Origin of the sequence: Runella zeae DSM 19591 (assembly GCF_000423565.1) — a bacterium.
Lineage (GTDB): Bacteria > Bacteroidota > Bacteroidia > Cytophagales > Spirosomataceae > Runella > Runella zeae.
Genome location: NZ_KE384038.1, coordinates 288,357 through 346,027, shown reverse-complemented (window position 1 = coordinate 346,027; position 57,671 = coordinate 288,357). Strand labels below are relative to the sequence as shown.

The window sequence follows — 57,671 nt, the reverse complement described above, 5'->3', positions numbered from 1 at the left end:
GCAGTAATCGCTACGAAGATCCACTTCATAAGGAAATCGTGTATGCGATCAACAACTACAATTATCTAAGCCTAGGAAGTAGAATTGGGGTTACTTACAAAGGAATTTTCGCAAGTTTAGGTCCTGAATTGAATTTATTACTTGCTAAAAAAGTAGCCGGAGGTTCGGAAGCTCCTGCTTTAGAATGGGGAATAAATGGACGCCTAGGGTATCAATACAAGCGAATAAGAGCTGAAGTATTTTATTCTCGAAGTCTTTCACCTTATGAGAAAAAAACGTGGAATTTTACCCCTACTGAAAATGTATATTCATTGTTTATGAGTCGAAGTATTGGGGTTTCGGTGGGCATTATGTTGTTTAAGAATTAAAACAAAGTATGCAATAAGTACGTCTGACTATGAAAACCTACAAACACCTCATCTATGTAGCTTCCATCGGCATTCTGACCACCCTCCAAAGTACCGCCCAAATCGCCAAAGGTATTGCTTTTGGCCTAAAAGGAGGAGTCAATCAGAACAGTACAACTATTACCAAAAAGCCCAAAAACCACATAGTCAATTTGGGTGGAGTTGGTGTCGATAGAGGATTCCAAGTGGGAGGTTGGGCAACGATTCGACTAAGTCGTTGGCTATTTCTTGACAATGACCTTCATTTTCTACGTCGCAGTAATCGCTACGAAGACCAATTTCATAAGGAAATCGTGTATGCGATCAACAACTACAATTATCTAGGCCTAGGAAGTAGAATTGGGGTCACTTACAAAGGCATTTTCGCAAGTATAGGTCCTGAATTGAATTTATTACTTGCTAAAAAAGTAGCCGGAGGTTCGGAAGCTCCTGCTTTAGAATGGGGAATAAATGGACGCCTAGGGTATCAATACAAGCGAATAAGAGCTGAAGTATTTTATTCTCGAAGTCTTTCACCTTATGAGAAAAAAACGTGGAATTTTACCCCTACCGAAAATGTATATTCATTGTTTATGAGTCGAAGTATTGGGGTTTCGGTGGGCATTATGTTGTTTAAATCAAAAAAGAACAGATAAATTTAAGCTATATTTTATGATAAAATAATAAAATCTAATGGGTCTGGCGCTAAATCTCCAACAAAAAATACCCTTAGCAAATTATTAATATTAGAGCTCTTATGAAATACACTTATTATATCATTCTTTTATGGCTCGTTGCTATGATTGGGAATGCCCAGCCCATTCCACAGGTTACTGTCCAAAACCCAGAAATCGTAAAACATCTCCAGAATTATATTCATGACTCGCGAAGCAAAGGTTTTTTGCCTGACTCTTTAGGTATTGTGGTACTTTCTATACCTGCTGGCAGAGGCACTTTACATCTAATGGCTATTCGAAAAGCTCCTTCTTCTTTTTTTAGGAAGGGAGTGATTCCGGCCTATTATACCTTCATTGATGGCGTGCTCGTATTGGTAAGGTCGGGTTTTGAGGTTAGTTTCAAATACCCTGAGTCGTTTTTTAAAGAACTTGACAAGTTTGTAGAAAGCTACTATACTCCCCAAAAAAAGAGGAATAGAAATTCCCCCAAAACAATTAAAGAGGCTACCGATGGCTTTGAAGGAGGAGTCTATAATGGCACTTTTATAAAGTTGTAATCTTGTGTATCTTCAAATTTTTAGCATCATGAAATTTCTTTGGTTATTCGTTTTTGGGTTTTCAATAAGTGTTTGTAGCACGACCCAATCGGTTCCTAATGTAACAATTAAAAACCCCGCGCATTTAAAATTAATTAGTAATTATATTGCTGAGTGTAAACTCAAAACCATAATTAATGACACGCTTGGGCTTGTGTTTGTAACCTACAATCGAATCGGTGATGGCTATACCATTCATCTTTCTGCTATTAAAGAAGAGGGAAAATCTCATTTTACCCGTTTGAGAGTTCCGACACAATATACATTTGTTGACGGAGTTCTCGTTTTATTCGGGAGTCAAGTGATATACCAAACTCAATTCTCATCCTCCTATTTACAATCTGTAGATACCCTCGTGGAAGGTCACTTTAAAAGATTAGAAGAAGAGGGAGGAATGCTTGTAAAATGGAAAAACATCAACGGTAAACTTGTCAAAATTAAGTATATATCTATGGGAGGAGTACACAACGGTACGCTTGTAAGCTTTAAATTTGATGATAAGATACAACGCATCACCAAAGACATTTAGGATAATATACAAAAAAGCCTGTCTTCTGGAAGACAGGCTTTTTTATGTATAAAAACATCCTTAGTGGATTATCCTTGCGACAAGGCTTCGGCACCACCCACGATTTCGAGGATTTCTTTCGTAATCGCGGCTTGGCGAGAGCGGTTGTACTCCAAACGCAACGCTTTGATAAGCTCTTGGGCGTTTTCGGTCGCTTTGTCCATCGCGGTCATACGGGCACCATGCTCAGAGGCATTAGACTCTAGTACTGCGCGATATAGTTGGATTTTGAGCGTTTTAGGAATCAAATCTTGTACGATTTGCTCCTCAGAAGGCTCAAATATGTAATCAACTTTTGAAGTAGGCATTTTTTTCAAAGCCTCTTCATCGGCTACGATTGGCAAAAACTGCGTCGTGTTTATGATTTGAGTAGCTACGTTTTTAAATTCATTAAAAACGATTTCCACCGCGTCGTACTTTCCTTCTTGGAAATCGGCCATGATGCTCTCAGCCGCTTCTTTTACCACCCCAAAGCTCAAACGAGTATACACATCCATGTATTTGGTATTGACTTGGTAGCCTCTGCGCGCAAAAGCCTCGCCTCCTTTTTTACCCAAAGCCAAAATCTCTACATTGCCTTTAGCAGCTTGAGTAGGGTATTTTTCTTGGATAAGGGCAACCGCCGCTTTGATGACGTTGGTATTGAAGGCACCGCAAAGGCCACGGTCAGAAGTGACCGTCACAATCAACACTTTTTCTACTGTGCGAACCTGCTTAAAAGGGCTATCTGCGGCAGTCTCAGCAGCAGCCGATACCGTTGCAAGCATTTCGCTCAACTTGCGTGCGTAGGGGCGCATCTGTAAGATAGCGTCTTGAGCGCGACGAAGTTTGGCAGCGGCCACCATTTTCATGGCCTTCGTGATTTGTTGGGTCGAGTTGACCGAGGTGATTCTATTCCGAACTTCTTTCAGTGAAGCCATTTTGTTATTACGATCTTAATCGTTGAAAGATTGTTGTTAATAGTTAAATGTCAATGGTTAATTTGGAAGTCCCTATTAACAATTAACGATTAACTTTTTTAGCTGACTTTTTTTAACCAAATACTCGACCCACGACCACGTGTAGCGTAAGTAGGCATATGTTTGGAAAGCCAATCTGCGTGAAAAGTCTGTAGGAAATCGTTGTGAAACAATATCTCAAACTTATCTTGGTACATAAGGAAAGCCCTTAATATATAAGCCTCATTCCATCCAAAACGACCATTACCGTCAATCACCCATGCCTTGGGATACTCAAACGGATAAAACACATCATGTACGTGAACAATCACGCCGGGCTTGAGACGCGGAAAAATTTCAAATAAGAAATAGTTCACATCGCTTCCTGTTTTGGAGACGTGCGTAGAATCAATGAACAAAATATCATTTGCCTGAAGTTGCTCGAAATATTCTACGGGAATATCTTGTAAAGTTTTCTCAAAGATAGTAGTCTGCTTATGGTCGGCAGGTGTCAGTAGCGAGTACAGCCTGCCAGGATAAGGCTCAATAAAAGTGAATTTAACGCTTTGATTCAGAAACCGTTCGTTGGTATCTAACATCACTGCCGATGAAAACCCAGACCCCGCTTCAATGATTTGCTGCGGACGGAAATGCCGCATCATACAATGAAGCGTAGTAGCATCAGCGTGAATAAAATATTTATTGACAAAGTAATACCGGAAACCCTCTTGTGGCTCATCCGTAAACGGAACCGAAGGGTAATAAGATTTTGCAAAATTTTTCATCAATTCCACCTGGGCCTCTTCTCTCAAGTCGATACCGGGGAGCGTCCGTGGAGGTTCGGGATAAATTTGACTTTCTCTTCTGCGTACTTCTTCAACCGATACGATAGGACTATAAAAATGCCCTGCCGGAACCCGGGTGCGGTACTTGCCAATAAATCGGGCTACGTCCCCAATAAGGGGCGTAGCCTTAACGATTTCTTTAATGCGCGACATTCGAGGCGATTATGCGTATTTAGTGGCCAATTCGCGACCCACTTTTTTAATAGTATCAGTTACAGCGTCATCCAATTTGCCAGCGGCTAGGCTAGTCAATACTTGTGGATGAGCAGCTTTCAATAGATGAATAAATTCGGTTTCGAATTCTTTCACTTTAGATACAGCTACTTTATCAAGTACACCATTGATAGAAGCGTAGATAATCGCCACTTGCTCTCCTACGCTTACTGGCGAGAATTGTCCTTGTTTCAAAATCTCCTGGTTGCGGCGACCACGGTCGATGGTAAGCTTGGTAGAAGCATCAAGATCAGAACCAAATTTGGCAAACGCTTCCAATTCGCGGAATTGAGCTTGGTCAAGCTTCAAGGTACCCGCTACTTTTTTCATCGATTTGATTTGGGCATTACCTCCCACCCGTGATACCGAGATACCTACGTTGATAGCCGGACGAATACCTGAGTTAAACAAATTTGACTCAAGGAATATCTGACCGTCAGTAATCGAGATTACGTTGGTAGGAATATAAGCCGAAACGTCACCCGCTTGGGTTTCAATGATTGGAAGAGCGGTCAATGAACCACCACCTTTTACTTTGTCTTTCAACGAAGGTGGCAAGTCATTCATATTTTTAGCGATTTCGTCAGACGAAGTTACTTTGGCCGCACGCTCCAACAAACGGCTGTGGAGGTAAAATACGTCTCCAGGATAAGCTTCACGTCCTGGAGGACGGCGAAGGAGTAGAGATACTTCACGATAAGCTACGGCTTGTTTTGACAAATCATCGTAAATTACCAAAGCAGGGCGACCCGTATCACGGAAATACTCACCAATAGCCGCACCTGTAAACGGGGCGAAGAATTGCATTGGAGATGGGTCAGATGCAGCAGCAGACACGATAACGGTGTAGTCCATCGCGCCATATCTGCGAAGAGTAGCTTCTACTTGCTTTACGGTTGAGGCTTTTTGACCACAGGCTACATAAATACAATATACTGGCTCTCCTTTGTCGAAAAACTCTTTTTGGTTGATAATGGTATCAATACAAACGGCCGTTTTTCCAGTTTGGCGATCACCAATCACAAGCTCGCGTTGGCCACGCCCGATAGGAATCATGGCATCGATAGCTTTGATACCTGTCTGAAGAGGCTCAGTCACAGGCTGGCGATAAATTACCCCTGGCGCTTTACGCTCAAGTGGCATTTCAAAGGTTTCGCCTAAGATTGGGCCTGCACCATCGATAGGCTCAGCCAATGTGTTTACTACACGTCCTACGATTCCCTCGCCTACTTTTACAGAAGCGATTTCGCCAGTACGTTTTACGGTATCACCTTCTTTGATTTCGGTTGACTCCCCGAGCAATACCGCTCCGACATTGTCTTCCTCGAGGTTAAGTGCGAGTGCCTTTAAGCCATTTTCAAAAACGAGCAATTCCCCTGCTTGTACTTTTGTTAAGCCGTAGATACGAGCTACCCCGTCACCTACTTGCAGCACTGTACCTACTTCTTCGAGTTGAGCTTCGGTCTTAGCACCGGCCAATTGCTCCCGAAGTATCGCCGAAACCTCATCCGGTCTTACAGCTACCATATTATGTTGTTAAGTTTATAGTGATTCATAAATTTGCCGCAAAAATAGATTATAAAAATGACAATTCAGAGGCCGAACAGCTTTTTTCTACTAATAATTATACATTTTGGAGAAAAAACGGCCAATTGCGGCAAATTCTTTGGGTTTTTAAAAGATTTCAACCCCTATCATCTCAAAATTCTACTAATCTTAGCCCTCTTTTTATGCTTCACTTACCGAAGACTTTAAGATGGTTTGAATTTGCCCCACTACTTTTGATTGGACTTCCAAAGTTTCGAGTGGCTCAACGTACTCCACCAACACATTGGAACGATCAAATTTTAGACCAGCACTACGTATGTGATTGTGTTTCAAATACACCGGAAAATTGGCAATAGGAAAGAAGGGATAACCTGCGCTTTTGTAAAAAGTGAAAGTAGGACAAAAAACGCAACAAAGATGCTCAGGAAACGAATCCAAGGTAATGGCAAAAGAAGCACTCTTAGCCAAAACCGCAATCTCATAAATATTAATCTGAGAAGAAGAATCAATCAAATAGCTAGCATAAGCCGTATTGATTTGGGAGATGATTTGGGCCGAAAAACTAGTTTGTCCACAAAATACAATCGACAGCGGCTTTTCTTCTAGGATTTTGGTCAGCATTTGAGCCCAATACGCCGAGGATAGTTGCCGCTGCGGATGACCCGACTCAGGAAATACCAAACAATAATCACTGCCAATAGACGGGATTTTTTGTAAGACATTATGGAGTGTTAGGTCTGCGGGCAAATACAAATAAGGTTTTACCGACGCCAAGTCGCCCTCTACTCCAATTTCTTTCAAGAGCATCAGGTACATATCAAAATGATGAAACTCAGCAGTGGGAAGTTCAAACTCTTTGTCAAGCAAACCCCCTAATCCACGCCGACTAAATCCATAGGCTTTTTTTACTTTAATAAACGGTAAAATAAAATGAGCAACGGCATTAGAATACCTAAGATCGATATAATAATCATATTCTGAAGCCCTTAGTAAGGGAAGCGCTTCTTTGAAACTCCGGTAATGATCAACTACCTTGGCCCAAAATGAAATATTTTGGCGGTTTGTCTGGAAGTGATTTAACGTAATTAGCTGATTGATATAAGGATTAATCTGATTGATAGCTTGACACCATTTAGGAGCCAACAAATCAATCTGAGCCTTGGGATATTTTGCCTTAATGATTGGGAATATATAAGTAGTCGTAAGAGCGTCTCCTAGATGCCCCAACGAAGCAATCAGAATTTTCGGAGCATCTACTGACACGTCTGTTAGTTTCCGACGTTTGTAGAAAACCATTGAATATAAATCTACAAAAAAATCAATAACCCTCATAGGCAGGGTTTCACGGGGGGTACCAGAGTATTTGCGTTTTAAAAACTTCATATTGTTTTTTCACTCAACTCATAGCCAAACTTGGCTATTTCTTTTTTCCAAAATTCTGTCTCATAAATATCCCACGCATGGCACCCAAAAGGTAAGCCGCCGTTGAGTTTAACGGCTTTTTGGGGTAAATGCTCCGCCGAAAAACGAAGAGCTGTGCGCCAATCAGGAATCCGCAAACGAGGATAATATCTATTCATTTCGATACAAAAGAACATATCCTCGTTATAAAAATTGCTAGAATGAGAAAGGTACTCTTCGATTTTGGATTGATGTGCTAGTACTATATCCAATAGCTTCTGGGTTTTGCGAAGCGAAAAGCCCCCATTACCCACACTAAACTTCAACACTACATCATAAGGAATTACCTCATTCATCTCATTTTTGCTGCTCAATTGTAGCCAAATCGCCAATTTCTTTTTCAATAAAAAATAAGCATAATCCCAACCCGACGAAAACTCCCGCTCTATCCGCCAAGGTGCGCCAATATAGTCATACCCCTTATTGCACCAATATACCAACTCATCCTTAAACACAAATGCATCTAACTGATATATCAACATATACTTATAATCCAGAAAACGTTGATAAAATTCTGGAGCTAACATCAAACGATTATAGGTATGAACAGACTTAAAATAACTATCGTCGAAAGTTTCAACGCTTAGTTGAGGGTACTGTTTTTCTATATTTGTGATATCCAATGAGATTGGTTTAATCACTATCAAAGGATGTTTGCCTAGTACTTTCACGCATTGTTCTAAAGATACTTTTTCAAACGTTGATAGTGTATTTTTGTAAATTGGAATAATAACAGCTGCTAATGGCATAATTTCTTGTCAAAATGGTAGAGTTTTATCACAACAGTAATAATATAAAAACTCTTGTGCTTAGGATGTCTGACAAAGGTACAAAAAAATACCTTTGACTCTGTGACATAGCTTGCTATAACATCTTATGTCTTAGATAGAACACTAGTATGTATGGCCGTACTTTAGAAGAAATATACACTTACACTTTCAAGGTTTTCTATCTTTCTATCATGATATATTTACCCTATTACTAATTTTACGCTGCGGTTGATTTCCTCTAATTTGAAGTCCGTATGATGCCAGCAGATTTTATTTATACATAAATTTATCACAAACGCCTTGGTGCGTTTTTAAAAGCAATGATTGGTAAATCTCGTAAGTACTGTGCCCCTCGCCGTTTAAGCTATCCGCTTTGGCTGATGGATTTATTGGTGGACATTTATGCTCAATTTTTCTATAAACGACGCGCTCGGCCCAAAGTTGAATCTCCTCGGTTTTTAATACTTATGTCGGGGCACTTGGGAGATGCGCTCACGATGTCGTATCTTTTTCCGCTTATTCAAAAAACATACCCCGAATGTAGCATCGACGTAGTTGTAGGTGACTGGTGCGATCCTATTTTAGTGAACAATCCCTGCATCCGAAGGATTATTCATCTCAACCATGCCACTACCAATCGACGCAACATCAGTAAAATCGCTAAGTGGCGCGATCACATCCGTACGACTCGTACCGCTATCAAGTCTCTAAAAAACGAGACTTATAGTGTTTTTATTGATTTAAGATTTTCTGATTCTCCGTTTTTGTTTTTGTTGCCTTTTCTCCAAGTTCAAAAAGCCGTAGGTTTTGGTACGCGTGGATTAGGAGGACTGCTAGATGAAGAGTTTTTTTTACCTGATCGAGAGTTTCATCATTTAGAGTTACTATTAGATGTTTTGGGGGCAGTAGGCGTCAAAGCCACTTTGGCAGATATAAATCCTTACTTCAACTTTCCCGAAAAAGCCTCTCAAACTTTGGCTCAAAAACTCCCATTTTTGAACCAAGCACAGCCTTATATCCTCTTGTGCCCCGAAAGTGGCGCGGCTAGTCGATTTCTCCCTAATGATTTTTGGATTGAACTTGCTGGCAAAGTTCTTCATCAACAACAAGGGCTGCTGATTGGATGTGGGCAGCAAAATCAAACCAAAGAACTGCTTCAGCAAATAAAAATGGCTTATCCGACATACGAAGAGCGGGTATATGACGCAGTAGCCCAACTAAACCTCAACGAACTAGCAGCACTATCCCAAAAAGCGGCGATTGCTTTCACTTTAGAATCATTACCAGCACATTTGTGTTCTATTTACTGCCCTACAGTTTCATTTTTTTATAATGGGACAGGTTTGCAGTTTTTTCCTCTTTCCAATTTTCCGATATTGATTTTTCACAACCATGTGTTTAGTAAAAATCTCAGCATCGAGCGGCCCGGTTTTTTGAGTCAATACGTAGAGGCTTTTGATGAGGAGGTTATAGCACGAGCCATGGATTGGGTTCAAACACTGAATTTATCTCATCATTGAGCCGATTTTATAACTTACAGTGCGCTAAATGTGGTTGTGAGGGTTGATAAAAATCATTTGATTTGAACTATAAAAAGATTTAATTTGATTTTTCTAAACCTTTTCATGCAATGAATCAACCAAATTCTACCGAAGAGAAAGAGACACATTTTGCCAAAAGGCGCCAAAGGGGGCTGATTGTGGGAGGAGTGGGAGTAGCAACCCTTGGACTTGGTTTTTTGATTCAATACATTTTATATATGCACGATACTTCTTTTAATGGTATCATGTATGGTCTCACAAGTCTGGGTATTGTGCTAGTGCTGTATGCAGCGGTTGAGATTTTGGGATGGTAAACACATAAAAAAGGTTGGCTAAACGCCAACCTCCTTTGATACCACTTCTTCAATTCTAAACAAATGAAAAGGTAAGAAATAGGGGTCCAATTCGACATAGTTGAGTTCGCCTTTCCATACATATTTGGAGTCTGTCAGCAAATCATGTACGATGTATTCTTCCCAACCTGCTTTATCTATTTTTTGGATAGGAATCTTAATCATGTGACCCCGGCGATTGTATCCATCTAAATTCACGACGCACAGGATTTGATTGTCGCCCTGAATCTTGAGGTAAGCCATAAGCTGCTCATCATAAACCTCACAAAAAGTGATATTGTTGGTATGCTGCAATGCCACATTCTCTTTTCGGGCGCGATTCACTTGCGTAATTACGTAAGTAAGTTTATTGGTTTGCTCCCAATCCCAATGTTTGATTTCATATTTTTCGGAGTTCCAATATTCTTCTTTTCCCGGAAATGCTTCGTGCACCATGTATTCAAACGTTGGTCCAAAGATACCATAATTAGAAGACAGCGTAGCGGCTAAAAAGTAGCGAATCAAGAAGTTAGGCTCATGTCCTGTTTGGAGAAATGGTGGATTGATGTCGTGGGTATTAGGCCAAAAATTAGGTCTAAAATAATAGCGCATTTCTTCCTGCGTCAGCTCCGTCATGTACTCTGTCAGCTCCGCTTTGGTATTGCGCCAAGTAAAATAAGTATAAGATTGGCTATATCCTCCTTTGGCAAGCTGCTGCATGACTTTGGGTCGCGTAAAAGCCTCGGCCAAAAACAACATATCTGGATACGTTTGCTTGGTTTCGGCAATGACCCACTCCCAAAACGCAAAGGCTTTGGTGTGAGGATTGTCTACCCGAATGATGCGCACACCCCACTCGGCCCACAGGAAAATGATGCGTTTAAGTTCTTCCCACAAGCTCTGCCAAGCTTCGGTTTCAAAATTAATAGGATAAATATCTTGGTATTTTTTGGGGGGATTTTCGGCATATTGAATAGTGCCATCAGGCCGAATTTTGAACCATTCAGGATGCTCTTTAGCCCAGGGGTGGTCGGGCGAACACTGTAGGGCCAAATCCATCGCAATTTCCATACCATGAGCTTTACAAGCTTCAATCAACGCCTTAAAATCCTCTAAGGTACCCAATTCAGGATGAATAGCATCATGCCCTCCCAATTCAGAACCAATCCCATAAGGCACCCCCGGCTCTCCGGGCTGACATAGCACGTTGTTGTTTTTTCCTTTTCGAAACTGATTTCCAATAGGGTGAATAGGAGTCAAATAAAGCACATCAAAACCCATACGTTGAATACGGGGTAGTAAATCTATCACATCTCGAAAAGTACCATGCTGACCGGGTTCTTTGGATGCAGAGCGAGGAAACATAGAATACCAAGTAGAAAAACCAGCTTTGGGGCGGTCTACCCAAAGCTTGAGCTCATGATAGCGGCTCACATTTTCGCGAATGGGATACAAATCAATCCATTTTACCAATCGCTCGCTGATAGCATTGACAACGGCATCATCGTAGCGGCTTTCATCCCGAAATATCTTTACTACTTCTAAAATTGCCTTTTTATCTTCTTGGGGTGCGTGAGCGGCGGCCTTCTCAAGCAAATTAGCCCCTACGAGCAGTTCACTACTTACATGCTGGGCATCCCTAATTTTGAGCGTAATCTCATGCTCCCAAGACGCCAAATGATCTACCCAAGCTTCGATAGTATAATGATAAAAGCCTTCTTTTTGGGCAATAAACTCCGCCTGCCAGCGGTCATTATTGATGAGGCGCATCGGTACCTCACTCCATTTATTTTCGGATTGATGTTTGTAAAGAAGTCGAGCAGCTGTTTTATCATGACCATCGCAAAAAATGTCGGCTTTGACGGGGATGGTTTCTTGAGGTACAGATTTAATAAAAAAACGCCCTCCGTCTAATTCGGGGGTTACGCGCTCGATAATCACTCGATTTCTTCCTTTTATAGCGGCAAGCTTCATCATAGGTATGATTTAATTTTAGACCCTAAACCTAAAAAAATACCCCAACGTGAACAAACGTAGGGGCATGCAATTTATGTATTATTTATCAACTTTCTCAAAGAGACTCAATGCTTTAAATCTACAGATGTTTAGCCTAAAAGAGTACCTAGTTTTTCAAAAACCGATGCGGCGTCGCTCTTGAGAAGTTTGGTCTTTGTCTTGAATCAAGTCCACGATGATTCTGGTGGCAAGTTTTTCGCGCAGATACTGATTTTCGAGGCGTAGCTTTTCGTTCTCTATTTTCAATTTTTCTAATTCGAGATGCTGGATTTCCAACTCTAGGCTAGGTGCCTCACCAAGCAAGGTAAGAAGGGTAATACCATAGATTTCTGCAATCTGCATCAATCTCGACAGAGTAATATCCGTCTTGCCACGCTCTATATCACCATAAGACGTGGTGGAGATTCCTAATGAATCAGCCATGTTTTCTTGCGAAAAGCCGCGCTCAAGGCGTAGAAGTCTTATTTTGTCAGCAAGGGGTTTCATAATGACCTAAAAACATGAAAAGCCCCGCGATAGTTCGCGGGGCTTTTCTTTTGTTGTACTCTTTGCGTATGATTATTGAGCAGCTGAAGTATCAGCAGCAGTAGTATCAACAGCAGTAGTATCAACTGAAGCTGTAGTATCAACAGTTACAGTAGTAGTATCAGTAGTAGCAGCTTCTTCAGTTTTACCGCCACAAGCAGCTAAAGTTACCATACCAGCTACGAACAAGAATGCGAATGCTTTTTTCATTTTTTGTGATGTTTTAAGGTTTCCTCTACAAAGGTAAAGGCTTTTTTAATATTTACAATGGTTTTCTTAAAAAAATATTAAAAAATACTTAAAAATAGTATAGTTTCTTGAAAAATTCCTATTTTAAGTTTCCACCAATCAGTTATTCCTTTAAATTTACACTTGCCCTGCTTCAAAATCATGACTATGAGAAAGAAAATGTTTGCTTTTAAGGCACTTTTTTAGCTTATACGGCGGCATTTTCGACCTAAAACAAACTAAATCGTCAACATTCTCTTTGGGCAATAGAGTGGCTACTTTTAGTCAAAAATTTAATTCTTGGTTTAATAATGAGTCCTCCAATAGCTGGTTTCGGGTGGGGCTACATTTCTTTTTCTGGCTATTGATTTCGCCAGTAGTATGGTTCGAAATCATATGGGGGATCGCCAACTTAGGGCAATCATTGTGGGGAGCGGTAGTAATGTGGGTAGGTTATCTGGGCATTATTATTGGTAGTTATTATTGGTTTGTGAGTTTTATATTGCCTACTATTTACAACAACCAATGGCACTTTTTTGTCCTTCATCTTATAGGTATTTATTTATTCAATGCTTGGGGAAGCTACGGAGTAGGGATGTTGACAGCACGTTTTTTTGAGTTACCGCTCAAGTTCAAACGTGTTTTTGATATGTATGGGTCCAATTTCTGGTGGGGAGCTTTTAGTGTCAATGTGTTTGTGTACACTTTAAGCTTTACGATTTCCAACTGGACGATTCCACTTTTTTTAAAAACTGTCAAAGATTTTGTGATAGCGCGTACGCGCATCTTGAGGCTAGAACGCGACAATATACAACTTGAGTTGGACTTCTTGCGGTCGCAGATTCATCCCCATTTTATATTCAATGCCCTCAATAGCATCTATGCCACTGCTATCGAAAAAGATGAAGAAACAGCCATGTCGCTGCTTAAGCTCTCAGAGTTGTTACAGTATTCGATTTATGATTCTAGTCAAGAAACCATCGCGCTCACAAGAGAAATGAGTTTTTTGGAAGACTTTATGAGTATTGAGGCCATGCGTCAACGCGAGAATGCCACTTTGGCTTTTAGTTATGATAAAACCAATGCTCATTCTTTCAGGATTCCACCGTTGCTACTGGTGACATTGCTCGAAAATGCCTTTAAACACGGTATTCATTGTACCACCAAGCCTGCTTGGGTACAAAGCCAACTCCATATTTCTCCAGATGGACTTTTAATATTTACTGTTAAAAACTCAAAACCTCTTGTTCCGTTTTATGCAAAACAACCCAAAGGTGTAGGCCTCAACAATCTCAAAAGAAGACTTCAGCTGCTTTATCCCTCAGCCCATTCATTTACTATAAAAGATGAAAAAGACACTTTTTCAGTAGAATTACAACTACAGCTATATGGAAAACACGCTTAATTGTATCATTGTTGACGACGAACCTCCCGCTCAACAAGTATTAGAAAACTTTATTAGTCGGTTGCCTTTTTTAAACTTACTGCAAAAGTGTAACGACGCTTACATGGCTTTGAACGCAATTCATCAACACAGCCCTGATTTGATTTTTTTGGACATTAACATGCCCGAAATGTCGGGTATTGACCTCCTTAAAAGTTTTGCTCGCAACAGTCCACAAGTAATCGTAACTACGGCGTATCGGGATTATGCTTTGGAAGGTTTTGAATATGATGTGACCGATTATCTGCTCAAGCCAGTTCCTTTCGAACGATTCTTAAAAGCAGTTAATAAAGCCCGCGAACGATTTGATAAAAATAAAACACCCAAATCAACCGAAGCAACACCTGCATCCGTCCCTCCCGTTGAGACCAACGAAGGGTCAAAAGAGAAGGCTTTTATCTGGATCAAAGAAGGACGGAAGTTGCTACATATTCAGGTGGAAGATATTCTTTTTGTAGAAGGAATGAAAGATTATGTAAAGGTATACCTCAACGACAAACCCATCGTAACCTACCTAAGCATGAATAAAATTGAAGAAATGTTGCCTTCAGATTTGTTTTTGCGGGTACATCGCTCCTACCTCGTCAACAAAAGTTGCATCAAAGTAATCCAAGGAAATACATTAGAGACTACTATTTCGAAAGAGATTCCGATTGGAGTGAGTTATCGCGAAATAGTCCAAGAATTTGTGAACGGCTCTCTCACTAAAAGATAGGGCAAAATTGGTCGAAGCAAATCGGAAGTTAGTCGAGTAGAGCTCAATATTAGTCTAAAAACGCCCCACATTAGTCTAAATAATTAGCAGATATTTCAGAATAACAATTGTTTTGTTGCGCTTATGTTCCATTCCATCATTTAACCATTTTATTAAACTATGAAAACTTTCAACACTTCTAAAATCAAATTTGAGAAAAGAACAATTACTAAACTCAACAACCACAAAAAAGGCGCGAAGGGCAGCCAAGAAAATCTATCAGCTACCGGTACTACTATCATTGTAACCCACTGGTAAAACAAAAATCAAGAACCAAAGCAGGTATGAAGAGATGGCAATTATTCCCATTTTATGTAACCCGATTGCCATCTCTTTCATTGGACGATATTTGGGATACCGATATTTCCCCTGATTTTTTTAATCATTATTGGGCGATTCCGCTTGTTAAAGAAGCTCTTCTCTTGGCTTCACCGTCTTTTTACAAACACCTTGAAGAGTGTTTTCAACAACAAAACCTTCCTCTCAAAACCCAACAATCTTTTTGGAAGTATATCCAGCGGATGGCCAGTCGGTGTACACCTTTTGGGCTTTTTGCAGGCTATACTGTAGGGCTGTGGGGCGAGTACTCTGGCTTAAATTTTGAGAATCAGCAAGCCACAAGGGTGGCACAGCTAGACGGCGAATCTCTGGCTCAGCTTACCAAGGCTTTACTAGCAGAGCCTAAGATTTATGATAACCTTCTTTTTTTCCCTAACAACACCCTCTACGCTATCGACAGCCATTTGAGATATACAGAAAGTAAAGTCGAAGAAGGGAATCAAAGTTTTTTTGTGAGTGAAGTATCGCTCTCGGACGAATTGCAGACGGTACTCCAAAAAGCAAAAACTGGGGCTACTATCCAAGAACTTGGAGGTGTACTAATCAATGAAGAAATCACGGAGGAAGACGCTTTAGGTTTTATTGAGTTGTTGATAGAACAGCAACTACTCGTTTCGGAAATAGAACCCACGGTGACGGGTATGCCACATTTATGGCGGCTTTATCAAAAAATTTCGACGCTTGAAGGTGCTGATTCTCCTCTAGTTAAGACCTTGAAAGCAATCATTCATGACCTCGAATTTGCGCCCAACGAATTTGTAAGGCGCGAACAAATCATGGCGCACTTGGCTTCTATTGAGTCTTCTCTAGCCCAAGGTAACCTGCTTCATATCAATTTGCGTTTTGGCAACAACGCACTTCCCTTAAAAGGAACCTTTGTCAAACCACTCATTCACCAGATTCAAGAGCTTGAAGCACTCAATAAAGCCACTTTACCCAAAGCACTAGAAGATTTTTGTAAACGATTTAGAGAAAGATACGAAGACCGCGAAGTGGCTTTTTTGCAAGCTTTGGACGATGACTTTGGTATTGGCTATGGTCAAAACTCCGCTTTTTCGGGCTGGCTCGAAGATTTAGATTTTTCGTCAAATCTACAAAGTAATTCTTCTTGGGGTATTACCGATGCGCATAAGTTACAGCTTTGGTCTCAGTGTATAAAACAAAACAAGGCCGAAATAGAGCTACAAGCAAGCGACTTAGCCAAGCTATCCACCTCAAGCCCATCTCCTTTGCCTAGCAATTTTTTTGTTTTTGGGAGTCTTCTTAGCCCATCTATCAAGGCCTTAGAAGCGGGCGATTTTAGCTTTTGTCTCAATGGGGTGGAAGGGCCTTCGGCGGTCAATCTACTTGGAAGATTTTGTAACGGTGATGCCCATCTTACTAAACTTGTTCGTGGGTGTATTCAGCAAGAGGAAAACCAACATCCCCATGTTATTTTTGCGGAGGTGGTACATTCGCCCGAAGGCCGTCTCTCCAATGTAATTACTCGCCCCCAACTTAGAGCCTACGAAATCCCTTATGTAGGGCAAAGTAGCGTAGATGATGACCATACTATTTCATTGGATGATTTGATGATTTCGGTTACTTCCAATCACCGAATCATAGTCCGTTCCAAACGTCTGCAAAAGGAAATTATTCCTCGCCTATCTACCGCACACAACTACCGCAACGGCTTAGGAGTATATCGGTTTTTGTGCGACTTACAGGGTCAGTACGGGCGGTTGAGAATTTACTGGCAATGGGGCGAGTTAGAGTCTCTTCCCTTTTTGCCTCGCGTACGCTATAAGCAAGTCATTTTGAGCCGAGCCACTTGGCATCTTTCGGTGGAGTATTTCAAAACACCCTTGACTTTTGCGCACATCGAAGAATGGTTTCGACAGTATCCTTTGTTTCCCGATAAAGTCAGCATTTCGGAAGGTGACAATGAACTACTATTGGATCTTTCAAAGCCTTTTTGCCAAGAAATACTAATTACCACTCTACAAGCCCGCAAAAAAATCAGCCTTAGTGAATGGCTACAATCGCCCGACCAATGCTGGGTGCAAGGCCCACACCAAAAGAGATATACCAATGAGATGATTATTCCGGGTTGGAACCCAGCGGCAGAAGTCATCCCACCTCTGCCACCATTTTCTCATTCTGTATGCACAAAACAAGTTTTTTTTCCGGGCGAAGAATGGCTCTCTTTGAAATTGTACGCAGGAGAATCTACGATTGAACATTTCCTCATTCACGCGCTTCCTACCTTAACCTTATCCTTAAAATCCCAGGATTGTATCCAAGAATGGTTTTTTGTACGCTTTGCCGACCCTCATTCTCATTTGCGTTTGCGTTTTAGGCATCACTCTAGCGATTCGGCTGTTCTCTCATTACTCAATCTTGCTTTGCGTACTTATCTTGATGCGGGTACGATCTACAAAGTACAAATTGACACTTATCAGCGCGAAATCGAACGTTATCATTTATTTCCCATAAAAATCAGTGAGGAGATTTTTACGGCTGATAGTGAGGCCATCTTAGCTTATCTCAGTCATACTCCCGACGACAATCAGAAAGGGTATTTTGCATTAAGCAACGTAAGTTATTGGTTAGATGATTTTGGGTTGGATTTGAATCAAAAAGTAGAAATTCTCGCCTTACTTCAAAGTCGTTTTTTGAGTGAACACGCTCCCAATCTCAAAACACAACTCAACGACAAATACCGCCGAGAGTTTTCTTTGATTGAAGAAGCACTCTTAAAGACCAATCTAGCAGAGGTGTCTGTCCTTCTTCAACGCTCAGAAAAAGTAAGGGCTTTAATAGAATCTTATTTGCCTGTATCCAAGCAAGCTTTTGAGGTCATTGCCAGTTATATTCATCTTTCACTTAATCGGCTCTTTGCCAATGCGCCTCGTACGCACGAACTTATCGTTTATCACTTTCTTCTGAGGTTTTATAGCTCCGAAAGCGCACGCCAACGAAAATCCAAACTTCTGGAGTAGGCTTACATTCGTCGAGTAGAACCCAAAATTCGTCTAAATTTTTTTTTTGCTTTTTTATTAGACTGTATCCTTGCTACCACAATCCGTTTGGCGTGGTATATCATATGTCATTAACCTATTTCCTTATCTATGAAAAAGACACTGAATTTTTTTGTAGCAACAGCTAGTGACTTAGACTTAGCGATGCAATCCACCAACAACCTTATCGAACTCCTCTCAGAGGAAGAGTCTTTACAAGTAAGAGGAGGCGACAAAGATTTTACGCCCACTTCGCAATTTGACAGAGACAAAGACCCCAAAACGACAGCACCTTTTTTGTTAATCAATTTTTAAACTTAACCTTAGATAAGTCATGAAAAAGTGGTTTTCGCTTCCTGCTTCCAAAAAAGCCAATAAAAAACTCTTAGATGAACTCAAAAATCTAGAAGAAGACAACTTAGATATCATTACGGGAGGTGCCCAAAAAGATTTTGACGGTCAAAATGTAGGTTGGATTAAAGACGGCCTTAGCAATCAGGCCAAAACCGAATCATTTCCGACCAATGACCAATGAGCCGTCGCCGAAGCGCTCATATCAAAGGCCTCGTACTCAAAGTTACGAGTAGGTGCAACCTCAACTGCACTTACTGCTATGTTTATAACAAAGGAGACACTACTTACAAAGCGCAGCCCAAGCGCATGAGCGATGAGACAGTAGAGGCTATTCTGAAAAGAGTGGCACACTATTGTCGGCGGCACCGCCTTAGGCATTTTCGATTTATATTTCACGGAGGAGAGCCCTTGCTACTCCCATCATCCTTTTATGAAAAATTTGTAAGGCAAGCATTTCGTCTGTTACCATCTTATACGCAGGCGGTTTTTTCGTTACAAACCAACGGCACCTTACTTACGGCCGATTGGTGTCAGCAGCTAGGAGATTGGGGGTTTCGACTTGGATTCAGCCTAGACGGGCCTCCACACCTACACGACTCTTATCGGGTGGATTTTGCGGGCCAAGGCTCCTATCATGACACCATACGTGGGCTAAAGCTCGCCCAAAATCACCCCGCCCTTCCTTTTCATCCAGGAGTTTTGTGCGTAATTGACCCCACTACCAACCCTTTAGAAGTATTCCGACATTTTTTATCGCTCCAAGTTCGTTTCCTCAATTTTCTCTTTCCCGACTATACCCACACTTCCTATCCGTGGCGTAATGCCCACCCTGCTACGCCCCTTGCCGACTGGCTTTTGGCAGTCTTTGACGATTGGTGGCAACTTCCCTCTCAGCAAAGACCTTACATCCCTTATTTCCAACACATTATCCAACTCATCCTCGGATTAGCTTCCAGTGCCGATGAAGTAGGCAGGGATGCTCATTTGTTTTTAATTATTGATACCGACGGCAGTATCGAAGCCCAAGACTCGCTCAAGGTATGCGCACATGGCATTACGAAAGAAGGCTACAATGTAACCACACATTCGTTGGAAGAAGCCTTAGAAGCACCTTTGATTCAGCTATGCGCCCAGAGCCATCAAGAGCTCCCTTCAGCCTGTCGGCGATGCCCTATCAAGGAGGTCTGCGGGGGAGGATTTATTGTACATCGCTATCATCCAAGCAATGGATTCAATAATCCCTCGGTCTACTGCCGGGATTTGTTAAAACTCATTACCCACATCCAAAACAAACTACTCCAACGCTTACCAGTATCTTTTGTGGAGAAGGCTCAATTGGCACCACTTTCTTATCAAGAGGCATTGCTTCAGCTTCACTACGAGGCCTAAAACCCTAAACTCCTCAAGTTTCATTCGTCGAGTGTACAAAAAAAGCTTCTTGAGAAGGCTCAAATTCGTCGAGTATCTGCTAAACTCCGTCTAATTTTTTTTCTGTTCCGCGCCTAATCTGCCAATTTTCGAATGTCAAAACGACAGGGAGTTGAATCGAAAGGCGCCCCGATAAGCCTCCTGAATCATTTATTTCATTTCTCTAAACCACTTTCAATCATGGCAACGAAATCGCTAGGAGACATCCTTAACAAACTTGACGGAACTGAGAATCCAGAAGAAGGATTTGCTGAACTAACCCCTGAAGAAGCTGAAGAACTCGCCGGAGGACATGAGCTAAATGTAGCCTGCGGCTCTGGCAACAACAAAGGATGCCCAGTAAGTAATACGAGCTGCGGCCCCGCTGCGGCAGAAGTCAGTTAGAGATAAGCCCTATCGGCTGGCAAGAAAAACCTTCCCGGCCGATAGTTCTCCACAGATTCCATCAACCATCACTTTCAGCCAATTTAAAAGTTCATGAAAAATCCTTCCAAATTTAGCCTTGACGAACTCGCATCTCAGGGTGAAGGCTTTGAAGACATCTCACCAGATGAAGCAGAAGAACTCGCAGGAGGTTTTGACCGAAATACGGGCTGCCCTTCTACTGGCAACGACAAAAACAACAGTTGCCCCGTAAGCAACAACAGTTGTCCTCCTTCTTCGGCTTCTATTGACCTCACTTGATAGAGCTTATAACACTGAGGTTCCCTTTTTTTAATTTATAAAATCATCTCTAAACTTTCAATTCTCATGGCAAATCCATCTAAACTCAAACTCGACGAACTCGCATCACAAGGAGAAGGCTTTGAAGATATCTCACCCGAAGAAGCCGAAGAACTAGCAGGAGGTCACGAACTCAACGTATCCTGTGGCTCTGGCAACAACAAAGGATGCCCCATCAGCAATACTGGCTGTGGCCCTAAAGCAGCAGAAGTGGCTGAATAAAACCTCAGCTGCAGGCGGGCCACTACCAACGACCCGCCTGCTTTTCAAAACCTCAATTTTCAAAATTAAAATAACTGCCATGAATACTCCCTCCAAGCGCAATATAGACCAGCTAGTGTCTCAGACGTCTGAACAGGTGAAAGATATCACTCCCCAAGAAGCCGAAGAACTAGCCGGAGGCGTTGAGACAAATATCAGCTGCTCTGGCAACAACAAAAATGATAGCTGCACGGTAAGCAACAGCAGCTGTGACCCTCATACTGTAGTTTCCCATAAGTGATTATATCTCATTTTACAAATTACTGTTATCTGTCTTTCGTAAAACCCATTAATCATTCCTGCATCAAAATGGACTTCAAGCTATCACAATACCTCGTCGTGACCGAACCTGTCACAGAACGCAAACGAGTGCTTTTTGCTACTCGTACGGCTCGTACCTTGGTCATCACCAATTCCCTCTACGACAAGCTAATGCGTGGTGCTTGGGATGAAATTGAGGATCAGGTTTTTGAGAAAATGTTACAAATAGAAGCCATCGTTCCGGCCGATAATGATGAACTCAAAACCATCATTAGTCGCAACAAAGCCGCAGTGGCTGATGGCAATACCCTCTACCACGTGATTCAACCTACGGCAATGTGCCAATTGGGCTGTGGCTATTGTGGACAAAATCATACCAAAGATTATATATCGTCCGAAAATTATGATCGTATATTAACTCGTATCGAAAGTAAATTTGAAAAGAAAAAATACAAGCACGTAGAAATATCGTGGTTTGGGGGTGAACCTCTGATGGCTTATGCCCAAATTCGCGCTCTTACGCCTCGTATTCAGGCGATTGCGGCAAAGCATGGATGTAGCTATAGTAGCAAAGTCGTCACAAACGGACTAAGTTTAAAAGAACCTGTTTTCTTAGAACTGGCCCAAAAATACGGTGTTACTAGCATGGAAGTGACCCTCGATGGTACCGCCGAATACCACGACGCGCGCCGCCACACCAAAGAGGGACTTTCTACTTTCAAATTGATTTTTCAGAATCTTCTAAAAATATATAACCGACCTGATTTCAAAGAGTTAGGTTGTTCGATTTCGATTCGGTGCAATGTAGACGAACGAAACAACGAGAGTGTAAAACCACTTCTACAACTCCTTGCTGAGCATAATCTACAAGACAAAATCTCCTATTTCTACGTAGCTCCCATTCACTCTTGGGGCAACGATGCTCATTTACTATCGCTTGAAAAGAAAGCTTTTGCCCAACAAGAAATGGATTGGATTCTCGAAATGTTCAGATTAGGTTTCAATCCTCGTTTACTACCCGGTCTCAATCCAGTGGTATGTCTATCCGTCACTCCCGATGCCGAGGTATTTGATGCTTTTGGTAATGTCTTCGACTGTACCGAAGTACCCTATGTGTCGGCTTATGAAAATACCCCCTATGTATTGGGAAATGTGAGCAATGGCCTCGAAACCATCTCCGAGCACCGCCCGTTGCTGTCGTTTCATGATGAAGTAGCCGAAGGCGGACATTATCCCTGCACTACCTGCCGAATGCTTCCTGTATGCGGTGGTGGCTGCCCCAAATCTTGGCGTGAAGGAATGGCTCCTTGCCCTACCAACAAATTCAATATCGAAGAAAAGCTCAAGTTGTACTATGCTCTCCAAAAACGAGGCAAAGAAAAACTGGTAGAACTCCTAAACCAATAAACTCCCAAGCCATGAACCGATTTGTGTATGCTACCCTCTTACAAGAGATGCAAGAGTTGCTGAGTGCCGTAGAATCTGGGGCATCTTCTACCAAGCGGGACTTAATCCACGATAATATCTACGCCGATACCCTCACAGAGTTATCCAAAAATTATGCCGCTACCCAATGGCGTAGTTTAAGCTACCTCTGGACTAGGTACGAAAAAGGCCTAGCGGAAGCTCGCAATGGGCAGTTTCAAGTATCGCAACGTATATTTGACGAAGTAGAACATTACAGACACCATACTCCTGCCGATTTATCGCTTTTTCCCTATTTGGTAGAGGTTTCGGCATTGCCAGCCATTGCTTATTTACGTTACAAACAAAAAAACTATGTTGAGGCCGAAACCTTACTTTTATCGGCAATCGACAACGACGCTCTGCTTACAGCACAGGATTTTTATATCCTCGAATACCACCGTATTCAGCAGTTGCACAATCTAGCAAGGCTGTATTTTTCACAACAACGCTTAGAAGAAGCTGCGGGTGTGATTGGGCAAGCATTGCGCTTTATGGTGTATGGACATATACCTACCCTGGGCGACCAATGGTTAGAAAAATACCTGCGCCAAGCCCCCGTCCAACTACGCTCAGACATGCTGCTACAACTGAGTAGCGAAACCATCAGCATTTTCTTAAACTATCTGTCTACCGAACGTGAGTTGTTTGAGATAGCTTTCAAAAATCTTACTTTTTGGGAAGCCGCTACCGCCGATGAACATGCCATGCTGGAATGGTTTGAACTCAAAGAGGCATTTTATGCACCCCAAGTATCAGAAGATATTTTACAGCGCACTGTCGCTTTCTTCAAACATCAGCCGTCTCATTTTGACATCTATAAATTGGCATTGCTTGTCGAGCTTACTAAACAATTGAGTCAAGGGGGGCTTTATGACACACATTGGCAAAGTATCGCCGAACAATTCGTCAACAAACTCAAAGTATCCTCCCGCCAACGTGCCTCATGTGTACTTTTTCTCAAAAATGTACTCTCTCCCTCCGAAGAATTGGCCTCTGTCTAAGTATGTGGCAAGCCACTGGTAATCAACACGATTAGCAGTCAAATATTCATCATTAACTACGCATAAGCACTTATACTATGGCAAACCGCTACAAATATTACCGTCAGCTCGATATGATGGATTGCGGGCCCACTTGTCTGAAGATGGCCGCGGCCTTCTACGGCAAAGATTATTCGTTGGAGTACCTTCGCGCCAATTCCTACATCACTCGCCAAGGAGTGAGCTTGTTGGGTATTAGCGAAGCCGCCGAAAAAATTGGTTTCAAAACCCTCCGCGCCAAACTCTCCTACAAACAACTCACTCAAGACGCCCCTCTCCCCTGTGTATTGCATTGGAATCAAGAGCATTTTGTAGTACTGTATGAAGTAAAAAGAGATTTTTGGCGGTTTTTGCCTTTTCGTCAAGAACAAGCCGAACGGCTCCTCGTAGCTGACCCTAGCCACGGTATGGTCAACCTCGACAAAGCCACTTTTATGAAATGCTGGGGGGCTGCCGACGACGGGCGCGGGATTGCCTTACTCCTAGAGCCTACCCCGGAGTTTTATCAACTCAGCGAGGAAACGAAAGAACGAAAGACGGGTTTTAAATTTTTATTTGAATACCTCAATCCTTACAAGCGACATATCACACAAGTGCTTTTAGGGATGTGTTTGGGAAGTGTCATAAGCCTTATTTTTCCTTTTTTAACCCAAAGTTTAATCGACTTTGGGATTCATCGGCACAATGTCTCCTTTATCCATCTCATTCTGCTTTCGCAGTTGTTGCTCTTTATTGGCAATGTATCTGTCGACCTCATCCGAAACTGGATATTGCTTCACATTAGTACGCGAGTGAGCGTCACGATTATTTCCAACTTTCTGATGAAGCTCATGAAGTTGCCGATTAGTTTTTTTGAATCCAAAAACATTGGCGACATCTCGCAGCGTATCCAAGACCATCACCGCATCGAATCTTTTTTGACCGGAGCCTCTCTCAATACTCTTTTTTCGGTTGTCAACTTGGTGATTTTTTCCGTCATTCTGGGCATTTATGGTACCCAACTTTTGGCGGTTTTTGCCATTGGGAGTCTGATTTCGATTGGCTGGATTATGTTTTTCTTACGTCAACGTAAAGACTTGGATTACAGAAGATTTCAGCGAATGCGCGAAAACCAAAACACGATTTATGAGCTCATCACGGGTATGCAGGAAATCAAGCTCAACAATTGTGAAAAAGCACGCCGCTGGGAATGGGAACGAATTCAGGCCAAACTTTTCAAAATCAATATCAAAAGCCTAGCCCTCGAACAATACCAAGAAGTAGGGGCTTCTTTTGTGACTCAACTCAAAAATATTTTGATTTCGTATTTGGCGGCTATGCTTGTCATCAACAACCAAATTACCTTGGGTGCGATGCTGAGTATTTCGTACATCATCGGACAAATGAACGGTCCTCTGAGCCAACTCATGCAGTTTATCAGAAGTGTGCAAGATGCAAAAATCAGCCTCGACCGTTTAGGTGAAATCCATAATAAACCCGATGAAGAAATCGACGAAGAAAAGCTTTTGGGGAGAGTTTTCCAGCACGAAACCCCTATGGCAGAATCTACCGAGGCACTCTATTTTGATGATGATACCTTAGCGGCGGTATCACATCGCCGTGGCATTACGCTTCGCAATGTTTCGTTTCGCTATGGCGGGCCGCACTCTTCTTTGGTTCTCAAAAATCTCAATTTACACATTCCAGAGGGAAAAGTGACGGCTATTGTGGGCACGAGTGGAAGTGGGAAAACCACCCTTCTCAAGCTCCTACTGAAGTTTTATGCCCCTTCGGAAGGCGAAATCATCGTCAATCACTGCAACTTACTCGACTTATCGGCCAAAGAATGGCGCAAAGGCTGCGGTACAGTCATGCAGGATGGGTATATTTTTTCGGATACTATCGCTCGCAATATAGCGGTCGATGGCAATACCGTCGATGAAGACCGACTTTGGGACTCAGTAAGGGTCGCCAATCTTCAAGACTACATCCGTAAGCTTCCCTTAGGGTTTGTTACCAAAATAGGTAATACCGGTGCAGGCCTTAGCGGGGGCCAACGGCAACGATTGTTTATTGCACGAGCGGTTTACAAAAACCCCACTTACTTATTTTTTGACGAAGCCACCAGCGCCTTAGATGCCAACAACGAGCGGGTTATTATGGAAAATCTCGAACGTTTCTTTAAAGGTCGCACTGTAATAGTAATCGCTCACCGCTTAAGTACGGTCAAAAACGCCGACCAAATCGTAGTCTTAGAAGATGGTATGGTCAAAGAAGTGGGAAATCATGCCCAACTCACCGCCCGCAAAGGTGCCTATTTTGAACTGGTGAAGAATCAACTCGAACTGGCTGAGAGCTAATCAGCCTCCAAATGCACTATTACTATGCCACAGTCAGATATTCATAATCGCTATGAGCTTCACAGCGGCGAATTGCAAGAAATCATCGGTCATGTACCTCATTGGATCATTAGATGGGGGATTACGATCTTAGCAGGGGTTATCGCCATTTTGGTGCTCGTCTCGCACACTATTCGCTACCCTGACAGCCTCAACGCCCAAGCACTCATCAATGCCAAAGACCAGCCCCAAAAAATCATTTGGTACATCACTGACCCTCTCGTCACTTATCGTACTCACGTAGGAGACAGTCAGCAGGTGAAAGTAGGCGACACTTTGGTGTCTGAAATTGATGCCGCCCACAAAACTACCAAGCCAGTACGGGCGCGGGTTTCAGGAAAAACCTATCTCATCAAAGGAGTCGAAAACAATCCCAAAGCTTTTATGCTTTTGGTAGTACCGACGGTGACGTCTTACGAAGTACAGCTCAAACTCCCCATCAAAGGAGCTGGACGAGTGAAAAAAGGGCAAAGAGTACTTATCAAACTCGATCCTTATCCCGACAATCAGTATGGTTTTTTGGAAGGATATGTCTCAGGGGTAGTACCTGTCTCGCTTGATAATCATTACCGTGCCAACGTCACCCTTAGCAATGGCCTTGTTACCAATACCGGCAACAAACTCCCCATCCAACCTTTGTTACAAGGAACTGCCGAAATTATGCTTGACGACGAACGGCTTCTCAGTCGCATTTTCAAGTCAATCATCTAGCTTATTAGATTTTTTATTAATCATTCAACTCTCACATGGGTATGAAAAAGCTAATCATTCTTGTTTTTATAGTACTAGCGGGGCGGTTATTGGTCCAAGCACAAGTACTTGCCGATTCGTCAAGCACAACTTTGACAGGAAAGGTTTTTGACGACAAACGTCATGCTATTGAGTTTGCGACGGTCATGCTACTAGCCGCCGATTCTAGTTTTATCAAAGGAGCTATTACTGATACTACCGGTACATTCGAATTGGTGGGGATTCGGGCAGGTCAATATTTTGTAAAGATCTCCAATATGGGTTCCAAAGCTTTTGTTTCTTCTATTTTGGAAGTAAAAAATGGTTCTTCTTCTTTGTCAATAGGCGAATTCATTCTTGAATCTGAGGCTCGAAATTTACAAGAGGTAGTGGTAAAAGGCGAGCGTCCCTTGCTCGAACGCGAGTACGGAAAATTGATTGTAAATGTAGCCAACAGCGCCGTTTTCAAAACATCTACCAATGCTATCGATGTCCTAAAACGCTCTCCTAGCCTTATCGTTGACCCCAGTGGAGGAATTAGCATCAAAGGTTTGTACGCACCTTTGGTAATGCTCGACGGACGCCCTCAGCCACTTACGGCCGAAGAACTAAGGAATATACCGGCCTCTGACATCGAAAAAGTAGAAATCGTCTCCAACGCCAGTGCCCGATTTGAAGGTGAAATAAGGGCAGTTATCAATATCAAACTCAAACGTGACAAAAACCTCGGTTGGACTGGCGTAGCTTACGGGGGCTTCAACCAAAATCGGCATTTTAGTGGGTATGAAGCAGGCATAAGTGCTACTTACAAAACACGCCAATGGACTTATTTTGGCGTAATGAGCCACCGAAACGACAATGATTTTTTGAACATGTCTGGTTTTCGACGCATCGGGCAAGGAAATAACTATACCCTTATGACGCCCAATGCTTTCATTCACTATGATTCAAAGCCTGTCACTTATCGCGTAGGAGCGGATTATCAAATCAACTCCAAAAATACCATCGGAATCATTGCAAAAGGGGTATTTAGAAATCGTACCGATTTGAGTGACAACTTGACCCATCTTGATACGTATGCCCAAAACATCATCACTGCGCGACAAAACATCCAAACCCTCAATCAAAATACCATCAAAGGGCCTACCCGCTCTGTCAACCTCAATTATCGAGGTACGCTCAGCCCTAAAAACAACCAATTAACGGTTGATTTGGATTATGGCAAATACTCACGCACCGAAAATCAGGACATTCAAAACCGTTTTCTCAACAACGATAACTCCAATGTGATATCCACTTCTCGTCTGATGGGCGATGGCACTTCGGAATTGAGTATTCGTTCGATTCGTGCTGATTATACCCATCCCTTGTCCAAAACACTTCAGTTGGCAGCGGGTACTAAACTGAGTTGGGTCAATAGTGATGATGCCCTCCGCTATGATACACTTGCGCTAGGTGGCTGGGGATATGATGCCTCCAAAAGCAATCGTTTCCGCTACAACGAGCAGATTTCAGCCGCCTATGTTATTTTGGGAAAAGAATGGAAAAAGTTTACGATTGAAGCAGGTTTACGCCTCGAACATACCCAAACCCGTGGCAATTCTCTTACACTTTCGTCGGTCGTAGATCGCTCTTATTTACGTTGGCTCCCTAGTTTTCAGGCCAGTTACCGAATCGACGACAACCAAAATATCAGCTTAGGATATGCACGCAAGCTCACCCGACCTTCGTTTTCGGATCTCAATCCATTTACTTTTTATACCGACCCTTTCACCTATATCGAAGGCAATCCATTTTTGTTGCCTACCATGCGCAACACCGCCGAATTGAGCTACAGTTACAAAAACTTTAATGCAGGTCTGAGCTATGTGCATGATACCGACATCATCGTACAAATGCCCATTCAAGATGATGCCACCAAGATCATTCGCTACACACGTGTCAATCTCAATACGCAAAATGTATTTAATATCGACTTGTCTTTACCAGTCAAAATAACAAAGTTTTGGTCTCTACAAAACAACCTCCTCATCATGCACCGTCAGGTAGCATCAAGTTTTTTGACGGGACAATTCGACAACCGAATCTGGACCTATTACTACGGAGGCGGGCAGTATTTCTCCCTCAAAAACAATTGTACTATCGAGCTGAGCTATTACTACCAAGGGCCTTCTGCCGACCAGTTTTATCGCGTCAAAAGCTATGGGGTGGTTTCGTTGGGAGTTCAAAAAAGTTTTTGGGCTAACAAACTCACCGCCCAACTCAATTTCAATGACCTCTTCAATACCTACCGCGAAGCTTTTTATGGGCAGTTTTTGAACGTAGATGTCAACACTTTACAGACCCGTAATGTGCAAAACTTTAGTATGCGTCTTACTTACAAGTTTGGCAAATCGACCTTCAAACGTAGAAACCGCGCCAACGGCAGTGCCGAGGAAGAAAGCAGAACTCGCTAACCTTTAACCATTTTTTTGATATGGAAACGACCGTCATCACTCCGCTACAGTGCCCCAATGTACTTCTTATTCAGGAATTTGTAAAAAGAATAGCACCTTATTCCAACCAAGCACTCATTCGTGAAGCTGTACAAAAGCTACCACGTTATCCCATTGTTTCTTTAAACGACATCAATCTTTTATTACAACGCTGGAATTGTTCTACTAGGATGTTCAAGGTTTCCTTGGCTTCTCTACAACAGCTTGACTTTCCGCTATTATCCTTTTTAAAGGGTTTTGAAAACGACCAGTATTTTATCATTATCACCGCAGTCTCCGACGAATTCGTCTCTTATTTTTCGCCCTACGGTGGTGAGACCATCGAGCCACTTGACCAATTTGCCACCAAATGGAGTGGAGCACTTTTGCGAGCAGTGCCTCATTCTTTAGACTCAACGCATGGCATCGCCGAAGAAGACACCGAAAGTCTACTACGGAAAAATTATCTCCAAAATCACATTCGCACTTACGACCATTTTCTGAGTGATGATACCTGCGATTATATTATTCAATATTGCGAAGAAAAAAATCTATTTGTAAGAAGTGAAGTAGAAGCCTACGCCAACGAAAGCTATGTCTCTGCCGACCGTACGAGTTATTCGGCGGGTATTAGAGAGCGCCAAAATCCGCACTTTAAAGCGATACTGGAAAAAGTGAGCGATTTACTAAACGTACCAGTCAATTTTATTGAAAACCTTCAATGTGTCAAATACAGTAAAGGGCAGCAATTCAAGCCACATTTTGATGCGGGAGCCTCCAATCACCGTATTCATACCATATTGGTATATCTAAATGATGATTTTAGTGGTGGCGAGACATTTTTCCCTGAACTTAATTTAAAAGTAGAACCTCAAAAAGGACGTGCCTTATATTTTTTGAATCGTATCGACCAGTCGATATTGCTCCAATCTGCCCACGCAGGGCTGCCTGTTGCAAATGGCACTAAATACGGTTGCAATATTTGGGTAAGAAATCAACCTGCTGTACCTTGAATGACCTTGCCAATTTTGTCTTGCGGGGTGATTGAGTTTGAACCACCCGCCGCTGCTCTAATGGATTTTTTTATCCGCCGAACCGAGGGTCTAGCATTGGCCTGGACCTGCGGTTCGCAAGAGGATGTTCACGTGTTTTTAGAAAAACAAAATCCTGATATTCTTTTTTGGGAAGTAAGAGCAGTACCGATTGTAGTGGCGCCAATTTTGGTCCCTATTGTTAAGTACCATTCAAACATTATTATCACCTCAGCGATGTTTGAAGAAATGCTAAAAGAAGTCCCTTTTCAGTATGTGGATTGGCTTCACAAACCTTTTTCCTACAGCCGATTTTTAGAAGGCATCGAAAAAGTAAGAAACGCAAAAAGCGGAAGCTAATCACTGCCTCCGCTTTTTGTTGATATAACTATAATATCAGATGTTATACTAAACCCTTCAAAAAATCAGGCAAGAGGCCACATATCAACGTGATAACAGTCGTAGCAATCAGCACCAGACGATAAAAGGGAGAAATTTTAATGGCAGCTAGCTCCCCTTCACGCATGTAAGCAGCAATAATAGCTCTGAAATAATAATAAATACCTACTGTCGACATCAATACCGCTATGACCAGAATCCACGTCAAACCTCGGTCTACGGCACTGGAGAAGATGAAGAATTTTCCCCAAAAACCAGCCGTAAGAGGAATCCCCGCCAAAGACAACATAGATACAGTCAATACAAATGCCAAAAGTGGGTTTTTCTTACCTAAACCATTGAAAGCCTCAAAGCTTTCGGATTTTTCGTTGGAATGTACACCTGTTTCTTTAGCAACAATCATCAGCACGCCAAAAGCACTAATAGTAGCTAGCGAATAAGCTAGGGAATAAAATACAATGGCACTTTGGGAATGGTTAGTGAGTGCCGTCACACTAAGCAACAGATAGCCTGCATGTGAAATACTCGAATAAGCCATCATGCGTTTGAAGCTCTTCTGATATACCGCAGTGACATTGCCAGCCAATAGTGTAAGGATGGTAATCCCCGCCAAAGTAGCCCACCAAAAGGTATAAATACCCGAAAACGAACCAGCAAGCAAACGATAAATCGCGGCAAATCCCGCTGTTTTTACGATTGTTGACATAAATGCCGTAAAAATAGTAGGAGCGCCATCGTATACATCAGGAGTCCAGAAGTGGAAAGGTGCCGCTGATACTTTGAAAAGCATTCCAATCAACAACATCAATAAACCAGCGTATAAGATAATCGACGGTGTAGAATTAGTAAGTACATAAGACTTAATCGCAGTCACATTGAAAGAACCAGTAGCGCCATAAAGCAGAGCCATTCCAAAGAGCATAATACCCGTAGCAAAAGCTCCCATCAAAAAATACTTGAGAGCAGCTTCATTGGAGCGCAAATTACGTTTGTCACTTCCTGTCAATACGTACATTGATACTGACAGTATCTCCACTCCTACAAACAACATAATAAGGTTCTCGAAACCAATCATCATGATTGCTCCCACCAACGAAAACAGCATTAAAGCATAGTATTCGGCAGGTTGGGCACTTTCGTCATCTACAAATCCACGCGTCAAGGCCACAATCAAAAACGCCGATAAAATCACAATGCCCGAAAAAGCCATCGTGAGTTTGTTTTCGTAAAGCATACCTTTAAAATACAACGAAGGCACGTCATTCCAGTTGAGGAAGTTGGTTATCAAAACTACTACCAATACCAAAAGGGTAGCAGGTAATAAAAGAGTTTTAGATTTTTGGAAACCCAAAAACAAAACTAAAAGGCCTAGTATAGAAAGAAGTATGATTGGAAGCATTTTGTTTTCGTTAATTGTTAAAGATTAACATTTACTCATATTATATTTTCAAGCACTTGTTGCTCTAATAATGAATCATCTGTAAAAGATTACTTACTGCTGGCTCTGTCAATTTCAAAAAGGTATTAGGGTACAATCCCATCCAAAACACCATCACAATCAACGGAACAAGCACCGCACGCTCACTCATCGATAAGTCAGCGAAATGTTCCGTAAAGGTCGATTTATTACCAAACATTGATTTCTGGAACAAACGAAGCATATACACAGCTCCTAAGATAATAGTAGTACCCGCAATCGCCCCTAGCCAAATATTAAATTCATAGACGCCTTTCAACAACAAAAACTCTCCTACAAATCCATTGGTGAGCGGCAGCGCCACGCTACCCAGCATCAATATCATGAAATATACCGTAAGATGAGGGGTACGTTGTGTAATACCTCCCAACTGTTCTAGGTTTCGTGTTTTAGTACGAGAAAAGATAATTTCAACAATAAAAAACAAACCTACCACATTGATTCCGTGCGCCAACATCTGAATCAACGCGCCCTGTACCCCACTCAATGTTTGCGAAAATACCCCTGCTGCCATAAGGCCCACGTGTCCAAAAGAAGAATAAGCGATAAGCCTTTTCATATCGCGCTGCTGAATGGCAATAATCGACCCATACACAATCCCGATAACCGAAAGGACAATCGCCGTCTTGCCCCAATCTGCCAAGCCCAATGGCACCACTGGCAAAATGAAGCGAATCACGCCGTATATCCCCATCTTAAGCATGATACCCGCCAATAGCATCGTGGCTGGAGTGGGTGATTCCGTATAAGTATCAGGTTGCCAAGTATGAAAAGGAAAGAGCGGCATTTTGATAGCAAAAGCAATAAAAAAGGCCCAAAAAAGCCAGCCTTGTTTATGAGCATCTAGAGCCAATTTATAAAACGAAGCAATGTCGGATGTGTGGCCGTTTGGAGAACTAGAGGCGGTAGTTTGATAATACAAATACACAAACGCCACTAGCATAAATAAACTTCCAAAGATGGTATACACAAAAAACTTAAAAGTGACTTTGATACGATTTTCTCCGCCCCATACTGCGGCCAAGAAATAAACCGGAATCAAAGCCGCCTCAAAAAAGAGATAAAACAAAAAAGCATCAGTAGCCGTAAATACCCCCATCAAAGCCGATTGCATAAAAAGTATCAGCGCATAAAAAGCCGAAGCATTTTTGTAAGGTTGTCTGAAAGTAGAAAGAATAATCAGCGGGGTCAAAAAAGCAGTCAACATCACCAATAATAAACTAATACCATCGATCGCTCCCGCAAAAGAAATTCCCGCCGACGCAATCCAGGGATAACTAAAGCCAAATTGCTGAGTGGCTGTCGGTTCAAACTTAGTAAAAATCACTATAGCCAAAACCAACTCTACAAGTGCCCCTACGAGGGCAAGTTGCTTGGCATTATTGTTTTTAGTGATTAACGAAACAACGCCCGCAATCAACGGAATCAGGATAAGTGTAAGTGTAAGCATAATTTCACCTATATCGTTAAAATATTCAGCGCTTTAGTTTAATTTGTTAACAAATGTATTTAATAACCAACCAATTGACTCTTTGACCGGCTCATAGTAAATGGGTGTCATCCAAGCATAATCTCCCTTGAAATAATAAGTGGGGAATAAAAAGGAAACTGCCACGGCTCCTATCACTACATTTTTTACAAAGGCAGGACTTTCGTTGTCTTGAAGTAGCTTCAATGATATAAACAAAAGTGGAAATACTAAACACAAGCTTTTGGTGGTATCCAATATACTATATGATACCACTACTGCTCCCAAGAAAGTTAAAAACGCCAACAAAAACCACTTGAAATTGGGGGTACTACGACTTTGGAAAACGTAAATCGCAAACATAAGAATGAAAATCCAATACCCTTCAAAAGGCAAAACTAATCCCAGTGGTATGTGGTGAAATTGTTCATACAAACACCAAAAGTAATCTGCCCCAGTTTCGCGTGGGTGTAGTTTGTAGGAATCGGTTCCCTTGATATAATAAGTGGATAGCACGAATCTTACCACAAAATATCCCACAACACTCACTACATACCCCATCGACAGGCGGCCAAACTTTTCAGAAGCCGTTAGTTTCCACCATAAAAATAAAATAGGAGAGAATAAAAGGGCCCTTTCATCTGACCAAAAGCTTAAAGAAAGGCTCAGAATCACAATCCACACATTGCGCGTAGCCATGGATAACAGAATAAAAAAGTAGGCAAATGGAATGAGCCACGAGGCTAAATCCCAAAAAAAGTCTTTACCTACAAACAAAAAACTAAAACCCATACAGAAGTACGATGACAACAGCTTATCTTGCGTGATTTCGTAAGCCATCTTCAGTACTAGATAAAAAAAAGCAGCTCCTAAAAGATGTTCTATCAAAGTCATAAAAGCTACAATCCTCATTTTGTGAGGAGTATCGTAGAGGCTTCCTATCAAAATAGGAGTAAGCCGATATTGCTTGTTATGTTCGTTGGTACCTAGCTTCAATTTATTTTCTCCTAGTGGTTGTTTTACTTTTTCATGCAGATAATCCCAAGGAATATTCAATGGATTGTCTTTTTGAAAAAAATATTGATAATTGGGTAAAGAAAACACTAGTACAAGCAAACACGACAATGCCGTCACTTTGAGTTTCCAGTATTTTCCAACCCCAATAAAAGATGTAACCAGACCGTCAATCTTGAGCAAGAGTAGGGATAAAGTATGCTGAACCATTGTATTGAGGGATAAAATAATGGATATAATCTACTACTCTTCTTGTACTTACTTGGGTGTTTTATCTAAGTAAAAGATTCCAAGCAAGTACAACCAATATCCCCAATACCATAGCAAAGAGATAAAAACCTGTCTCACCAGTTTGTAGCATTCTGAAACGTCCGCCTAAAAACTGAACTAAACGACCGGCTCCATTTACTACCAAATCAATAAGAAACTCGCCAAAACTGTAAAGCAAATCAGATAGCTTACGAATCGGATTCACAAACACTGATTCGTATAACTCATCAATGTAATATTTGTTCTGTAAAACCTTGGCAAACCCTGTCACGTCTTTGTCAGCCGCTGGGACGGTATTTTTACTAATGAATAGGTTATAAGCAAAGAAAATAGACAACAAAGCCGCCCCTACTGATACGCCCATGAGAATATATTCGGTAGAATGCTCCAAGTGTCCGTGCTCAAAAAATGCGGGATTGGCTTTTTTAGAAAGCTCAAAAAGCGGCGCCATAAAGTGAGATAAAGATTCTCCGCCGCCCAACACATGCGGCACGTTCATCAACCCTCCTACTGCCGACAATACCGCCAAAATCATCAAGGGCACAGTCATACTAGCAGGTGATTCATGTAAATGATGCTCTTGTTCGTGCGTACCACGGAAGTTACCAAAGAAAGTCATAAACAACAATCGGAACATGTAGAATGCCGTCATCATCGCTGTCAGGACTCCAATCCCCCACATGACTTTGTTGTGCTGAAATGTATGCGCCAAAATCTCGTCTTTAGAGAAAAAACCTGATAAAGGAAAAATCCCCGAAATCGCCAGCGTTGCAATCAAAAACGTCCAGAATGTAACAGGCAAATGCTTACGCAAGCCTCCCATATTACGAATATCTTGCTCATCCGACATCGCATGAATCACACTACCCGCGCCCAAAAACAAAAGTGCTTTGAAAAACGCATGAGTCATTACATGAAACATAGCCGAAGTATAAGCTCCTACTCCCAAAGCCAAAAACATATATCCCAATTGGCTCACGGTAGAATAAGCAAGAACTTTTTTTATGTCATTTTGATACAAACCGATTGAGGCTGCAACTACGGCAGTAAGCAATCCGATACCTCCTACCACACCTAATGTAGCAGGGGCGAGCGAGTACAGCACATTGGAACGAATTACCATGTAAATCCCGGCAGTCACCATCGTAGCGGCGTGAATCAAAGCCGAAACAGGCGTAGGGCCAGCCATCGCATCAGGCAGCCAAGTGTATAAAGGAATCTGAGCTGATTTTCCCATAGCACCCACAAAAAGCAATGCCGTAATGCTGACTATTATAGCGTCGTTGACACCAAAGCTTCCATCAGCTGCTTTTCCAAATACCTCTAAGTACTCAACAGAACCAAAGTTTTGGATAATCATGAAGATACCCAACAAAAAGCCTAAGTCACCGATACGGTTCATGATAAAAGCTTTGCGGGCAGCATTGTTGTAGTTGGTGACTTTGTTCCAAAAACCAATCAACAAATAAGAACAAAGCCCTACGCCCTCCCAACCAATAAACATGATGACGTAGTTGGAACCCATTACTAAGAGCAACATGAAAAACAAGAATAGATTTAAGAAGGCAAAAAACTTCCCAAATCCTTCGTCATGATGCATGTATCCAATGGAATAAATATGAATCAAAGACCCGACTCCTGTCACCACCAACAACATCAACAAAGACAGTTGGTCGATTTGAAATGAGAAAGGAATATTGAGCGAGCCAATCGAAATCCAATCAAACAATGGTACGATTTGGGGCTGCCCCTCAAAACTATTCCACGCTAAAATTGAAATGGCAAAAGCTCCTAAAGCCGCCGCCGATCCTATGATGCCCACCAAACTCTTGGGAACATGACGAAAACCAACTCCATTGATGACAAAACCAATCAGTGGTAGCAGGGGTATTAAAATTAGTAAGGATGCAGACATATATTTCTTAATGATTTTAGACAGACATACAGAAAGCAGACCTCATACTGTCAAAAAGGTCTGCCCACTCATTTCTAGAGAATCACCATTTTAGTTTATTCAAGAATCCAATGTCGATAGTACGAGTATTGCGATAAATCATCACAATAATCGCTAGCCCAACTGCCACTTCTGCTGCGGCTACTGCCATAATAAAAAACACAAAAACCTGGCCTACAGGGTCAGATTTGTAAGTAGAAAAGGCAATAAGCAATAAATTGACGGCATTGAGCATCAGCTCTATACTCATAAAAATAATGAGAGCATTGCGGCGTGTGAGTACGCCTACTATACCTATTACAAACAACGTCGTTGCCAACAGGACATAGTTTTGCAATGGAATCAGTTGAACAACGTCGGGAATCGACGGGGTAGCTTGTGGAAACATAGTGCAGTTAGGTCCAAAGAGGTTTTGTGGTCAATAGATTTTCCCAAAAACGTGGCAAATTTACTGAATAATCGTACTTGCCCAAATCTGCACCTTAAAAACTATCAGTAAGAATATTTATCTATCGGTCATTTATATCAACAATCACCTTCTTTTGCGTCTAATCAGTCCCTGCATTCGTATTGATATTCTCTGACAATCTATTGTTTTTCTAGTTTTATTATCTTATGGTTTTATACGATTGAGGATTTTAACCCTAATCAAATTTATTTCATGAACTTTAAAAATCATACTACTTATCACAAAAAATGATGCAGCTCCTACTGCGAAACTCACGCCTATCAAAAAACTTACTTCTTTACTATACAAAGTAGGGTCGCTCCAGTAGTTTCGAAGGCCCCACACCAAAGCCCCCACAGTCCCCAGAGCGAGGGTTATTTTTAAAACTTCGACCAATTGGTATCCAGTAAAATACATCCGTTTATAAAACCAAACCGTAAGAATCGGTACAGACGCCATCAAGCAACAATGGACAAGCACCTGAATTTTGACGCCATCAAATCCAAAAGAATGAATAAGAAAATAGCCTATCGAAACCGATATGAGGTGTATGATGCTCCAATAGTAGTACTGAAGCTCGGGCTTGGTCACCGAGACCGCCAATTTACGATAAATCAAGGAAGGGCCATTGGTAGTCATACTTAAGAAGAAAAGGCAAAGAAGCTCATAAACCTCTGTGGTGGCCGAGGCGTCAAATTTGATACCTGCCCACAAAGACCAAATAAAATATTTTCCGCTCGCCCAGAAGGTGAGTATCACTAGAAAAGCAATGAAATAGGAAAAGTTTAAGTTTTTAGCCACAAACTTCTTCACTTCAGTACTATTTTGCTTATGAATCAAGCGGTTGATTTCATTAAAAAAAACAGTGCTGACAGGCATCATAAATACATTGGCCACTTTGCCGTAAATCAACTCTGCATAACGATATATCGCAAAACTTCCACTAGGCAACAACGACAAAGCCATATTGAACACAAAAGTGTACACCTGTACACTGAGCATATAAGTAGACGTAGCCATGAGTGTCCGCCCCAGTTCTCGCAATGGAAAATGAGGATTTCTTAATAACCAAGAATGCTTATAATTGACTTGACGCAAATAATAACAAGTAGTAGCAAACTGCGCTAAGACACTAATCACCAGACCCACTACCAAACTCCATATGTTTCCTTCACTTCCCCAAATTATCAATATCGCAATATTGGCGATTTGCGACACAGTGGATGTAAATTCGACTTTGCCATAAATCCCTTCTGCATTGAGCATGCCTTGAAAAAGATTGGTCGCAATCTGAATCGGCATCAAAAACCCCGTAATGCAAAATATCTGCCATACTTGCACTTTGGTTTCTTCATCAAAACCGGGCACCAACAAATTGACGATACCAGTACCACTAGCAATAAACCCCAGAACCAACAGCAAAGCTCCACCCACCATGTAGTTGCAAAGGGTAGCAATAATCGACATGCCAGCCTGTACCCCATATTTTTGCTTGATTCGGTGGTAGCGTGACACGACAATCTCGACCAATTGACCAGTGTTCACAAAACGAGATACCGCCGTACCTAGTACAGATGCTGCAAAGAATGCTTCTACTTGGGAAGATGTCCCAAAAAACTGCACAATGAGAGTAGAATATGCTACATTGAGCGCGATATTCAGCCCATTGATGCCAAACAGCATTCCAATATTTTTAAAATCAAGTGACAAATCAAAAAATTTAAGAGAGCGACCCTGTGTCAACTCTTGTGTTAAGACGACTTAAGGCCTCAAACGTCTCACTGAGTTATCCTTAATTTCCAACCAGCTTATGCCAAACTTTGTCTTAGGCAATAGCCTATCAATAGTCTCGGCTTCTACCCCTTTCTGAAAGTACGTTTTCTGACGCCAAGCTGTTGCCAAACCATTCCTTTTTGAACTTGTCGGAATCATAAAAGTCTGTTTTCCATATTCTAAAACCAAATACAGACCATCAGAAGCCTTGGTGGGGATACTAAGTTGAGGATGAGTGACGGAAAGATAACGCCCCGACTGCTCATAAAATTTCTGAGGCGCTTGATATTCTATTTTTGAAAGTGAATCTCCAGTAATGACTTGCGCTTTTTGCAACTGCCGACGTAAATCATCGTCAGCTGAGACGATAAAAATCCCTCTTTTGTGCGCTTCTTGTGCCGCCTTGACCATAGGCGAATCTTTACCTTCAGAATACAAATCGGTAGATTGATACAAGATATTATGATAGGCAGCATTCGAAATCCATCGTGTCGACAAGCGATATCCTACGTCTTTGACATAAAAAAGTGTGGTCATCGTTAGCAATATTCCGACTCCCATTACCTTAATGAACACAGGCACACGTTTGCTGACTTCTTCTCGGCAAGCCATCAGCATGGCTAGGGCGATTGCTAAGGATGAGTAATGTTTGTACCTACTTCCGATGACTATATCCATTCCTTTTTCGGAGCGAAATACCGCTACCGAACAAGCCGTGAGTATCACAAAAAGCATGATACTTAAAAGTGCCAAATCAGCGGTTTGGCGTTTTTGATGAAGTCTAAAGGCCGTCCGAACCGTCAGCGCCAATATCACCACCCCTACTACGATAGCACTCACCTGCCCCGCCAAACCCGTGGTAAGAGCAGCATAAGCTCCCATAAAAGCAGTCATATTGAGCGGGAATAATAGTAAATTTCCCACAAAAAAAGTATCATGAGTAGGATAAGATTTGAGAATCATAAAATAACCCAGGCCTCCTATTAGCGAAGCTAGTATCCAATAAAAAATATCTTTACGAGTACGCCCTTGCCACCACAATATCAAAAACCCTATGGGTAAAATCATCATTCCATTGCCATTACTAAACAAGGTTAATATACCCAAAACAATACCTATCCAAAGTGCTTTTTTTTGAACTAAACAACTGATTGTCAAAGTTGCCAGGACAATCACCAATACATTTGACCATACCGCCATAGCCCAAAAGGAAGTGGCACTATATTGCGGATTGAGTAAGATGATTCCTAGTAGCCAAAACGTAGCTTTTTGTTGGGGAAAAAGTCTATACAAAAGTATAAACTGAACTACAAACAAGACATTGCCCAGCAAAATCAACCATTGAAAATCTATGCTGCCTATGAGAAAGTATTGCAATAAGCCTACCAAGCGAGTTCCCCACATAATATGCTCATTGTGAGGCACAAACATCGCTCCAATTTTATCCAACCACGGTAGCTGTTGTACTTTAACCAGATAGCCCAGAATAGCGTTATAATCGTCCAAATAAGGTACATTGAGCGCATAATGCCAAACATACACTCCATAAAACCCCAAATAAATCGCCAGCATCATCCACCCTCCTTTACGGAGAATATACAAACGAAAATCAGAATTATTGGTCAATGGTGTTTTCATCGGTTACGTACATAAATCCTGACTCCTTGCAGGCTATCTTTAAGGGTATAGTTGGCAGCTATCAATTGAGCTAAGGCTGGATAGTTTTCATGTTTGTAGACTTCAGGCTTTTCCATCCATAAGGTTTTGGGAGTAATGGCGTCCACAAAAATAGCGGGACGATGCAAGCGCATATCTCTCAAATAACGCTGCATATATAGCTCCTGAAGTGGGTGTTTCATAGCACTTCTGGTTGTGTGGTTTTCGGCAACTCCCTGTGGCATCTGACTTTCTACAAAATACTCACAAGACCAACCCCAAACAGCCAAGTGATCCCCTTGCTTTTTGTGTTTTAATATTGCTCGCCCTACCTCACTTATTTGAGCCTGAGGTGCTTTTGTAGGATAAAGATTAATCGGATGATCAGTCCCAATATCTTTAACCAAAACGACAAAGAAAATCAACTGAGTAGATAGTACTGCCCAATACCATGTTTTTGAGAAATTTTCAAGCCATAATCCAAAAATTAAAGCCAATGGCAACAAGTAAAATAAAAAGTAATGGGCATAAAAACTACCTGTTCGTACGATAGTCATTGAAATTGCTACCATATACAGCAGCATCAGTGGCAAAATATAGTAATCCCGTTTCAGAATAGCTCTTAAGCGTTCTTTTACCAAAGTTTTATTGACAACACCAAGACTCAAGCTCAAAACAAGAATAGGAAAGAAAATATAATTCAGTTCGATTGCTTTTTTAACCACAACCACTGGAAAACGCATAAGTGTATAAAAAAACTTAGGTCGCTCGCCTGTCAAACGATGACTATATTGAGAATTGGCATATATATAAAAATTGTAAAAATCGTCGAGTACGCCATTGATAGCGAGCCACAATACCCAAATGCCCCAAGTCAAAATTACACCTACCGCCACCCATCCAAAGTATTGCCAAAATTTGGATGGCTTTGCTAGCCAAAACTGAAAAAGTATAGCCAATCCCCAAAAAAACGCAAAAGGTAAGCCTTGTAATTTACATAAAGGAACCAGTGCTAGCATCACTCCAAAACCTACCAAACGCCAAGGGGTATAGGCTAGGGTTTTGGCCAAATAAACCCAAGCATACACCACAACACTTAGCAGCAAGATGGCATTCACTTCGCTGTTGTAATGAACATAATTGCTATCCTGCACAAAACTCAAAAACACTAAAAAGGGCAGCACAACTACTTGCGCAATCCTCTCATTACGAAGCAGTTTTATTGTTTTGTAAATAAAATAAAAGGAAAAAAGGGATAATAGTAAGCTCAAAAAATGGGCTAAATGAAAATCTATTTTAGCTCCTAACCACCCCAAGACTGCTAACAAGTAGCTATTGAGTGGACCTCCAGTAGTGGGGTCGACTAGGTGATACAAAACAGGCTCTACCATCAGCGTAATCCCCTGTGCTAGCATTTGACTTTCGTCTTTGTTGATTTGCCCTCCATATAGAATAACGGGCAAACGCATCATCAAAGCTAACCCAACTGCCATAGTCCAATAAACCCCACCGTGTAATGCTTTTTTGTGGGCAACTACCCAATAGCTCAACCCAAACCATAAGAGATGTCCTATGAACCACCATTTTGCTGGACAACACCCAAATTCAAGCAAGTTCCCTAAAATCATCGGTCTTAATCCAAATACTTTTTAGAACTCCTCTACAATCATTTTTCTTTGCAAAGGGTCTTGCTCCATGATGAGTTCATCTGTGTAGAAAGAATCATTGCGATAGTGGGTGGTAGAAATTTCTTCAAAAATGACCCCACCTTCGGTATAAAAAGCATGTAAATCACCTCGTTCTATGGTGAGAATATCCCCCTTATGCAACGAACGACTGATGCCATTGAGGGTGATGATCATCGAGCCACTCAAGATATGAAATGTCTCTTCTTTTTTAAGGTGCTTTTGCTCGGGATGATGTTGCCCTGCAAACATCACGATGATTTTTTTACAATAATCCCGATTTACCAAACTGACCAAAACACAACCAAACTGCTCAAATCGCTCTTGTCCATAATGAAACGACAATTCAACTTCGGCTTTTTCATTCAGCACTACGCCCGCTTCCGCCATCATTCCTTTGGCTTGGTGAATAATGCGCCTGATACGATGATAGTTGTCATCGGTAGTAGTTTCAAAGACACCTTCATTGGGAGCATAATCTTTGGAAGCGACAAAACGCGCCCTAAGTTTTCCAAATTCGGCGGAAGTGAGTTGGCCGTTGGCACAAGGCATTGCAAAATACACATCTTGTGCCACAATTGACTCACCTTTTTTGATGGGTCTATTTACAAAAACACCCCTCTTCAATGACAAAAGAGACTCTTTTTCCGCATTTGTTACCACTTTTTCATCCTCTCCTAGCATCACAAGTGCCCGTTGATAAGCCTCCACCCACTGCGCTACTTGGGCAGGGTTCATCGAATAGTTGTTGAGCGTAATCGTTTCGGTAGGTACTCCCACGTGCCGTTCAAAAATCTCAGCACCCATTGCTACTGTCAACTGCGCTACTTCGGTATTGTCGGGAGCTTCGTGCCCTGAGTACCCTATCGTCACGTTGGGATAGCGGGCCTTTAGTTTTTTAATAAATTTGAGATGAAGTACGTCATTGGGACTTGGATAAATTCCAACACAGTGCAGAATGGCAAAGTTACGATTGCGGTGTTCTAGAAAAGACACCAAATTATCAATCTGCTGGAGTACCAATCCGCCCGTAGAAGCAATGATAGGTTTATCAGTTTTAACAATTTTAGTTAACAAAGGCCAATCATCCGCACTACAACTTGCGACTTTGATGATTTCGATGCCATGTTCTACAATCTGATCTACCGAGCGCTCATCAAAAGGGGTACATATCGTCACTAGCCCCTCTTCCCGGCAAGCTTCTACCATTGTTTTGAATTGGTCGGGAGTCATTTCAGTACTTAAAAAGCGACTGATATGTTTGGCTTTGGTATCATGTCTGAAATCGGGATGAATAAAAGTATCCAAGTGCCGATATTGAAATTTTACTCCTGCTTTGATACCATATTGGCGGGCAATTTGAGCCATTTCGCGAATGATTCGCACACCATGTTCTACACTTCCTTGGTGGTTGTTGGCCATTTCGAAAATAAAAAGACCAGAAAAATCGAAGTTTGAGGGCATATATTAAAAATATATAAAGACTAAATGTAAAATATCTTCAAGGGTAAAATTCAATCTTCCAAATTCACAGAAACCTCACAAAGTCGGAAACTTTTTCATAGGTTTGTGGTTAAAAGAGAAGCAAAGTTACTCTAAAATTGATTCTCCAAATAGCAAAATTTTGGTCATGGTATCTCACTCTCCCGAACATCTCACTTCTATCTCAAATACCTCATTAGGAAAAACTGGCGTTTTGATTGTCAATCTAGGCACTCCAGACAGCTACGAAGTCTCGGATGTTCGCCGTTATTTGCGTCAATTTTTGATGGATGGGCGTGTGATTGATATTCCTTTTATTCCTCGTTTTTTGTTGGTCAACGGCATCATTGCTCCTTTCCGTGCACCCAAATCTGCTAAAGTTTATAAGCAAGTTTGGCTCCCCGAAGGCTCTCCGTTGAAAGTTTATGGAATAGCCATCGAAAAGATGTTGCAAGAAGCTTTAGGCGAGGATTATGTAGTGAAACTTGGTATGCGCTATCAAAATCCAAGTATTGAGGCTGGTTTAGAGGCGTTTCAGAAAATGGGGCTTACCAAAATCATCGTGGTTCCCTTTTTTCCGCAATACGCTTCTGCTACAACGGGCTCGGTATATGAAGAAGTAATGCGGATATTGACCAAATGGCAAGTCATGCCCGAGCTAAGATTTGTAAATCAATTTTTAGCCCATCCCAAGTTTTTGGAAGGCTTTGTACAAAACGCCCAAAAATACCTCCAAGCGCATCAATACGATCATTTTATATTTAGCTATCATGGCCTTCCAGAGCGCCAAATCAGAAAAGGTGATTGTACCAAAGAAGTGTGTAAATTAGGCAGCTGCTGTGACACCCTCCATGCCATGAATCAGCACTGCTACCGAGCTCAATGCTTCGAGACAACCCGTTTGTTGGTAAAAGCACTCGATATTCCCGAAGGAAAATATACGACTTGCTTTCAATCGCGGCTTGGCAACGACCCCTGGATAAAACCCTATACCGAAGACATAGTCAAAGAATTACCAAAAAAAGGTGCTAAGACAGTACTGGCCTTCTCCCCCGCTTTTGTAGCCGACTGCCTCGAAACCACCCTCGAAGTAGGAGAAGAATACAAAGAAGTCTTTGAAAAGGAAGGAGGACACCACTGGGATTTGGTTGAAAGCCTCAACGATAGTCCAGTTTGGGTAGAAGCACTGGTAGATTTGGTAGTCAAAGCCTAATAATTCGATTTGCCAAAATAGTAGAATAATATGCTAAAATAGTAGCATAAAATCCACAAAAAAGACAATTTATTTGCGGAATAAAACAAAAGTATCTTTTTGAGGTTTTTAAATATCAACTATCTTGGCGACACTCTCTAACGATATTGAGCTTTGGCAGCGCTTCAAAAAGGGTGATAGAACCGCTTTTGAAAATCTCTACCAAGCCTACTTCAATGTCTTAGGAAGTTACGGTTTTAGGCTCACTTCTGATAAACAACTCATAGAAGATGCCATTCAAGATTTGTTCATTGATCTCTGGCGCCGAAAAGAATACCTCAACGACCCCGACAATGTCAAGTTCTATTTATTCCGTTCTTTAAGAAACCAACTGTTGCGAAACTCCCGCAACAATGTCTTTGAAGGCTCTGAAAATATCGACAGTTTTTTGGATTATCTGACCACTTTGTCTGTTGACCAACAACTCATGAACAACGAAGTTTTGGTTGATCAGCAGTTACATATCCAAAAAGCTTTATCACATTTAAGTCCTCGTCAGCGCGAAGCGATTCATCTGCGTTTTTATCAAGGTCTGAGTATTCAGCAAACTGCCCAACTCATGGAACTGACCGTGCAGTCGGTTAGTAATCTTCTTTTTAAAGCTTATGCCGTATTGCGCATGTCGCTAAAAGCCATAATTTCAATGGTATATTTTCTTTTTTGATTCCCATTTTTTCTCTTTTTTTTGCAAATCCTCAAAGACTCAACTTCCTAACAATCAAGGTTTTAATATTTTTATTGAAAAAATTATCAAAAAAATACATTTTGATTGGGTAGTTTTTTCAAAAAAATGTACCTGTACTTCTGAAGATGTTATACACGCACACAGATGAAATATCAAGATTATCAGGTACAAGATTTCCTAAACGATGATCTGTTTGTAAAATGGGTACTTTTTGCGGAGCAAGATGAGTTTTGGATTGATTTTTTGGCACAAAATCCTTCAAAACATAGCATCATAACCGAAGCCAAAGAGATAGTGAGAAGCCTACATCAGGCCGAACACGCCTCCTCTCCCGATTTAAACAAAAAAGAAGTCTGGCGGACGATTGAAAGTACTCTATTTGAAACTGAAAATGAAGCCAAAAAAATTGATTTTTGGCAATCGGCAGGTCTGAAATGGGCGGCAAGTATAGCTGTATTGCTAGTATTAGGATGGCTTTTGTTGCGTCCCAAGACCGAAATAAAAATTAGCTATCATGATTTGGTACAAGAAGCCGAAAATAAAAGTACCCTAGCCGAACACATCAACACAAGTGATACGCCACTCAAAGTCAGATTGCCTGACAGTAGTTTCGTAACACTCCAAAAAAATAGTCGTATTAGTTATCCTACACCATTTAGTCCACACCAACGAGAAGTGTTTTTGAGTGGAGAAGCGTTCTTTGAAGTAACAAAAAATAAGAAAAAGCCTTTCTATGTCTATGCTAACGAAGTGATTACTAAAGTCTTAGGAACTAGTTTCGTCATCAAAGCTTTCGACAACGACAACAAAGTTTTTGTGAATGTGCACACGGGAAGGGTTTCGGTTTTTAAACAAAACAAAATTGACATTGCCGACCCCGAAACCAAAGGACTTATCTTACTTCCCAATCAACGGGTCGTTATCAGTAGAGTTACCCCTACTATCAGCAAAGGACTTGTGGCGGAGCCTCGTCCCGTAGTGCCCTTAGAAAAATACCCTCGTACTTATTTTGATGAAGTACCTGTTACGAATGTTTTTCGCGAATTAGAAAAACTCTATGAAGTGAAAATATTATATAATGAAGAGGAGCTTTCCGACTGTATCATCACCACCACCCTTCGAAATGAGTCGCTCTATGATAAGCTAGATTTAATCTGCAAAACCATTGGAGCGACTTACAAAGAAGTTGACGCTCAAATTGTTATCAGTTCAAATGGTTGTCACTAAAACCCTCTTTTTTGCCTATGCCCCAACGTACTTTCTATTCCTAACCCTTTTATAAAAGAAATGGGAAAGATGCGCTAACATCCTTCCCATCCAAGTTTACCTCTGCCTGAGAAACATCCGGTAAACCTCCTAAATCGTTTTCGTACTAACAAAAACATTCAAAGTTATGTCAAAATTTTTTACGACAAAACAGATTTTCTATTATATGAAAATCACTGCTATTCAACTTATCGTAATTGGGCTGTTTGCGAGCTTGTCTTATGCACGTCCCAGTTTTGGACAGGAGGCCCTCAAAGAGCGAATTTCTGTCTCTGTGAAGGGTAGTAGCCTTAAAAACTTTTTAAGAGAAATAGAAAAACAAACCGATATTTCGTTCTCTTATCAAAAAGAAGTAACCGCTTCTAAAGAAAAAATCAACGCTGATTTCAAAAACCAAACCGTTGAAGAAATTCTTAAACTCGTATTGACTCCGCGCGAGATTCAGTATCAGCTTATTAAGAAAAATCAAATCATCCTGTCGCGGACAAGAGCACCCCGTTCTTCGCTAATTCCTATTTTAAGGGCTGTACCTTCCCCTTATGAAAAACAAATCGCTAAAACTGTAAGTGGGATAGTGTCCGATGAAAACGGAGATGTATTGCCGGGGGTATCGGTCATTGTAAAGGGTACTACCAAAGGCACTACAACCAAAGGCGATGGCTCCTATTCGATTATGATGGAAGACCGAGAAACCACCCTCATATTTTCATATGTAGGGATGATTTCGCAAGAACTAAACGTAGCCAACGCCACTACCCTCAACGTAACCCTAAAGGCTGGTGATAAAACCCTCAACGAAATAGTAGTAGTAGGATACGGTACTCAAAAGAAAGGAAACTTGACAGGAGCCGTAAGTTCTATCAAAGCAGAAGAAATCTCCGAAATTCCCGCCGCTAATTTAGCTTCTACCTTGGCTGGACGTGCTCCGGGGCTTTATATTACTCAGAGCGGTGGAAAACCCGGCAAAAGTTCTTCCATAAATATACGCAGATACGACGGTTTTGGTACGGCTCGCCCCCCTCTGTTTGTGATTGATGGGGTGATTGTGGACCAATTTGCCTTCGACGGCCTCGACGCAAGCGAAGTCGAAAATATCTCAGTGTTGAAAGATGGCGCATCATCGGCGGTATATGGAGCGCGCGCTGCCAATGGGGTGATTGTGGTGACAACCAAAAAAGGTGCCAAAGGAAAACCTCGTATCAACTACGTGGCAAGCTATGGCATCGAAGAGGCCACTAAAGTTCCCCAAACGCTATCGGCCTATGAGGAGGCCATGTTTACCAATGATTATTTACAACAAACCGACCCCAACTATCTCCAAAACGCGGCTTATTATGCCCAAGATGAGTTGGATTATTTCAAAAACAATTCTTTTGATTTGTTAAAAACGGAATTTATCCGCCCTACCCTTACGCGTCATGCACTCAATGTGACGGGTGGAAACGACCGCGTAAGTTATTTTATTGGCGGTGCTTTTTATAAAGGAACAGGCTCTTTCCGAAATTTAGAGTTTGAGAAATACAACGTTAGGGCCAAAGTCGAAGCCAAAATCACCGACAATCTAAGTGTTTCCTTAAATCTAAGTTCTGACACCCGCAACGACGAAAAACCTTATTGGCGCTACGACAGCGACAACGACGATTTCCTAGATTTATATCGTAACCTAGTATTGCGGGGAAAAATGTCGCCAGCTTATCTTGAGTATGAAGGCAAACAGTATCCGGTCGGAAACTTAATGAAATGGCACCCAAGTGAAGTCATCAATGGTAACTCAGGATACAACCGTAAAACTTGGACCAACTATACTACCCAAGTGGACCTTACTTACAAAGTGCCGTTTGTGAAAGGACTGCAATTGCGCGCTTTGTATTCTAAATACATCCGAAATGATTTCCGTAAAGAGTTCAATACGCCTTACAAACTATATGTATTTAACTCTCTTGGTTCTAAAAATCACCTCGTAGGAAATATATTGGATCCTAGCAAAACTTTTGAACGAAACGACGGTAACTGGATACGCGAAACCTACCAAAACAGTAATTTTTATCAACTCAACTTTTTTGTCAACTACGACAAGTCGTTTGGTCATCATAATCTGGGGGGGATGTTTGTGTATGAGCAATTTGAGTCCAACAACCAAAACTTCAGTGCTCAAAACCAATTTTTTATCTCTACTCAGTTAGATCAGTTGTCGTTGGGAAGTAGCGATTCAAAAGACATGAGTGTTTCGGGCGGGCAGCTCGAAGATGGTCGTCTTTCGTATATTGGTCGCCTTAACTATAGTTTTAAAGAGCAGTACTTTTTGGAAGGCTCGTTTCGATATGAAGGGTCGCGGTATTTTGTACCCGAAAAACGTTTCGGATTTTTCCCTTCTATTTCAGCAGGTTGGCGGATTAGCGAAGCACCTTTCTTCAAAAACAATATCACTTTTATCAATGACCTCAAACTCAGGGCCTCTTTTGGAAAAACCGGCGACGACTTAGTCAATACCAGCGTAGGCAATACCGCAGGTGCCCTTCAATGGTCACAAAGCTATCGCAAAACCGTAGGGGCGGTATTTGGTGGCGGTACTACCAATGGCGTAGCGCCTGGCACGATTCCCAATCCCGACATTACTTGGGCTAAGAAAACCACCTTCAATTATGGTTTTGATGCTGGATTTTTTGGTAATAAACTCACCGCTTCTCTCGACATTTACCAAAACAAACGTACTGATATTTTAGGTGCTCGTACCCAAAGTATTCCTTCTACTTTTGGAGGGACACTCCCCGCCGTCAATTATGGAAGGGTAGATTCAAAAGGGGTAGAAGTGGAGTTGGCTTACCGCAAAAACATCCGCAAAGACCTATCTTATTTCCTTTCGTTCAACTATGGCTATGCCACCAACAAGCAAGTACTGATTGATGAAGCTAGCAATATTCGTCCTTTTCAGTCTCAACTCGGACGACCTACAGGCGGGATTTTTGGACAAATTGCCACCGACATCATCCGTACTCAGGCTGACCTCGACGCCCTACCTGCTGGCTACACCATCAATGGCGCGACTCCTCGCTTAGGAATGCTCAACTTCAAAGATATCAGAGGAGCTACTTCCGAAGAACCTGACGGAAAAATCGATGCCAACGACCGCGAGTTTATTGCCACTTTTTCGTCGGCCCCTACTACTTACGGAGCCACGATTGGTGGTAAATGGAAAGGCTTGAGCGTCGATGTGTTTTTCCAAGGCTTAAGTGGGTACAAGAAAGTTCGCCAAATCACTTGGCACGCCGCTCAGTGGCAATCTCAAGAAACGGGAAGCTTTGACTACTGGCGCGACCACTGGACTCCTTCCAATCCTAACGCAGCTTATCCTCTTTACTCCGACTTAGGAGGCAATGGAGGTACTTCTACTTTTTGGCTTGAAGATGCGTCTTTTATCCGTCTCAAAAACCTCAATATCGGATATGACATTCCACTCACTTTGACCAAAAAAGTAGGTCTGGAAAACGTGAAAGTGTTTTTCAATGGCGTCAACTTATTTTTATTAAAAGACCGTATCAAGCTTTACGACCCCGAAGGAGGCATCAATGCCTATCCTATCAATCGAAGCTACACACTTGGTCTTAACATCTCATTATAAATCCGTTACGCACATGAAGAAGCTATTTATTCATATATTCACAGTAGTTACTCTTATCTCTTTTACGCAATGTGAGAAAGTTCTTGATAAAAGAGACTTGACTGCTATTCCAGAGCAGGCCGTTTGGAACGACATCGCCTTGGCCACTGCTTATGTCAATCAACTATATGTTGACAATATGCCCACTTGGCCTACCAATGCTTCGGGCGATTCGGACGAATCGGGCGGAGGAGGAGCTTATATGTTGGGGCAACTTACCATCGATGGTGTGGACTATTGGCCTTACAATCAGATTCGTAACATCAATGTTTTGTTAAAAAACTTAGGTTCTGGCTCACTCACCAAAAGTCAACAAGACCCCCTAAAAGGGCAAGCCTTGTTTTTAAGAGCTTGGCAGTACTTCCAATTGGTTTCGCGCTATGGCGGGGTGCCTCTTGTACTAGAACCCCAAGAAATCACCGCCGACCTGCTAGTGAGCCGCAGTAAAACTTCTGAATGTATTGCTCAAATTATCAAAGACTTAGACGAGTCGGCGAGCCTACTTCCTGTCAAATGGGACAATATTGATGCCGGCAGAATTACAAAAGGTGCCGTGTTGGCATTCAAAGCACGGGTATTGCTCCACTATGCATCGGAGCAGTTTAATCCTACACAGCTCCCCGAGCGCTGGACTACAGCTTATGCCGCTACCAAAGCCGCCAAAGAAGCATTGGAAGCAGCAGGACACGCCTTGTTTGCTGATTTTGGAAAACTCTGGTACACAGAAGGAAATGCCAATCCAGAAATAATATTAGTTACCCGTTTTATCAACCCTGGCCGTACCCACAACCGCGATGCTTGTACGCGGCCTTTGGACGAAGCCCAAAACTGTACGGGGGCAAATTATCCCACGATTTCGATGGTAGAAGCTTTTCCTATGAAAAATGGGCTTTCTATCAAAGACCCCAACTCTGGCTACGACGCCACTGCGTTTTGGCTCAATCGTGACCCTCGTTTTGCGGCTACCGTAGCTTACAATGGAAGCCTATGGGAGCTTTCGGGCAAAACAGGACGTACCCAATGGACCTTCTTGGGAAGCCAACAGACTGGCAATACCAACACTGGTTTTTATTGTCGTAAGGCGATTTTTGAAGGTTATAAACCCAACGAAACAGAGTTGAGCGGAACCGACTGGATTGAAATCCGTTTTGCCGAAGTCTTGATGAATTTTGCAGAAGCCGCCAACGAAATAGGCAATCCCGCAGAGGCTCTTGAAGTATTGAAGGCGATTCGCAAACGGGCTGGTATTGAGGCAGGTGCCAATGGGTTGTACGGTCTCAAAGCCAATATGAGCAAAACCGAAATGAGACAAGCGATTTTGCTCGAAAGACAAATTGAGTTTGCTTTTGAAGGCAAACGCTCTGCCGATATGCGCCGACGCAGATTGTACGAGTCCGAACTTAATGGAACCAAACGTAAAGGGTATCAAATCAACCTGATTGCTTTTAATGGCAGCAAAAATGATTTCTTTGATGCTTTTGCAAAAGGTACGGTTGACCTCAACAAAAACTACACCACGTATTTCAGAAACGATGTACGTGACCTAGATTTAACCCAAAGTATCAACTTCAAACCCGAATATTATTTCTTCGCAATTCCACGAACTCACTTGGAAAAAAATGCGAATTTGAAACAAACCAATGGCTGGGACGGCGGCAGCTTTGACCCACTTCAATAATAAAAAATAAAGACGGTAGATTGCACAAACAATCTACCGTCACTCCTAAACCTCTCCTTTCTCTTAAAAAAGTAATAACCCTTTTGTTTTGTCTTTTGAAAAAGCATAGCCCTCTGAGTATGCTTATGGGTAGGCTATGCCTTATTGATAATAAAGCCGTAACTTCTTATGAACACTTTTTATAGGCTATTCCTGACATTAACTCTTTTTTTACCTTCATTTTTAGGAGCGCAATCCATCAATCTAAGCAGATTGCTCACTGAAATGGGAGACAGAGATCAACTTGCGCGCTTTCCTTCTCCTTTGTATGAATCTTTGCAAGCAAGTAGCTACAATCGTGAATCTACCACCAAAGAGGCTCCCGGATGGTTTGCTGATAGCGACGGAACGGGTTTTATCCGTACCGAGATTATTAATGGAAAGCAAGAATGGGTAGCTATGGAACATACTGGCCCCGGGGCAATTACCAAGATGTGGGCGCCTTATTTTTACTATGGAGGTTTAGACGATTTGGAAGGGCCGATTATCAATATTTATTTGGACGGCGCTACGACTCCCACTATCAGCGAAAACTATTTCAGGCTCATTACGGGCAAAGGCTCCGTACCTCCTCCTTTTGCTCGGGTTACGGCCCGCGCTGGCAATTGTTATTTGCCTATTCCTTTTGCTAAAAGCTGTAAGGTTACATTTTCACAAAAACCATTTTACAATATCATCAATTATCGGGCTTATCCTAAGGGTACAGTTGTAGAGACATTTACGATGTCACAGCTTCGTAAGTCTTTATCACAAATGAACCAAATAAGCCAAGTTTTACACTCGGCTTATTCGGCTGACCAAGGGAATCTTATCCGCAAAAACGGAACACTAGAAGCAGGCAAAGAAATGCAACTCTCTATCAGTGGACAGAAAGCAATTCATCAGTTAGAGATTTTTGTGGACCCTGAATATTTAAAAAAGCATCCCGAATTGCTCCGTTCGGTGGTGTTGATGGGGCAATTTGACCAACAACAAACGATATGGGTACCTCTAGGAGATTTTTTTGGCAGCCCCAATGAACTAAATCCCTTTCAAACATGGACTCGTACCGTCAATTCTCTCGGACAAATGATTTGTACGTGGGTTATGCCTTTTAAAAGTGCGGCTACTATATCCCTTCAAAACCTCAGCTCCGAGCCTCTTCCTATCCAAAATTTTGAAATTAAGTACAAAAACTGGGCTTGGAATGAGAAGTCGATGTACTTTCACGCCAATTGGCGGCCTGACGATATTGTACAAGGTTCGACTTTCGTTGACTGGAATTTCATTGACATTTCGGGCAAAGGTGTGTTGGTAGGAGATGCCATGACCGCCCTCAATCCCGACTATGGATGGTGGGGAGAAGGCGACGAAAAAATCTATGTTGACCAAGCCTGGGAGAAAAAAACGCCCACGCATTTTGGTACAGGTACGGAAGATTATTATGGATGGGCCGGCGGCGAAAACCCCTCTAAAGATGATGTGTTTTCGCATCCTTATTTAGCCAATATCGAAGTAGGCTCTGATACAAAGCGCCGCCGCGATGTAAGAGGGTTCAATATCTGCACCCGCATTCGAGCGTTAGATGCTATTCCTTTTTCTAAAAGACTGGTATTCGATATGGAAGCGTCGCCCGGTGTGCAAATTCGCAATCGGTGGGATTTTCTGGGGTATTCTGCGGTCGTTTTTTGGTATGGCCAACAAGGCGCTATTCACAATCGCTCCGCCCAACCCCTCAAAGCCGCTCAGCCTATCATGACTTTGAAAGAATTGGACGAAATGTCGTTAAAAGAAAAACAAAAAAAATAAACACATGAAAAAATGGATATGTCTGTGGCTAGTGCTTACGGGTAGTTTTTACGGCTACGCACAGGCTCTCAAAGAATCGGATTTGGTGCTTCCCACAGCTCGTCAAGTAGAATGGGCCAATGCCGAAATCGGGGCGCTGATTCATTATGATGTACAAGTTTATGAGCCTTCTTACAAATGGCGCAAAGACTTCAATTACCAACCAAGCCCCGCTATTTTTAATCCTGACAAACTCAATACGGATCAGTGGATAAAAGCCGCAAAAGAGGCAGGTGCGACCTATGTAGTTTTGGTGGCCAAGCATTGTTCGGGTTTTAGTTTATGGCCTACCGAAGCCCATGAATACAGCATCAAAAACTCTCCTTGGAAAAACGGCAAAGGCGACATCGTAGCCGATTTTATTGCTTCTTGTAAAAAATACAACATCAAACCGGGTATTTATGCCAGCGCCGCCGCCAATGCGTATTGCAAAGTAGATAATCCTGGATTGGTCATCAACAGAGACCCTGTAGCGCAAAAAAAATACAATGAGATTGTGATGCAGCAGCTCACCGAACTCTGGACACGCTACGGAAATCTATTTGAAATCTGGTTTGATGGTGGCGTGCTTCCTCCTTCCAAAGGCGGGCCTCCCATTGCCGACCTCCTCAAAAAACTCCAACCCGACGCCGTAGTGTTTCAAGGGCCTTATGGCTTCAAAAACCTCGTTCGGTGGGTAGGCAACGAAGAAGGATTAGCGGCTTATCCTTGCTGGGCTACCGCCGACTCTACCACCCAAGCCGACGGCACAGTAGTCATGAAAGGACTGCATGGCAATCCCAATGGCAAAGTATGGTGCCCAGGGGAGGCAGATGTGCCTTTGCGGAGCAATAAATCTTTTGAGGGCGGGTGGTTTTGGAAAGAAGGACAAGACGATGTCATTAGCTCCTTGGACTTGATGATGCACCGTTATTACAATAGCGTGGGACGCAACACCAACCTCCTGATTGGAATTGTAATTGATAAACATGGCCTCGTACCCGATGCAGATGTAGCGCGGCTCAGCGAATTTGGTCAAGAAGTAAAAAAGCATTTTTCAACGCCTTTGGCCTCTACTCAAGGAAAAGGCTCCCAATGGACTCTCAAATGGAAAGCCAATGCAGCGCCTAAGTTTGCGGTGATTCAAGAAAATATCAGCAAAGGTGAGCGTATTCGAGCTTACCAGCTCGAAGGGCTTGTGAATGGCAATTGGGAATCTTTGGCGCAAGGTAGCAGCGTAGGCCACAAAAGAATCGAAGTGTTGCCTTCTAAAAATGTCCAAAGTTTAAGATTAAAAATCACAGACAGTGTGGGTGAGGTGCAATTACTCAAATTTGCAGTATATTAAACGTTAAAACCTTTCCTTTCGACAAACCTATCCTATCTTTATGAAGATTTTTAAATTATTGATTTTTGTTCTTTCGATTGTATATCAATCTCATAGCCAGACTACTATCCAATGGAAAGAGCAGCACCCTGGGATTTGGAAAGCAATTGTGGGCAAACCCGAAAAAATAACTTTATTGAGTGCAGCCAATGCCAAACCCAACATCAATGCGCTCTCTAATCTTCCCAAGACTTCTTTTCCTTTAGACAAACCCGACATCAAGGTAGAGATCATTGACCACAAAACGTATTTAAGGTTTCCGTTGGAGAAAGAAGAACAGATTTTTGGCTTAGGGCTCAATTTTCAAACTGTCAACCAACGAGGCCGGATTCTCAACCTCCACGTGGATCATTATGGTGGCAAAGACAATGGTCGCACGCATGCTCCTGTGCCTTTTTATGTCTCTTCAAAAGGGTATGGGGTGCTGATAGATGTGGCGCGTTATATTACCGTTTATGCCGGTACAGCCATCAGAACCGACGCCAAGCATCCGCCCGTGTTGCGCGACCGCAACACTGATAAACAATGGGAAGCCCAGCCCTATTCGGATGCCATAGAAATACTCATTCCTGCTGAAGGAGCCAATATTTATGTTTTTGGAGGCCCCACTCCGATGAATGTAGTCCAAAGATACAATCTCATGAATGGTGGTGGATATCTTCCTCCCAAATGGGGATTGGGCTTTACGCAGCGTGTACCGACATTATATTCACAAGATGATATACTGAAAGAGGTTAAAAGTTTTGAAGAACATCATTTCCCCCTTGATTTTATTGGCGTAGAACCTGGCTGGCATAGCATGGCTTACCCCTGTACTTTTGAATGGGACAAAAGCCGTTTTCCCGACCCTAAGGGTTTTCTACAAACATTGGCTCAAAAAGGCATCAGCGCCAACCTTTGGCTCAATCCTTTCGTTTCGCCCGTAGGCTCTTTGTATCCCAAAATCAAACCTTACACTGGTTCTCATACGGTTTGGAATGGCATTGTGCCCGACTTTACCATGCCCCAAGCGCGTCAGTTGTTCAAAGACCATTTTATGAAACACCATCTGAGCATCGGCGTAGGCGGATACAAAATAGACGAAGTAGATGGATTTGACAGCTGGCTGTGGCCCGATGTAGCTACCTTTCCTTCAGGTACTACCGCCGAGCAAATGCGCCAAACCTACGGTCTTATGGTACAAAATATGACGGGTAGTTGGTATAAAGAAATCAACAAACGTACCTATGGACTTGTAAGAGCCTCCAATGCAGGAGCGAGCAATTTTCCTTATGTGATTTACAACGACTACTATAGTCATAAAGATTTCATCACGGCCTTGGTCAACAGCAGTTTTATCGGTGTACTCTGGACCCCCGAGGTAAGGGCTTCCAAAACCGCCGAAGAATGGGTACGGCGTATGCAATCAGTGTGCTTTTCGCCGATGGCTATGCTCAATGCTTGGGCCGATGGCACCAAGCCGTGGTCTTTCCCGGAAGTAGAACAAGCCGTGAATGACGTTGCCAACTTGCGTATGCAACTGCTTCCTTACCTCTACTCGGCTTTTGCCCAATATCACTTTGAAGGAAAACCGCCGTTTAGAGCGATGAATTTGGTAGAAGGCTTTGGTTTTAAATCTACCACGGAGGCAGGCACTTTCGACGCCACCGCCAACCCTTACGCTATGACTATCAAAAAAGACATCAAAGACCAATATATGATGGGAGACTTTGTATTGGTAGCTCCTATGTTTGCGGGCGAAAAAAGCCGAGATGTGTACTTACCCCAAGGCAAATGGTATGATTTTTACACGGGTCAATTGGTGGGCGAAAATCAAGTCATCAAAGTCACTCCTGCGCTTGATAAAATACCGCTATTTGTCAAAGACGGGGGGATTATTCCTATGATTCCGGTTCGGCAACGCGCCCCTAAAGCTAACGAAACATTGCCTTTGACCGTTCGACACTAT

Annotated in this window: 49 protein-coding genes (2 of these 49 cut by a window edge); 32 read left to right on the top strand and 17 right to left on the bottom strand. The window is 42.1% G+C overall.

Annotated features, from left to right (window positions below; all coding sequences use genetic code 11):
- The 4 genes from G563_RS0124225 to G563_RS0124210 form a co-directional block, all read left to right on the top strand.
- On the top strand, window positions 1–368 hold the 3' portion of the coding sequence (locus G563_RS0124225) for a hypothetical protein (protein ID WP_028667610.1). It extends 265 nt beyond the left edge of the window; only the last 368 of its 633 coding nucleotides appear in the window; its start codon lies off the left edge, out of view; the stop codon is at window positions 366–368.
- 29 nt (window positions 369–397) lie between these two features.
- A complete protein-coding gene (locus tag G563_RS0124220) occupies window positions 398–1,042 on the top strand; it encodes a hypothetical protein (RefSeq protein ID WP_028667609.1) in 645 nt (214 codons plus the stop codon).
- Between the two features lie 101 nt (window positions 1,043–1,143).
- Entirely contained in the window at window positions 1,144–1,620 is a 477-nt protein-coding gene (locus G563_RS0124215) for a hypothetical protein (RefSeq protein WP_028667608.1), read from the top strand.
- Window positions 1,621–1,648: 28 nt separating this feature from the next.
- A complete protein-coding gene (locus G563_RS0124210; protein ID WP_028667607.1) occupies window positions 1,649–2,188 on the top strand; it encodes a hypothetical protein in 540 nt (179 codons plus the stop codon).
- Window positions 2,189–2,256: 68 nt separating this feature from the next.
- Here G563_RS0124210 and atpG read toward each other — a convergent pair whose 3' ends face one another.
- The 5 genes from atpG to G563_RS0124185 form a co-directional block, all read right to left on the bottom strand.
- The gene (gene atpG / locus G563_RS0124205; RefSeq protein WP_028667606.1) at window positions 2,257–3,147 is read right to left on the bottom strand and encodes an ATP synthase F1 subunit gamma; all 891 of its coding nucleotides are present in this window, start codon (window positions 3,145–3,147) and stop codon (window positions 2,257–2,259) included.
- A gap of 98 nt (window positions 3,148–3,245) precedes the next feature.
- On the bottom strand, window positions 3,246–4,163 hold the full coding sequence (locus G563_RS0124200; RefSeq protein ID WP_028667605.1) for a class I SAM-dependent methyltransferase: 918 nt from the start codon (window positions 4,161–4,163) through the stop codon (window positions 3,246–3,248).
- A 9-nt stretch (window positions 4,164–4,172) separates the two neighbouring features.
- Complete coding sequence (gene atpA, locus G563_RS0124195) at window positions 4,173–5,750, bottom strand: F0F1 ATP synthase subunit alpha (RefSeq protein ID WP_028667604.1); 1,578 nt, start codon at window positions 5,748–5,750, stop codon at window positions 4,173–4,175.
- Window positions 5,751–5,951: 201 nt separating this feature from the next.
- Window positions 5,952–7,154, bottom strand: a complete 1,203-nt coding sequence (locus G563_RS0124190; RefSeq protein ID WP_028667603.1) for a glycosyltransferase family 9 protein — start codon at window positions 7,152–7,154, stop codon at window positions 5,952–5,954.
- Window positions 7,151–7,873: a DUF5672 family protein gene (locus G563_RS0124185; RefSeq protein WP_229598558.1), complete on the bottom strand. Its 723-nt coding sequence runs from the start codon at window positions 7,871–7,873 to the stop codon at window positions 7,151–7,153. Before G563_RS0124185 ends, G563_RS0124190 begins: the two co-directional genes overlap by 4 nt.
- A gap of 449 nt (window positions 7,874–8,322) precedes the next feature.
- Between G563_RS0124185 and G563_RS0124180 the strand changes: the two genes are divergently transcribed.
- Both G563_RS0124180 and G563_RS0124175 read left to right on the top strand, forming a co-directional pair.
- On the top strand, window positions 8,323–9,522 hold the full coding sequence (locus G563_RS0124180; RefSeq protein ID WP_028667601.1) for a glycosyltransferase family 9 protein: 1,200 nt from the start codon (window positions 8,323–8,325) through the stop codon (window positions 9,520–9,522).
- 110 nt (window positions 9,523–9,632) lie between these two features.
- Window positions 9,633–9,857: a hypothetical protein gene (locus G563_RS0124175; protein WP_028667600.1), complete on the top strand. Its 225-nt coding sequence runs from the start codon at window positions 9,633–9,635 to the stop codon at window positions 9,855–9,857.
- A gap of 18 nt (window positions 9,858–9,875) precedes the next feature.
- Here G563_RS0124175 and G563_RS0124170 read toward each other — a convergent pair whose 3' ends face one another.
- The 3 genes from G563_RS0124170 to G563_RS38535 all read right to left on the bottom strand — a co-directional run bounded on the left by G563_RS0124170 (window position 9,876) and on the right by G563_RS38535 (window position 12,626).
- Entirely contained in the window at window positions 9,876–11,852 is a 1,977-nt protein-coding gene (locus G563_RS0124170; RefSeq protein ID WP_028667599.1) for an alpha-1,4-glucan--maltose-1-phosphate maltosyltransferase, read from the bottom strand.
- Between the two features lie 153 nt (window positions 11,853–12,005).
- Window positions 12,006–12,377 (bottom strand): helix-turn-helix domain-containing protein, encoded by a 372-nt coding sequence (locus tag G563_RS0124165; RefSeq protein WP_028667598.1) that lies wholly within the window; start codon window positions 12,375–12,377, stop codon window positions 12,006–12,008.
- A 72-nt stretch (window positions 12,378–12,449) separates the two neighbouring features.
- The gene (locus G563_RS38535) at window positions 12,450–12,626 is read right to left on the bottom strand and encodes a hypothetical protein (protein ID WP_169579805.1); all 177 of its coding nucleotides are present in this window, start codon (window positions 12,624–12,626) and stop codon (window positions 12,450–12,452) included.
- Window positions 12,627–12,903: 277 nt separating this feature from the next.
- On the opposite strand from G563_RS38535, the gene G563_RS0124150 reads away from it, so the two are divergent.
- The 18 genes from G563_RS0124150 (at window position 12,904) to G563_RS0124065 (ending at window position 30,686) form a co-directional block, all read left to right on the top strand.
- Window positions 12,904–14,049, top strand: coding sequence for a sensor histidine kinase (locus G563_RS0124150; RefSeq protein ID WP_028667597.1), 1,146 nt, complete (start codon window positions 12,904–12,906; stop codon window positions 14,047–14,049).
- A complete protein-coding gene (locus G563_RS0124145; RefSeq protein ID WP_028667596.1) occupies window positions 14,033–14,803 on the top strand; it encodes a LytR/AlgR family response regulator transcription factor in 771 nt (256 codons plus the stop codon). Before G563_RS0124150 ends, G563_RS0124145 begins: the two co-directional genes overlap by 17 nt.
- Before the next feature lie 159 nt (window positions 14,804–14,962).
- Window positions 14,963–15,100, top strand: coding sequence for a hypothetical protein (locus G563_RS38230; RefSeq protein WP_157585581.1), 138 nt, complete (start codon window positions 14,963–14,965; stop codon window positions 15,098–15,100).
- A 26-nt stretch (window positions 15,101–15,126) separates the two neighbouring features.
- Window positions 15,127–18,162: a lantibiotic dehydratase gene (locus tag G563_RS0124135; RefSeq protein WP_084650964.1), complete on the top strand. Its 3,036-nt coding sequence runs from the start codon at window positions 15,127–15,129 to the stop codon at window positions 18,160–18,162.
- A gap of 129 nt (window positions 18,163–18,291) precedes the next feature.
- Window positions 18,292–18,495 carry a hypothetical protein gene (locus G563_RS35720; protein WP_037327995.1) on the top strand — a complete coding sequence of 68 codons (204 nt, stop codon included), beginning with the start codon at window positions 18,292–18,294 and terminating at the stop codon, window positions 18,493–18,495.
- 19 nt (window positions 18,496–18,514) lie between these two features.
- Complete coding sequence (locus tag G563_RS0124125; protein WP_028667594.1) at window positions 18,515–18,715, top strand: hypothetical protein; 201 nt, start codon at window positions 18,515–18,517, stop codon at window positions 18,713–18,715.
- On the top strand, window positions 18,712–19,923 hold the full coding sequence (locus tag G563_RS35715; protein ID WP_051211167.1) for a radical SAM protein: 1,212 nt from the start codon (window positions 18,712–18,714) through the stop codon (window positions 19,921–19,923). Before G563_RS0124125 ends, G563_RS35715 begins: the two co-directional genes overlap by 4 nt.
- A 219-nt stretch (window positions 19,924–20,142) precedes the next feature.
- A complete protein-coding gene (locus G563_RS0124115; protein WP_157585579.1) occupies window positions 20,143–20,346 on the top strand; it encodes a hypothetical protein in 204 nt (67 codons plus the stop codon).
- Window positions 20,347–20,439: 93 nt separating this feature from the next.
- Entirely contained in the window at window positions 20,440–20,646 is a 207-nt protein-coding gene (locus G563_RS0124110; RefSeq protein WP_028667592.1) for a hypothetical protein, read from the top strand.
- Window positions 20,647–20,712: 66 nt separating this feature from the next.
- Window positions 20,713–20,907, top strand: a complete 195-nt coding sequence (locus tag G563_RS0124105; protein ID WP_028667591.1) for a hypothetical protein — start codon at window positions 20,713–20,715, stop codon at window positions 20,905–20,907.
- A 79-nt stretch (window positions 20,908–20,986) separates the two neighbouring features.
- Window positions 20,987–21,187: a hypothetical protein gene (locus G563_RS0124100; RefSeq protein ID WP_028667590.1), complete on the top strand. Its 201-nt coding sequence runs from the start codon at window positions 20,987–20,989 to the stop codon at window positions 21,185–21,187.
- 68 nt (window positions 21,188–21,255) lie between these two features.
- Window positions 21,256–22,614 carry a radical SAM/SPASM domain-containing protein gene (locus G563_RS35710; RefSeq protein WP_051211166.1) on the top strand — a complete coding sequence of 453 codons (1,359 nt, stop codon included), beginning with the start codon at window positions 21,256–21,258 and terminating at the stop codon, window positions 22,612–22,614.
- Between the two features lie 11 nt (window positions 22,615–22,625).
- On the top strand, window positions 22,626–23,675 hold the full coding sequence (locus G563_RS0124090; protein WP_157585577.1) for a hypothetical protein: 1,050 nt from the start codon (window positions 22,626–22,628) through the stop codon (window positions 23,673–23,675).
- Window positions 23,676–23,752: 77 nt separating this feature from the next.
- Window positions 23,753–26,053 (top strand): peptidase domain-containing ABC transporter, encoded by a 2,301-nt coding sequence (locus G563_RS0124085; protein WP_028667588.1) that lies wholly within the window; start codon window positions 23,753–23,755, stop codon window positions 26,051–26,053.
- A 24-nt stretch (window positions 26,054–26,077) separates the two neighbouring features.
- On the top strand, window positions 26,078–26,803 hold the full coding sequence (locus G563_RS0124080; protein ID WP_028667587.1) for an HlyD family secretion protein: 726 nt from the start codon (window positions 26,078–26,080) through the stop codon (window positions 26,801–26,803).
- A 41-nt stretch (window positions 26,804–26,844) separates the two neighbouring features.
- Window positions 26,845–29,277 (top strand): outer membrane beta-barrel family protein, encoded by a 2,433-nt coding sequence (locus G563_RS0124075; protein WP_169579804.1) that lies wholly within the window; start codon window positions 26,845–26,847, stop codon window positions 29,275–29,277.
- A 20-nt stretch (window positions 29,278–29,297) separates the two neighbouring features.
- Window positions 29,298–30,308: a 2OG-Fe(II) oxygenase gene (locus G563_RS37230; protein WP_051211165.1), complete on the top strand. Its 1,011-nt coding sequence runs from the start codon at window positions 29,298–29,300 to the stop codon at window positions 30,306–30,308.
- Window positions 30,309–30,686 carry a response regulator gene (locus G563_RS0124065; protein WP_028667585.1) on the top strand — a complete coding sequence of 126 codons (378 nt, stop codon included), beginning with the start codon at window positions 30,309–30,311 and terminating at the stop codon, window positions 30,684–30,686.
- 43 nt (window positions 30,687–30,729) lie between these two features.
- Here the strand turns inward: G563_RS0124065 and G563_RS0124060 are convergent, their stop codons facing one another.
- The 9 genes from G563_RS0124060 to G563_RS35700 form a co-directional block, all read right to left on the bottom strand.
- A complete protein-coding gene (locus tag G563_RS0124060; protein WP_028667584.1) occupies window positions 30,730–32,124 on the bottom strand; it encodes an NADH-quinone oxidoreductase subunit N in 1,395 nt (464 codons plus the stop codon).
- A 64-nt stretch (window positions 32,125–32,188) separates the two neighbouring features.
- Window positions 32,189–33,652, bottom strand: a complete 1,464-nt coding sequence (locus tag G563_RS0124055) for a complex I subunit 4 family protein (RefSeq protein WP_028667583.1) — start codon at window positions 33,650–33,652, stop codon at window positions 32,189–32,191.
- Window positions 33,653–33,685: 33 nt separating this feature from the next.
- Window positions 33,686–34,894, bottom strand: coding sequence for a hypothetical protein (locus tag G563_RS0124050; protein ID WP_028667582.1), 1,209 nt, complete (start codon window positions 34,892–34,894; stop codon window positions 33,686–33,688).
- Window positions 34,895–34,955: 61 nt separating this feature from the next.
- Complete coding sequence (gene nuoL, locus G563_RS0124045) at window positions 34,956–36,869, bottom strand: NADH-quinone oxidoreductase subunit L (protein WP_028667581.1); 1,914 nt, start codon at window positions 36,867–36,869, stop codon at window positions 34,956–34,958.
- Window positions 36,870–36,951: 82 nt separating this feature from the next.
- Complete coding sequence (gene nuoK, locus G563_RS0124040) at window positions 36,952–37,296, bottom strand: NADH-quinone oxidoreductase subunit NuoK (protein WP_028667580.1); 345 nt, start codon at window positions 37,294–37,296, stop codon at window positions 36,952–36,954.
- A 225-nt stretch (window positions 37,297–37,521) separates the two neighbouring features.
- On the bottom strand, window positions 37,522–39,066 hold the full coding sequence (murJ, locus tag G563_RS0124035) for a murein biosynthesis integral membrane protein MurJ (protein ID WP_157585575.1): 1,545 nt from the start codon (window positions 39,064–39,066) through the stop codon (window positions 37,522–37,524).
- 51 nt (window positions 39,067–39,117) lie between these two features.
- A complete protein-coding gene (locus G563_RS0124030) occupies window positions 39,118–40,767 on the bottom strand; it encodes a hypothetical protein (RefSeq protein ID WP_028667578.1) in 1,650 nt (549 codons plus the stop codon).
- Entirely contained in the window at window positions 40,764–42,413 is a 1,650-nt protein-coding gene (locus G563_RS0124025) for a hypothetical protein (protein WP_028667577.1), read from the bottom strand. The genes G563_RS0124030 and G563_RS0124025 overlap by 4 nt, the downstream gene beginning before the upstream one ends.
- 21 nt (window positions 42,414–42,434) lie before the next feature.
- The gene (locus G563_RS35700) at window positions 42,435–43,934 is read right to left on the bottom strand and encodes an N-acetylneuraminate synthase family protein (RefSeq protein ID WP_037327990.1); all 1,500 of its coding nucleotides are present in this window, start codon (window positions 43,932–43,934) and stop codon (window positions 42,435–42,437) included.
- Between the two features lie 166 nt (window positions 43,935–44,100).
- On the opposite strand from G563_RS35700, the gene hemH reads away from it, so the two are divergent.
- From hemH to G563_RS0123980, 8 genes are all read left to right on the top strand, one after another.
- Complete coding sequence (hemH, locus tag G563_RS0124015) at window positions 44,101–45,165, top strand: ferrochelatase (RefSeq protein ID WP_051211191.1); 1,065 nt, start codon at window positions 44,101–44,103, stop codon at window positions 45,163–45,165.
- 124 nt (window positions 45,166–45,289) lie between these two features.
- Window positions 45,290–45,868, top strand: a complete 579-nt coding sequence (locus tag G563_RS0124010) for an RNA polymerase sigma factor (RefSeq protein WP_028667575.1) — start codon at window positions 45,290–45,292, stop codon at window positions 45,866–45,868.
- Window positions 45,869–46,033: 165 nt separating this feature from the next.
- Window positions 46,034–47,116 carry a FecR family protein gene (locus G563_RS0124005; RefSeq protein WP_028667574.1) on the top strand — a complete coding sequence of 361 codons (1,083 nt, stop codon included), beginning with the start codon at window positions 46,034–46,036 and terminating at the stop codon, window positions 47,114–47,116.
- A 205-nt stretch (window positions 47,117–47,321) separates the two neighbouring features.
- Window positions 47,322–50,774, top strand: a complete 3,453-nt coding sequence (locus G563_RS0124000; protein WP_051211164.1) for a SusC/RagA family TonB-linked outer membrane protein — start codon at window positions 47,322–47,324, stop codon at window positions 50,772–50,774.
- Between the two features lie 13 nt (window positions 50,775–50,787).
- Window positions 50,788–52,491, top strand: coding sequence for a RagB/SusD family nutrient uptake outer membrane protein (locus G563_RS0123995; protein ID WP_028667572.1), 1,704 nt, complete (start codon window positions 50,788–50,790; stop codon window positions 52,489–52,491).
- Between the two features lie 168 nt (window positions 52,492–52,659).
- Complete coding sequence (locus G563_RS35695; protein ID WP_084650962.1) at window positions 52,660–54,318, top strand: glycoside hydrolase family 172 protein; 1,659 nt, start codon at window positions 52,660–52,662, stop codon at window positions 54,316–54,318.
- A gap of 4 nt (window positions 54,319–54,322) precedes the next feature.
- On the top strand, window positions 54,323–55,684 hold the full coding sequence (locus G563_RS0123985) for an alpha-L-fucosidase (RefSeq protein ID WP_028667571.1): 1,362 nt from the start codon (window positions 54,323–54,325) through the stop codon (window positions 55,682–55,684).
- A gap of 40 nt (window positions 55,685–55,724) precedes the next feature.
- Window positions 55,725–57,671, top strand: the 5' portion of a protein-coding gene (locus G563_RS0123980) for a glycoside hydrolase family 31 protein (RefSeq protein ID WP_028667570.1). 207 nt of this gene lie beyond the right edge of the window; 1,947 of the gene's 2,154 nt are visible here — the first part of the coding sequence; the start codon lies at window positions 55,725–55,727; its stop codon lies off the right edge, out of view.

Excerpts from the sequence above, each read along its gene's own strand:
- G563_RS0124220 (WP_028667609.1), top strand. The coding sequence starts at position 398 with ATGAAAACCTACAAACACCTCATCTATGTAGCTTCCATCGGCATTCTG.
- G563_RS0124215 (WP_028667608.1), top strand. The coding sequence starts at position 1,144 with ATGAAATACACTTATTATATCATTCTTTTATGGCTCGTTGCTATGATT.
- G563_RS0124210 (WP_028667607.1), top strand. The coding sequence starts at position 1,649 with ATGAAATTTCTTTGGTTATTCGTTTTTGGGTTTTCAATAAGTGTTTGT.
- atpG (WP_028667606.1), bottom strand. The coding sequence starts at position 3,147 with ATGGCTTCACTGAAAGAAGTTCGGAATAGAATCACCTCGGTCAACTCG.
- G563_RS0124200 (WP_028667605.1), bottom strand. The coding sequence starts at position 4,163 with ATGTCGCGCATTAAAGAAATCGTTAAGGCTACGCCCCTTATTGGGGAC.
- atpA (WP_028667604.1), bottom strand. The coding sequence starts at position 5,750 with ATGGTAGCTGTAAGACCGGATGAGGTTTCGGCGATACTTCGGGAGCAA.
- G563_RS0124190 (WP_028667603.1), bottom strand. The coding sequence starts at position 7,154 with ATGAAGTTTTTAAAACGCAAATACTCTGGTACCCCCCGTGAAACCCTG.
- G563_RS0124180 (WP_028667601.1), top strand. The coding sequence starts at position 8,323 with ATGATTGGTAAATCTCGTAAGTACTGTGCCCCTCGCCGTTTAAGCTAT.
- G563_RS0124175 (WP_028667600.1), top strand. The coding sequence starts at position 9,633 with ATGAATCAACCAAATTCTACCGAAGAGAAAGAGACACATTTTGCCAAA.
- G563_RS0124170 (WP_028667599.1), bottom strand. The coding sequence starts at position 11,852 with ATGATGAAGCTTGCCGCTATAAAAGGAAGAAATCGAGTGATTATCGAG.
- G563_RS0124165 (WP_028667598.1), bottom strand. The coding sequence starts at position 12,377 with ATGAAACCCCTTGCTGACAAAATAAGACTTCTACGCCTTGAGCGCGGC.
- G563_RS38535 (WP_169579805.1), bottom strand. The coding sequence starts at position 12,626 with ATGAAAAAAGCATTCGCATTCTTGTTCGTAGCTGGTATGGTAACTTTA.
- G563_RS0124145 (WP_028667596.1), top strand. The coding sequence starts at position 14,033 with ATGGAAAACACGCTTAATTGTATCATTGTTGACGACGAACCTCCCGCT.
- G563_RS38230 (WP_157585581.1), top strand. The coding sequence starts at position 14,963 with ATGAAAACTTTCAACACTTCTAAAATCAAATTTGAGAAAAGAACAATT.
- G563_RS0124135 (WP_084650964.1), top strand. The coding sequence starts at position 15,127 with ATGAAGAGATGGCAATTATTCCCATTTTATGTAACCCGATTGCCATCT.
- G563_RS35720 (WP_037327995.1), top strand. The coding sequence starts at position 18,292 with ATGAAAAAGACACTGAATTTTTTTGTAGCAACAGCTAGTGACTTAGAC.
- G563_RS0124125 (WP_028667594.1), top strand. The coding sequence starts at position 18,515 with ATGAAAAAGTGGTTTTCGCTTCCTGCTTCCAAAAAAGCCAATAAAAAA.
- G563_RS35715 (WP_051211167.1), top strand. The coding sequence starts at position 18,712 with ATGAGCCGTCGCCGAAGCGCTCATATCAAAGGCCTCGTACTCAAAGTT.
- G563_RS0124115 (WP_157585579.1), top strand. The coding sequence starts at position 20,143 with ATGGCAACGAAATCGCTAGGAGACATCCTTAACAAACTTGACGGAACT.
- G563_RS0124110 (WP_028667592.1), top strand. The coding sequence starts at position 20,440 with ATGAAAAATCCTTCCAAATTTAGCCTTGACGAACTCGCATCTCAGGGT.
- G563_RS0124105 (WP_028667591.1), top strand. The coding sequence starts at position 20,713 with ATGGCAAATCCATCTAAACTCAAACTCGACGAACTCGCATCACAAGGA.
- G563_RS0124100 (WP_028667590.1), top strand. The coding sequence starts at position 20,987 with ATGAATACTCCCTCCAAGCGCAATATAGACCAGCTAGTGTCTCAGACG.
- G563_RS35710 (WP_051211166.1), top strand. The coding sequence starts at position 21,256 with ATGGACTTCAAGCTATCACAATACCTCGTCGTGACCGAACCTGTCACA.
- G563_RS0124090 (WP_157585577.1), top strand. The coding sequence starts at position 22,626 with ATGAACCGATTTGTGTATGCTACCCTCTTACAAGAGATGCAAGAGTTG.
- G563_RS0124085 (WP_028667588.1), top strand. The coding sequence starts at position 23,753 with ATGGCAAACCGCTACAAATATTACCGTCAGCTCGATATGATGGATTGC.
- G563_RS0124080 (WP_028667587.1), top strand. The coding sequence starts at position 26,078 with ATGCCACAGTCAGATATTCATAATCGCTATGAGCTTCACAGCGGCGAA.
- G563_RS0124075 (WP_169579804.1), top strand. The coding sequence starts at position 26,845 with ATGAAAAAGCTAATCATTCTTGTTTTTATAGTACTAGCGGGGCGGTTA.
- G563_RS37230 (WP_051211165.1), top strand. The coding sequence starts at position 29,298 with ATGGAAACGACCGTCATCACTCCGCTACAGTGCCCCAATGTACTTCTT.
- G563_RS0124065 (WP_028667585.1), top strand. The coding sequence starts at position 30,309 with ATGACCTTGCCAATTTTGTCTTGCGGGGTGATTGAGTTTGAACCACCC.
- G563_RS0124060 (WP_028667584.1), bottom strand. The coding sequence starts at position 32,124 with ATGCTTCCAATCATACTTCTTTCTATACTAGGCCTTTTAGTTTTGTTT.
- G563_RS0124055 (WP_028667583.1), bottom strand. The coding sequence starts at position 33,652 with ATGCTTACACTTACACTTATCCTGATTCCGTTGATTGCGGGCGTTGTT.
- G563_RS0124050 (WP_028667582.1), bottom strand. The coding sequence starts at position 34,894 with ATGGTTCAGCATACTTTATCCCTACTCTTGCTCAAGATTGACGGTCTG.
- nuoL (WP_028667581.1), bottom strand. The coding sequence starts at position 36,869 with ATGTCTGCATCCTTACTAATTTTAATACCCCTGCTACCACTGATTGGT.
- nuoK (WP_028667580.1), bottom strand. The coding sequence starts at position 37,296 with ATGTTTCCACAAGCTACCCCGTCGATTCCCGACGTTGTTCAACTGATT.
- G563_RS0124030 (WP_028667578.1), bottom strand. The coding sequence starts at position 40,767 with ATGAAAACACCATTGACCAATAATTCTGATTTTCGTTTGTATATTCTC.
- G563_RS0124025 (WP_028667577.1), bottom strand. The coding sequence starts at position 42,413 with ATGATTTTAGGGAACTTGCTTGAATTTGGGTGTTGTCCAGCAAAATGG.
- G563_RS35700 (WP_037327990.1), bottom strand. The coding sequence starts at position 43,934 with ATGCCCTCAAACTTCGATTTTTCTGGTCTTTTTATTTTCGAAATGGCC.
- hemH (WP_051211191.1), top strand. The coding sequence starts at position 44,101 with ATGGTATCTCACTCTCCCGAACATCTCACTTCTATCTCAAATACCTCA.
- G563_RS0124005 (WP_028667574.1), top strand. The coding sequence starts at position 46,034 with ATGAAATATCAAGATTATCAGGTACAAGATTTCCTAAACGATGATCTG.
- G563_RS0124000 (WP_051211164.1), top strand. The coding sequence starts at position 47,322 with ATGAAAATCACTGCTATTCAACTTATCGTAATTGGGCTGTTTGCGAGC.
- G563_RS0123995 (WP_028667572.1), top strand. The coding sequence starts at position 50,788 with ATGAAGAAGCTATTTATTCATATATTCACAGTAGTTACTCTTATCTCT.
- G563_RS35695 (WP_084650962.1), top strand. The coding sequence starts at position 52,660 with ATGAACACTTTTTATAGGCTATTCCTGACATTAACTCTTTTTTTACCT.
- G563_RS0123985 (WP_028667571.1), top strand. The coding sequence starts at position 54,323 with ATGAAAAAATGGATATGTCTGTGGCTAGTGCTTACGGGTAGTTTTTAC.